Source organism: Rhodoferax sp. ZS1R25 (genome assembly GCF_056521335.1).
The window spans coordinates 907672-962990 of sequence record NZ_JBWMAZ010000002.1; the positions used below are offsets into that span (position 1 = coordinate 907672).

Here is a 55319-nt window from a genome sequence, read left to right on the forward strand (position 1 = left end):
GCACCTGGACATCATCGTGCTGGGGGGGCGGCTGTACCGCCATTCCATGGTGAACGTGGGGACCGCAGTGATCGAGGCCGCCGCGCGCTACCGCGCCGACCTGTTTTTCATGGGCGTAACGGGCGTGCACCCCCAGGCGGGGTTGAGCACGGGGGACAGCGAAGAAGCGGATGTAAAACGCGCTCTGAGCGCGCGTGCAGCCGAGACCGTGGTGCTGGCCTCCAGCGAAAAACTCCTGGCCGCATCGGCCTTTGTGATTGCACCCACCAGCGCCCTGACCACCTTGGTGGTGCCCGGTGACACGCCCACAGCCACGTTGCGCAGCTTTCGCAAGGCGGGTGTCACCGTGGTAATAGCACCCTGATGGGCGTAAAAAATTACGCGGTTTGCATGCCCGCCAGCCCCGCCACAGCCAGCGCATAGCCGTTGACGCCAAAGCCTGCCATCACGGCCTTGGCCGCAGGCGAGATGTAGGAATGGTGGCGAAACGCCTCGCGCGCATGCACATTGCTGATGTGCAGTTCGATCAGCGTGATGCCTGTGCCCTTGATCGCGTCGTGCAATGCCACGCTGGTGTGGGTGTAGGCCCCGGCGTTCAGGATCACACCAGCCAATTGGCCCTTGGCGTGCAGCTGGCCGGCCTCATGCAGCCAGTCCACCAGCGTGCCTTCGTGGTTGCTTTGGCGGAAGTCCAGCGCAAAACCATTGGCCAGGCAGGCGCGTTCGCATAGGGCCTCCACGTCGGCCAGTGTTTGGCTGCCATAGACCTGGGGTTCGCGCGTGCCCAGCAGGTTGAGGTTGGGGCCGTTGAGGATGAGTGCTGTTTTCATGAAAACGTCCTAGAAAAATACAAACCAATCAGGCCGCGGCAGCGGTCGCCGCACCGCCCGCCGGGTGGCGCATGCGCCAGACCTTGTAAGCGCAACCGCAGGCCACCATCGCCATGGCCGTGGTGCCCCAGAACACGCTGGCCAGGCCAAAGTGCTGGCTGAGCTGACCGCCCACCAAGCCGCCGATCACGCCAGGAATGCCGTAGCCAATCACAATGTACAAGGCTTGGCCGCGCCCGCGCAGTTTGCCCGGAAAGTGGTGCGACATCAGCGCAATGCAGGCGCTGTGGTGGGCTGCAAACGTCAGCGCGTGCAGCGCCTGGGCAATCACCAGTACCCACAACACCGAAGCCATGGACGCCGTTGCTGCCATACGAAACACCATGACCGCCGCACACAGCACCAACCAGCCGGTCAGGCTTACCTTGGGCATCCAGCGGCTTTGGGTGAAGAACCAGCCAATCTCTACAGTCACCGACACCGCCCACAGCAGGCCGATCATGGTCTTGCTGTAGCCCAGCGAATCGATGTAGAGCGAGAAGAAACTGTAAATGCCCATGTGCGACAGCACATGGAAAAACACCGAGGCAAACAGCCAGCGCACCGCGGGCTGGGCCAGTACCGGACCAATGGGCTGCGACACCGCGTCAGCACTGGCGTGGTGCTCTTCTTTCACATCGGGCATGCGGTAGGCAAACACCAGCAGTGCCACCAAGGTGGCACTCACGATGAAGGGAAAGCTGCGCATGCCCACGTGCTCAAACCAGGCGCCCGCACCGAGCACGGCCAGCATGAACCCAAGCGACCCCCACAGCCGCACACGGCCATAGAGCTTGGTGTCAAATGCGCCACCCTGGCTCACCACATGGGCCACGGCCGCCTCGGTCATCGGCATCATGCCGCTGGTCTGCGCAAACATGGCCAACAACACCAGCCCCAGCCACCACGCATTGGAGCCCGGAAACCACAGGCCTACCGACACCACCAAGGCAATCAGGGCGCCATAGCGCAGCAGCTTGGCGCGCTCGCCTGTGCGGTCACTCAGTGCACCCCAGGCATACGGCGCCACCATGCGCGTCGCCGCCTGGAGGGAAGTCAGCACGCTGATGACCACCAGACTCAGGCCCAGGCTTTTGAGCCACAGTGGCAAAAACGGGGTGAAGAAACCTGCGTGGGTGGAGTAGCTCGCGGTCAGGGCCGCAAACGGAAGAAGGTGCCGGCGCGTGGCCGACGCAGATGCCTCAGCCACGGCGCTCAAACGCTGGCCGCGATGGGCGTGAGCGCAGGCACCACGTCGCCACACTGCGCGCGGTGGCGCAGTACATGGTCGATCACCACCAGGGCCAACATGGCTTCGGCAATGGGTGTGGCGCGTATGCCCACACAGGGGTCGTGCCGGCCTTTGGTGATGACCTCGGTGGGGTTGCCCTGCACATCGATCGAATCACGCGGTGTGATGATGGAGCTGGTGGGCTTGATGGCAATGCTCACCTCCAGGTCTTGCCCGGTGGTGATGCCGCCCAGCACGCCGCCTGCGTTGTTGCTGGCAAAGCCATTGGGTGTCAGGCTGTCACCATGCGTGGTGCCGCGCTGGGTCACGCTGCCAAAGCCGGCACCAATCTCCACGCCCTTGACGGCGTTGATGCCCATCATGGCGTAGGCGATGTCGGAGTCCATCTTGTCAAACAGTGGCTCGCCCAGGCCGACCGGCACATTGGAGGCGCTGACGCGGATGCGCGCACCGCAGGAGTCCCCGGCCTTGCGCAGTGCGTCCATGTAGTCTTCCAGCGCCTGCACATCGGCCACGGGCGCAAAGAAGGGGTTGTGGGGCACATGCTCCCAGCTCTCGAAGGCAATCGGCAGCTCGCCAATCTGCGTCATGCAGCCGCGAAATTCGGTGCCAAACTTTTCCTTCAGCCACTTCTTGGCCACGGCACCGGCCGCCACCATAGGCGCCGTCAGGCGGGCGCTGGAGCGGCCACCGCCACGCGGGTCGCGGATGCCGTATTTCTGGAAGTAGGTGTAATCGGCGTGGCCGGGGCGGAAGGTTTCCAGGATGTTGCCGTAATCCTTGCTGCGCTGGTCGGTGTTCTGGATCAAGAGCGCAATCGGCGTGCCCGTGGTCTTGCCCTGGTACACGCCGCTGAGGATCTGCACCGCGTCGGGTTCGTTGCGCTGGGTGACGTGGCGGCTGGTACCGGGGCGGCGGCGGTCCAGGTCACCCTGGATGTCGGCCTCGCTGAGTTCCAGGCCGGGAGGGCAGCCGTCAATCACGCAGCCAATGGCTGGGCCGTGGGATTCACCAAAGTTGGTGACGGTGAAGAGATGTCCGAAGGTGTTTCCGCTCATGCTAGGGATTATCCCTGACCCAACGAACGAAGCTTGCATGGCACCGAAATTCCACTAGGATGGCTTGAGCAGCCTGCACACAAGGCCGCACTTACTTTGCCCCGAGGAGACGTTATGAAATTCGACAACATGCGCGTGGCGCACAAGCTGTGGCTGGTCGTGATGGGCCTGTTGCTGCTGATGGTAGTGGCCGCCACCTGGACGCAGCTGCGCTCGCGCACTGCGACGGACTCCACCATGCACATGGTCAGCAAGTACGAGGACGCGATCACCACCGCCGTGCGCTGGCGGGGACTCGCCGAGCTGGCAGTGACCATGTCCATGGGCAGCATCGTCACCACCGACGAGGCGCTAAAAAAAGACTACGACACCAAGGTAGCCGCACTGACCGCGCGCATCACGCCGGTGCAAGAGGCCGTCACCAAAGGCGCGACCTCGCAGCTGGACAAGGACGCCTTGGCCTATGTGGCCAAGACGCGTGCCGAGATCCGCGGCATGGGCGACAAGGCCAAGGAGGTGAAGTCCTCGGATGACGCGGCCGCCAAGCAGGCCTTTCTGGACAAGCAATACCGGCCACTGGCAGACGCCTACCTGGCGGCCATCGACAAATTTGTGACCACGCAGGAGCAACAACGGGATGCTGCCCAGGCCGCACTCGAAGAGGTGCGCCAGGGCCTGACCATGGTGGCGCTGGTAGCCGTCGTAGTGGTCTTTGCGCTGGGTATTTTCCTGTGCATGGTGCTGGTGCGTTCCATCACACAGCCGCTGGGACGGGCCGTCTCGGTGGCGCAGGCCATTGCCGATGGCGACCTGACCCAGGAAGCACGCGATGACCGCAAAGACGAATTTGGCATGCTGATGCGGGCACAGTCCGACATGGCGGTCAAGTTGCGTGACCTGGTGTCCCAGGTGCGCAGCGGCGTCGAGTCGGTCTCCAACGCCTCCAGCGAGATCGCCACGGGCAACAACGACCTGTCGGCCCGCACCGAGCAAACCGCCTCCAACCTGCAGCAAACCGCCGCCAGCATGGAGCAGCTCACCAGCACGGTCAACCAGTCTGCAGATACCGCCCGCCAAGCCAACGACCTCGCAGCCAAGGCCGCCACGGTGGCGTCGCGCGGTGGCGAGATGGTGGGCCAGGTGGTGCAAAGCATGCAGCACATCACCGCGTCTTCCCGCAAGATTGGCGACATCATCAGCGTGATTGACGGCATTGCCTTCCAGACCAACATCCTTGCGCTGAACGCTGCGGTGGAAGCCGCACGCGCCGGTGAGCAGGGCCGTGGCTTTGCCGTGGTGGCCAGTGAAGTGCGTTCGCTGGCCGGGCGCTCTGCCGAGGCGGCCAAGGAGATCAAGGCCCTGATCAACACCTCGGTCGAAACCGTGGAGACCGGCTCGCGCCAGGTGGAGCAGGCGGGCGAAACCATGGGCGAGATTGTCAGCAGCGTGCAGCAGGTCAGCCAGTTGATTGGCGAGATCACAGCAGCCTCTACCGAGCAGCGCGATGGCATTGCCCAGGTCAACCAGGCGGTGGGCAATCTGGACCAGATGACCCAGCAAAACGCCGCCCTGGTGGAGGAGTCTGCCGCGGCGGCTTCGGCCATGCGGGACCAGGCCCAGCACCTGGCACAGCTGGTGTCCGTCTTCAACGTGGGAGGTGGGGCGCCTCGGCGTTTGGCACTGTCTGCGTAGGTGACCTCTGGAACGGTTTATGCATGGTGCTGCACTGCACCAATCTAGTGTTTAAACCGCTTTCTGAAAGGAGCCTCCCATGCTGGACCGCACCGCCACGAAGTTTTCCCACGTCAAGCCCGAAGACACACAATTTGTATCGGGCGGCTTGCGCGATTTCTTTTTGTACAAGGACCTGGGCGTGGCCGAGGCCACCCATGGCAAGGTGATTGCGCACCTGGTGAAGGCCAATATGGCACCAGAAACAGGCACAGGATGGCACCGACATGAGGCGGATTTCCAGATCGTGATCATGACCAAGGGCTGGGCGAAGTTCATGTACGAGGACCAGGAAACCCTGGTGCAGGCCGGTGACGTGGTGCACCAGCGCCCCGGCATTCGCCACTTTCTGTTCGACTACTCGCCCGACATGGAGTACCTAGAGATCGTCTCGCCCGCAGACTTCAAGTCGATCGACGTAGACCCGGTGTGCGCTGTGCCGGCGCCCACGCCCTGGGTCTGAAAAGGCCTAGAACTCTGCGTCGAGCTCGTCAATCTCTTCGGGCTCGGCTTTGGCGGCCTCTACCCACTCCTGCATGGCAGGCAGCGCCATGATGCGTTTGCAATAGGCCGCCGCCTCTTTGCCGATGGCGACGTCGTAGGTCAGAAAACGGGTCACCACCGGCGCGTACATGGCATCGGCCAAGCAAGGCTTCTTGCCAAACAGGTAGGGGCCGCCGTAGTTTTGCAGGCAGTCCTTCCAGATAGCCAGCACACGGTCAATATCGGCCTGCGCACGCGACCACACCTTGAATTTGGGGAAATGGGCCTTGAGGTTCATGGGCAGCGAACCGCGCATGGAGGCAAAGCCCGAATGCATTTCTCCGCACACCGAGCGGCAGTGCGCACGGGCGCGCACGTCGTCGGGCAACAGATGGGCCTTGGGTTTGATTTCGTGCAGGTACTCGCCAATGGCCAGGGTGTCCCAGACGGTCACACCGTCGTGCTGCAGAAACGGCACCAGCATGCTGCTGGAGAGCAGCAGCATCTCGGCCTTCATGGCGGGGTCTTCCGGCGAAATGATCTTTTCGGTGAACTCCAGACCTGACAGCTTGGCCATGAGCCAGCCACGCAGGGCCCAGGCACCGTAGTTTTTGCTGCTGATCGTGAGAACCGCTTTGGCCATGGAGAATCTTTCAACGGAGATCGGTGGATGGGCACGTGCAAGGGTTGTGCCAATACAGGCCATCATGGCATGCCCAGCGCGGGTTGGCGCGCAAATTGCCTGCAATGGGTCCATATGGGCTATGCCCTTTACCGGACGGGACCACCATGCTCTACCAAGCCTACCAAAGTCAGTCTGATTTCACCTCGCCACTGCGCCTGCTGGCCCAGGGCTTGGGTGCTTCCCTCTGGATGAACCAGACCGAGGGCAGTGCGCTGCGCAAGATGGCGGCCGGCATGGAGGTACTTTCCCGCCTGCGACTGACCCACTCGCGCCCGGCCTACGGCATCGACAGCGTGAAAGTGGCAGAACGCGACATTCCTGTGGCCGAAGTGGCCGTGCTGACCATGCCCTTTGGCACCCTGCTGCACTTCCAAAAGCAGCAGGCCACGGCAGAACCTCAGCCCAAGGTGCTGCTGGTGGCGCCCTTGTCCGGCCACTTTGCCACGCTGCTCCGCGAGACCGCGCGCACCCTGCTGCAGGACCACGACGTTTACATCACAGACTGGCACAACGCCCGCGATGTCTCACTGCGCCACGGCGCCTTCGGCTTGGACGACTACATCGACCACATGATCCGCTTCACCCAAACGATTGGGCCGGGCACCCACGTAATTTCAGTGTGCCAACCCTGTGTGGCCGCGCTGGCGGCCACGGCCCTGATGGCGGAAGACGATGACCCGGCCCAGCCGCGCAGCCTGACGCTGATGGCCGGCCCCGTGGACTGCCGCGTGAACCCCACCGAAGTCAACAAGCTGGCCGTGAGCAAACCGATTGAGTGGTTCGAGAAAAACCTCATCAGCCATGTGCCGCTGCCGCACAAGGGCTATATGCGCCGCGTCTACCCGGGCTTTGTGCAGCTCAGCGCGTTCTTGAGCATGAACCTGGACCGCCACAAGCAGTCTTTCAAGGATCTGTACCAGCATCTGGTGAATGGCGACGTGGAGAAGGCCAACATCATCCGCGTGTTCTACGACGAGTACCTGGCCGTGAACGACCTGCCAGCCGAGTTCTACCTGGAGACGGTGGAAAAAGTCTTCCAGACCTACGACCTGCCACTGGGCAAGCTGACTTACAAGGACCGCATCGTCAACCCCGCGGCCATTCGCCGCACGGCGCTGATGACGGTGGAAGGGGAACGCGACGACATTTGTGCGGTGGGCCAGACGGTGGCCGCGCAAGACCTGTGCAGCAGCGTGCGCCCGTATATGAAAACACACCATGTGCAGACCGGTGTGGGGCACTATGGGGTGTTCAGTGGTCGCAGGTGGAACCAGCAGATTTACCCGCGCGTGCGGGACATGATCCATGCCAGCGAGGGCTAGGCCCCACGGCACGGTCTTCGGACCGGCTTAGTCGGCCTTGGAGGCTGCGTCTTCGCCTTCGGGCCAGTCGCGGATGTAGGCCTTGAGCATTTTGTTCTCGAAGTTCTGGCTGTCCACCACGGCTTTCGCTACGTCGTAGAAACTGACCACCCCCATGAGCATGCGGTTCTCAATCACCGGCATGTAGCGCGCATGGCGGTCCAGCATCATGCGGCGCACCTCGTCCATTTCGGTTTCCATGGTGCAGGTCAGCGGGCCGGGGTCCATGGCGCGGTAAACAGTGGTGGTGCCGAAGCTGCCGCCGTTTTTCACCACGGCCTGGATCACTTCACGGAAGGTCAGCATCCCCACCACCAGACCATGCGAAATCACCACCAGCGAGCCAATGTCTTTTTCGGCCATGAGCTGGGCAGCGTCTGCCAGGGTGTCTTCCGGTTTGGTGACAAAAAGCGTACCGCCTTTGACGCGCAGAATATCGCTGACTTTCATGGTGCTTCCTCGTGACACTTCGGTTGGGGCTATGTGCCCAAATATAGCCCACAATCCCAGCGATTCATCCCCTTCTTGTCACGGAGAAACCTATGGCTGGCTACGCCGACCCTGGCTTTGACACCCTGGCCCTGCACGCAGGTGCATCGCCCGACCCCACCACCGGCGCACGCGCCGTACCCATCCACCTGACCACCTCGTTTGTGTTCGAGTCCAGCGAGCACGCACAGTCGCTGTTCAACCTGGAGCGCGCGGGCCACGTCTACAGCCGCATCAGCAACCCCACCAACGCCGTGTTCGAGCAACGCATGGCCGCACTCGAAGGCGGCATTGGCGCCATTGCCACGTCCAGCGGCCAGGCCGCACTGCACTTGGCCGTGGCCACGCTCATGGGCGCGGGCGGCCACATCGTCGCCAGCACCGCGCTGTACGGCGGCTCGCAAAACCTGCTGCACTACACGCTGCGCCGCTTTGGCATTGACACCACCTTTGTGAAGCCCGGAGATGTAGATGGCTGGCGCGCGGCAGTGCGGCCCAACACGCGCCTGTTCTTTGGCGAGACCGTGGGCAACCCCGGGCTGGACGTGCTGGACACGCCCACCATTGCGCAGATCGCCCACGAGGCGGGTGTGCCGCTGCTGGTGGACTCCACCCTCACCTCGCCCTGGCTGGTGCAGCCCTTCGCGCAGGGGGCCGACCTGGTCTACCACTCGGCCACCAAGTTCCTCAGCGGACACGGCACGGTGATTGGTGGCGTGGTGGTGGACGGTGGCAGTTTTGACTGGGCGCGCGCCCATGCGGCCAGCGGCAAGTTCTCGGAGCTGGCCGCGCCCTACGAGGGCTTTCACAACATGAACTTCAGCGAGGAAAGCACCGTGGGCGCCTTCCTGCTGCGCGCGCGCCGCGAAGGCCTGCGCGACTTTGGCGCCTGCATGAGCCCGCATACCGCCTGGCTGATCTTGCAGGGTATAGAGACACTGAGCCTGCGCATGGCGCGCCACATCAGCAACACCGAGAAGGTGGTGGCATTTCTGGCCAGCCAGCCTTTTGTGGGCCGCGTGGGCCACCCGCTGCTGGAAAGCCACCCCAGCCACGCACTGGCGAAAAAGCTGCTGCCCAAAGGCGCGGGCTCGGTGTTCAGCTTTGACCTGAAGGGCAACCGCGAGCAGGGCAAGAAGTTCATCGAGGCCCTCAAGGTTTTCAGCCACCTGGCCAATGTGGGCGACTGCCGCAGCCTGGTGATCCACCCGGCCAGCACCACCCACTTCCGCATGAGCGACGAGGCGCTGGCGGCTGGCGGTATCACCCAGGGCACGATCCGCCTGTCTATCGGGCTGGAAGACCCGGACGATTTGATGGACGACCTGAAACGCGCCTTGAAAGCCGCAGAAAAGGCAGGTGCGTGATGGACATCCAGGTTAACGGCGCCAGCGCCTACTGCTACACCGGTGGCAAGCCATTCGACGCGGCCAAGCCCACCGTGGTATTCATCCACGGCGTGCTCAACGACCACAGCGTCTGGATTCTGCAGAGCCGCTACCTGGCCCACCACGGCTACAACGTGCTGGCCGTGGACCTGCCGGGCCATTGCCGCAGCGCTGGCGAGGCACCTGCAACCGTGGAACAGGCGGCCGACTTCATCGTGGCGTTGTTGGACGCGGCGGGCATCGATAAAGCCGCACTCGTGGGCCACAGCTGGGGCTCGCTGATTGCACTGGAAGCGGCATCACGTTTGGCTGCCCGAGCCACGCATCTGGTGCTGGTGGGCACTGCCTACCCCATGAAGGTGTCCCCTGCGCTGCTGGAGACCTCGCTCAATGAGCCCATGAAGGCGCTGACCATGGTGAATGTGTTCTCGCGCAGCACGCTGGCCGCGCCCCCCTCGGCGCTCGGGCCAGGCACCTGGGTCTACGGCAGCAGCATGGCGCTAGGCCGGCGCGTACTGGCCAGCAACACGGCGGTGAATGTGTTCCACCGCGGTTTTTCAGCCTGCAACGACTATGCCCATGGCGAAGAGGCCATGGACCAAGTGCAGTGCCCGGTGCTGTTTGTGCTGGGCGAGCAGGACCAGATGACCCTCCCGAAGGCGGCGCAGTTGCTGATCCAGCGGGCGGAGCACGGCGGCAAGCGGGTGCAGGTGCAGCGCATTGCCGTGGGCCACCACCAGATGACCGAGGCGCCGGAAGCCACGCTGTCCGCCATGCGACAGTTTTTGGCCCAGCCCTAGGGGAAGCGCGCTTGTCAGGGGGCGGGCTTCGCGGTCACCATGTCGGCACTGCAGACAACGCATAGGAAATCGACCATGGACACCACCAGCCCCGCCGCCATTGACCCGCGCAGCTTCCACAGCTTTGCCGAGTTTTATCCGTTCTATCTGGGTGAGCACAACAACCGCACCTGCCGGCGCCTGCACTTTGTGGGCTCTTCGCTGAGCCTGGCGTGCACCGGCATGTTCTTGGCCACCCTGCAGCCCCAGTACCTGCTGTACGGCTTGCTCTGTGGCTACGGTTTTGCCTGGGTCGGTCACTTCGGGTTTGAGAAGAACAAGCCCGCCAGTTTCAAGCGCCCGCTCTACAGTTTCATGGGCGACTGGCGCATGTACCTGGACATCTGGACGGGCAAGATCCCTCTTTGATTTGCTCTTATTTTTGTAGCGCCTCGCGCAGTGTTGTCGAGGGCCAGCGGCCGATTTTCCATAAATTCTCGGTCACGGCGTCGGGCGACAGCAGCAGTGCCCGCATCACCGGCTCCAGCACCGCGGTGTCTGGGTCGGCCAGCAGCACATAGCGCGACAGGGCATCCGGGCCTGCCGCTTCGTTGAGCTGCCCCACCCAGTCCAGCTCTACCAACTGGCGCAGCACGGGCTCCAGCCGCAGCGGGTCCACCTGCAAGGCCGTGCGCAACTGTGGCAGGGTCAGGCCCTTGTCACCCGCTTGGCGGGCCAGCTCCAGGTGCTGCAGCGCTTCCAGCGCCAGTTGAAACTGCCAGCCATGCGCCAGCTTGCGGCGCGGCACGCCGGCCAGCAGGCTGGGCACATAGGCGGTGAGCGCTGCGCCCAGCAGCACGATGACCCAGGCCACATAAATCCAGACCAGCAAAATCGGCACCGTGGCAAACGCGCCGTAGACCACCGAGTACGTCGGTACCTTGCTCAGGTACAGGGCCAGACCCTTGCGCGCCAGCTCAATGCCCGCCGCCACAAACAGCCCGCCCATCCAGGCATGGCCCCAGCGCACCTGGGTGTTGGGCACGTAATGGAACATGGCAGCCGTGCCCGCCGCCACCAGCACAAACTGCAGGCTGTCAAACAGCACAGTCACACCACCGGGCAACCCACCCACCACGCCCTTGGAGGCCGACACGGCATACGACGTCATGGTCAGGCTGGCGCCCAGCAACAGCGGCCCCAGTGTGATGGCGGCCCAGTAGATCAGCACACGCTGCGCAAACGGGCGCGGCTTGCGCACCCGCCAGATGCTGTTGAGCGTGCGGTCAATCGTGAAGATCAGTGCCAGCGCCGTTCCCAGCAGCACCGCTAGCCCCGCCACGCCCAGACGGCTGGCCTTGCCGGCAAACTGGTTCAGGTAGCCCAGCACCTGGCGGGCGATGCTGTCGGGCACCAGGCTTTCGATCAGCCACTTCTGCAGCACGTCCTGGAACTTGGCGAACATGGGAAACGCAGTGAACACCGCCAGCGCCACGGTGATGAAGGGCACCAGCGCGATGGTGGTGGTGAAGGTCAGGCTACTGGCCGTCAGGCCCAGGCGGTCCTCCCGAAAGCGCTCGCGCAGCGTGACGGCGGCGTCGCGCCAGGGGATGCTGGCCACGTCGTGCAGCCATGGTGTGAGGCGGTCTATCAGTTGCATCCCGCCATCATGCCAGCTACTTCTCCACCATCGTGGGCTGGGCTTTCCACTTCTGGAAACTCTTGCGGATCAGTTCGTCCAGCACGCCACTTTTCTTCAGCAGGGCCAGGCGCGCGTCGATCAACTCCAGCTTGTCTGCACATTTGCCGTAGCGGGTCAGCACCATGAAATTGGGGGTATCCACCAGAAACGGTTCTTTGACCACAAAGCGCTCTTCGTCACCACGCTTGAGCAGCAGCGCCATACCCGTGTAGTAACCGGTGATGAAATAGTCGATGCGGCCCAACGCCAGTTTTTCGAAATTGCTCTCGGGGCTGTTGGACTCCTGGACGTTGAGCTTGTCCTTGAGGTACTCGTCCACCCCGCCGCCAAACACATTGCCGCGGGTAATGCCGCCGCGCAGCCCCACCAGGTCGGCGCGGTCCCGGAATTCAAACGGGTGCTCACGGGCGCTAAACACGGCCACCGGGTTGGAGAGGGCTGGCGTCTTGGGGTAGAGCAAAAAGACTTCTCGCTCCGGCGTTTTCTTCAGCGTGGCAATCATGTCCACCTCGCCACGCTCGGCCAGCGACATGAGCCGTGGAAACGGCCCCAGGTAGCGCACCTCGAAAGGAATTTTCAGCTCGGTCAGCACGCGTTTGGCAATTTCGATGCTGGCGCCCTGCAGGGTTTCTCCGTCATACCAGTGCATGGGCGGGTACGCGGGGTCCGCGGTCAGAACCAGGCGCGTGCACTCGGCCTGCGCGCCCAGCGCCAGCCCCGCCAAAACACCACCCACCGCCCACCGTTGCCAGTACCGAGACCGTTGGAATGCCATGCCAGTGCTCCACGCCCAAGGGGACAGGGCCAGCCTAGCGCGATCGCCATGCCCCCGCAAGAGGGGAAAGCCGGGCCGCTCCGGCCATTTGTTTTAAGCTATGCGGTTCCCATGAGAGCAACACCTATTCCCCATTCCGCCCTCCCCGCGCGTTCCGTCCAACTGAGCCGCTGGCTCGCTGTGGCCACCACCCTGGGGCTCATCGCCCTGGGCCTGGCCTGGGAGCTGGCGCTGGCCCCCATTCGCCCCGGCGGCTCATGGCTGGCGCTCAAGGTGCTGCCCCTGTGCATCCCGCTGGCGGGCTTGTTGAAAAACCGCATGTACACCTACCGCTGGGTCAGCCTGGTGGTGTGGCTGTACTTCACCGAAGGCGTGGTCCGGGCCTGGGGCGACCGCGCGCCCGGCAACTGGCTGGCCGGACTGGAAGTGTTGCTGTGCCTGGTGCTGTTTGTAGCCTGCACCGTGTACATCCGCCTGCGCCTGAAAGCCGGCAAAGCGCTGGCAGCGGAGGCCACCCCATGAACACCCACACCACGCTTTTGGCCACCCTGCGCAGCATCGTGGGGGGCGCCCATGTGCTGACCGAGGGTGACCTCACCGCCTACGAGCAAGACTGGCGCAAACGCGAGCGCGGCAAGGCGCTGGCCGTGGTGCGGCCCGGTGCCACCGCCGAAGTGGCTGCCGTGGTCAAGGCCTGCGCTGCGGCCGGCGTGAGCATCGTGCCCCAGGGCGGCAACACCGGCATGGTGGTGGGCTCCATCCCCGATGCATCGGGCCAGCAAGTCGTCTTGAGTCTGCAACGCATGGCGCAGATCCGCGTGCTGGACGCGGCCAACCTGACCGTCACCGTGGAGTCCGGCTGCATCTTGCAAACTCTGCAGGAGGCGTGTGAGAAGGAAGGCTTTCTGTTCCCGCTGAGCCTGGCTGCCGAAGGCAGCTGCACCATAGGCGGCAACCTGTCCACCAACGCGGGCGGCACCCAGGTGGTGCGCTACGGCAATACGCGTGAACTCTGCCTGGGCCTGGAGGTGGTCACGGCTCAGGGCGAGGTGTGGAACGGCCTGACCGGCCTGCGCAAAGACAACACCGGCTATGACCTGCGCCACCTGTTCATCGGCGCCGAAGGCACGCTGGGCATCATCACCGCGGCCACGCTGCGCATCTATCCCCTGCCCGCGGCGCAGCTCACCGCGTTTGCCGCCGTGCCGTCGCTGGCAGCGGCGGTGGAGTTACTGGGCTTGGCCCACAAACACCTGAGTGCGGGGCTGACGGGCTTTGAGGTCATGGGCGCCTTTGCATTGGGCCTGGTGCGCAAGCATTTCCCGCAGCAAAACGTGCCGTTCCAGACAGGGCCTGACGTACCACCCTACTGCGTGGTGCTGGAAAACTCCGACCATGAATCCGAAGGCCATGCGCGTGCGCAGTTTGAGCGCCTGCTGGAAGCCGCCCTGGAACAAGGCTGTGTGCTGGATGCCGTGGTGGCCGAGAACCTGGCCCAGGCCCGCGCCCTGTGGCACATCCGCGAGAGCATCCCGCTGGCGCAGGCGCAAGAGGGACTGAACATCAAGCACGACATCTCGATTGCGGTGTCGCGCATCCCCGCCTTTGTGCGCGAGACCGATGCGCTGCTGGAACAGCACTTCCCCGGCGCGCGCCTGGTCAACTACGGCCACCTGGGCGACGGCAACCTCCACTACAACGTGCAAGCGCCCGCAGGTAGCGATGCCGAGGCCTTTTTGCGCGACCAGGAAGGCCCCATCAACACCCTGGTGTACGCGGTGGTGGACCGCTACAACGGCTCCATCTCGGCCGAACACGGCATTGGTAGCCTCAAGCGCGACAAGCTGGAGCACCACAAATCTCCCGTGGCGCTGAACGCCATGCGTGCCATCAAACTGGCGCTGGACCCCCACAACCTGCTCAACCCCGGCCGGGTATTGAAGCTCTGATATTTCGAGGACCCCGTCTTGGCCCACTTACTGCTGCTCGGCATCGTCTACGTCTCGTTCATCAGCCTGGGCCTGCCCGACGGCATTCTGGGCGTGGCCTGGCCCGCCATTCGCGCCGACATGGGCCAGCCGTTGGCAGCGGTAGGTTTCATCACCATCGCCATGACGGCGTGCTCGGCCACCTCCAGCTTCTTCGCGGGGGCCATCGTCAAGCGCATCGGTACCGGCGCCGTGGTGGCTACCAGCTGCCTGATGACGGCGCTGGCACTGCTGGGCTTTTCCATTGCGCCGTCGTTCATCTGGCTCGTGCTGCTAGCCATTCCCCTGGGCCTGGGTGCCGGCGCAGTGGACGCCAGCCTGAACCACTTTGTGGCAGCCCACTACTCCTCGCGCCACATGAACTGGCTGCACGGCTTTTGGGGCGTAGGCGCTACCACCGGCCCCTACATCATGAGCCTGGCGCTGGCCAGCACCGCGGGCTGGGTGATAGGCACGCGCGCCATTGGCTTTATCCAGCTGGCGCTGGCCGTGGTGCTGTGGCTCACGCTGTCGCTGTGGTCCAAGGAACACTCCAAGCCACCCGCCGAAGACGGTGAACACGGCAAGCCCAGCAGCTTCAAGCCGCTGCGCACCGGCGCACTGTGGCTGGCACCACTGTGCTTTCTGTTCTACGTGGCGGCCGAGATGGGCACCGGCCTGTGGGCCGCCAGTATTCTGGTGGGCAGCCGCGGCGTGTCGCCGGTGACGGCGGGCGTGTGGGTATCGGTGTACTTTGGCTCCATCACCGCGGGCCGCTTTGGCGTGGGCCTGGTGGCCAACCGCCTGGGCAACCGCAAGCTGATCCGCCTGGGCATTGCCGTGGCCACCGTGGGTGCACTGATTTTCGCGTCCTACGACCTGCTAGGCGCCGCATCGCTGGGCGGGCTGGTACTCATGGGTCTGGGCTGTGCGCCGGTGTTCCCGTCCATGATGCACGAGACTGCACGCCGCTTTCCCGACGAGGTGGCCCGCACCGTGATTGGCCGCCAGATGACGTTTTCCTACATCGGCGGCTCGGTGGTCCCCGCCGCTTTTGGCCTGCTGGCCACCTGGGCCGGCCTGGGCGCCGTGATGCCCGTGGTCGTGGTACTGCTGATCGCCATGCTGGCCCTGACCGCCACCCTGGATCGTTTGACCTGAGCCTCACTAAAATCCTGCCATGACCAGCACCACGCCCCAGCGCCCTGTGCGCAGCCAGTACGAAGATTTCATGCGCCACGTGTACACCACGGGCGTGCACAAGGCCGACCGCACCGGCACCGGCACCAAAAGCGTGTTCGGCTACCAGATGCGCTTTGACCTGAACGAAGGTTTCCCGCTGGTCACCACCAAGAAGGTGCACCTGCGCTCCATCATTCAGGAGCTGCTGTGGTTCCTGACTGGGTCCAGCGACAACAATTGGCTCAAAGAACGCGGCGTCAGCATCTGGGACGAATGGGCCAACCCCGAGACGGGCGACCTGGGCCCGGTGTATGGCGTGCAATGGCGCAGCTGGCCCACGCCGGATGGTGGCCATATCGACCAGATTGCCGATGTCATCAAAACACTCAAGACCAACCCCGACAGCCGCCGCATCATCGTGAGCGCCTGGAACGTGGCCGAACTCAACAAGATGGCGCTGATGCCCTGCCATGCATTTTTCCAGTTCTATGTGGCACCTGCCGAGACCGAGGGTGGCAAGTGCCGCCTGAGCTGCCAGCTGTACCAGCGCAGCGCCGACATTTTCCTGGGTGTTCCCTTCAACATCGCCAGCTATGCGCTGCTGACCCATATGGTGGCGCAGCAATGCGATCTGGACGTGGGCGACTTCATCTGGACCGGTGGCGACTGCCATATCTACAGCAACCACCACGAACAGGTGGAGCTGCAACTGAGCCGCGCACCGATGGCCTATCCCACGCTGCACATCAAGCGTCGGCCCGACTCCATCCTGGACTACCAGTTTGAGGACTTTGAGGTGCTGGGCTACGAAAGCCACGCTGCCATCAAAGCACCGGTGGCGGTTTGAATATGGCGAACACCAGCGCAGCAGGCCCGCGCCTGCACCTCATCTATGCGCGTGCGGCCAATGGCGTCATTGGCGTGAACGGCACCCTGCCCTGGCATTTGCCCGAAGACCTGGCGCATTTCAAGCGCACCACGCTGGGCTGCCCCGTCATCATGGGACGCAAGACTTGGGATTCGTTGCCACCCAAGTTTCGTCCACTGCCGGGTCGCACCAACATTGTGGTCACGCGGCAAGCAGATTGGCATGAAAACGGCGCCCAGCCCGCGCGAGACCTGCGCGAGGCGCTACAACTTTGTGAGCAATCGCCTGATGTCTGGGTGATAGGCGGCGCGCAGCTGTATGCGCTGACGGAGCCGCTGGCCACCACCGCGGTGGTGACCGAGATTGAAAAAGACTTTGAAGGCGATGCCTTCGCCCCCACCCTGGGACCTGCGTGGCGGGAAACCACGCGCGAACACCATGTGGCGGCCAGCGGCCTGCCGTTCAGCTTTGTAACTTACACACGTATTTAGGAGATTGACCGATGTCAGGTGATGGTTTTCACGTCCACGGCCCCCACGACCACGAGCTGGAGCACGCCACCCAGGGCGGCCACGGCGCCCATGGTGAGGGGGGCCATGGCAAGGCGGGCGGCATGATCAACCAGATCGCCATGTTCACGGCCATCATCGCCACCGTGGGCGCCATCTTTTCCTACATGGGAGGGGCAACCCAGGCCAATGCGGGGCTGTACAAAAACAACGCCGCGCTGAAGAAGACCGAGGCCTCCAACCAGTGGAATTTCTTCCAGGCCAAGAGCACCAAGCAGTCGCTGGCCGAACTGGCGATGAACCTGTCGCCCGAAGCCGGCAAAGCCGCCTACCAAGGCAAGGTGGAGCGCTACGAGAAAGAAAAAGGGGAGATCAAGTTGGTCGCCGAAAAGCTCGAAGCCGAAGCTACCGAGTGGGACCACCAAAGCGATGAGCAGATGCATTTGCACCACCGCTGGGCCCAGGCTACCACGGTGCTGCAAGTGGCCATTGCACTCGCAGCGATTGCACTGTTGACCAAGAAGAAATGGCTGGAGTACGCCATGTTCGGCGTAGGCTCCCTAGGCGTGTTGGTGGGCGCGCTGGCGGCACTGCACATCTGAGTGCAGCGGCGCCTTGCGCGCGCCGTGCAAATTTACTTCTTGCCCATTTCGTGGCCGATAACGCCACCAGCCGCAGCACCGGCCGCGGTGCCCAAAGCACCACCGCCCACAACAGCACCGGCCACGCCACCAATCACCGCGCCGGTGGCGGTGCTCTTCTCACGGTTGGTCATGCCCGCGCAGCCAGTGAGGCTCAGCAGGGCGACAGCAAGGATGGTGCTCGACAAGGTTGCAGATAGATGTTTCATGGTGTGATCCTCTTTGAATCGACATCGGCGATGTCTGATGCCTGCAGTATCGAAAATGCCGACCCATCTCGCTAGCGGACGACGCCGCTACTATTTGTAGGACTGGTCTGACACCAAATAGAGCCTCCCGCCCATGGAAAACGCGGACGGATACGTGCACACTAGCTACTAACCGCTGAGAACCTTCGCCTCCTTCCATGCCCGTACTCAAGACATTTCTTGTCGAAGACAGTCCCGTGATCCAGCAAAGCTTGGTCGCCACGCTGGAAGAGCTGACACCCGTCAAGGTCATCGGCATGGCAGAAGACGAGTGGCATGCCACGCAATGGCTCACCGAACCGGCGAACGCAGTGCAATTGGTGATCGTGGATATTTTCCTCAAGCGCGGGTCGGGGCTTGGGGTTCTGAAAGTGGCGCCGCAACTGGGCCCGGGGTGCGCGATGGTGGTTTTGAGCAACTACGCCACCAAGGACATTCGCTCCAAATGTCTGGCCATGGGGGCCCGGCGGGTGTTTGACAAATCGACCGAAATCGATGCATTGATCCAGTACTGCAGCGAGCTCGCCGAGGGGACAAACCCCAGCGGCTACGCTGCCCTGGGTGTATGACCCCGCTACTGGATAAGCCCGTTCTTCAAACCATAGTAGGTCAGGTCGCTGTTGGACTCCAGTCCCATTTTCTCCATCACGCGGGTGCGGTAGGTGCTCACCGTTTTCATGCTCAGCGACATGCTGGTGGCAATGTGGCTCACCGTCTCACCACGGGCCAGACGCAGAAAGACCTGCATCTCGCGCTCGGACAATTGTTCGTGCGCTGGCTTATCACCGCCCTCGCCCAGCCCTTCGGCCAGCAACTCGGCCACACCGGGGGTAATGTACTTGCGCCCACGGTGCACGGTGCGGATGGCCTTGATGATGTCGGCGGGGTCGCAGTCCTTGTTCAGGTAGCCACTGGCACCATGGCGCAGCATGGTGGTGGCGTAATGGATCTCTGCAAAACCGCTCAGAATCAGCACGGGCAGGTCCGGTGCGCGCGCCTTGATCGCCGCCAGCGCATCAATGCCGCTGTGGTCGGGCATGGAAATGTCCATCACCATCACGTCCACCTCACCCTGGCGCACCACGTCCAGCGCCTCGCGCCCATTGGTCGCCTCGGCAATCACGCAAAAATCTTCCTGTTCAGCAAAGAACTGTCGAAGTCCGGCACGGACCATGGCATGGTCATCCACAATGGCAATTCGGATCATAGGATGGAACGGAATTTCATGCTGCATGATCCCATACTTTACAGAATATCCTCCACATGAAGGCCCTCGCCATCATCCAACGCCACCCCGTGGTACTCGCCATGGCCTGCGCCGCCGCAGCCGCGATGGTCTTTGTCAGCGAGGGCTCGTACTCGCAGTCCACCGCCACGCTGGAGAGCCTGACCGCCATGGGCGCGGCGCGCACCCAGATCCAGATGCTGGAACGCAGCATGCTGGACGCCGAGACCGGCCAGCGCGGCTACCTCCTGACGCACCGCAAGGAATACCTGCAGCCCTACGAGAAGGCCTTGGTGCGCATCGACGAGGCCTACCGCCAGCTGGACGCCTACTACGGCGCAGACACCGAGTCCCGCGATTTGCTCAAACGCCTGCGCGAGCTGATCGATACCAAACTATCGGAACTGGCGCTGACGCTGGAGCTGGATGAGAAAGGCAATGGCAAGGCGGGCACGGAAATCCTGCTGACCGACATTGGCCGGGAAAAAATGGACGCGATACGCACCGTCAGCGCAGAGCTGCTGGCCTACCAGACGCAGACGGTGACCGCGCGCAGGGCCGAGCTGTTCCGCACCCTGATGCTGGGCCGCATTGGCGTCGCCTTGCTGAGTGCGCTGAGCTTCATGGGGCTGATTTTTTACTTGCGCCAATCGCTGGCGCTGAAACTGCAGCAGATGGAACTGCAGCGCGTGGTACAGCTGGAACGTGACCGCCTGGAAGTGGAGGTGATGCAGCGCACCACCGAGCTGACGAGGTTGGCGCAGCACCTGCAGACCGCGCGCGAAGACGAACGCCAACGCCTGGCACGTGACCTGCACGACGACCTGGGCTCCCTGCTGACCTCGGCCAAACTGGATGCGGCACGCATTCGCTCCCGCCTGTCGCAGGCTCCCCCCGAAACCCTGGAGTTGCTGGCCCATCTGGTGGGCACGCTGAACAGTGGCATTGCACTGGGGCGGCGCATCATTGAAGACCTGCGCCCTTCTTCGTTGAGCAACCTGGGCCTGGTGGCTGCGCTGGACATTCTGGTGCGTGAGTACGCCGACCATTCAGGGGTGCAGGTGCATTGCGACCTGGAGCCCGTGAACCTGCGCATCTCGGCCGAACTCATGGTTTACCGACTGGTGCAAGAGGCCATCACCAACATCACCAAGTACGCCCACGCCAGCCATGTGTGGGTGAGCTTGGTGACCAAAGATGGCATGGTGGAAATCACCGTGCGCGATGACGGCGTTGGCTTCGACACCAGCAACAAGCCGACCTCGGCCCACGGGCTGGTCGGCATGCATTTTCGGGTAGAGGCCGAAGGCGGCACCTTGCGACTGGTCTCTGCGCCAGGCCAGGGCACGCGCATCCAGGCACGCATCCCCGAGGCGGGCCCCACGTCCGCTTAGCGCGTCTCCAGGGGCTGTAAGCGCAGTCCTACACATTGTCACGACTTTTCCCGACACGCAGACGGCAAGCTGCCCTATCGCCTTTGCGCTCCTGGCGAGCCACACTGGACCCATCGCATTCACACCCGTTTGCGCCAATGTGTAACCGGCCGAGAACCCTGTTCTTGTCCCTCTCTAGGAGCTCAACATGCTGCACTACGCCGTCGTCTTCTTTGTCATTGCCCTGATTGCCGCCGTGTTCGGTTTTGGTGGTATCGCCGCCAGTGCGGTTGGCATCGCCAAGATCCTTTTCATAGTCTTCCTGATCCTGGCGGTGGCCAGTTTTCTGTTCGGCCTGATCAAGGGGATTTGAGTGTTGCATCCCCTGCTTCTGTTGCTGTCCAGCCGGACCCAGTTGCTGGTGGAGCACGCGGAAGGCTATGCCGCCTTGGTCGCTGCCGAAGCCGCTGCAGCCTCCACCATCTGGAAGCGCAACGCCCTGCTGAACGCAGTGGCCTTGTGCACCTTCGGAACAGCAGCAGTGCTGGCAGGGGTAGCCCTGATGCTCTGGGCCACGGTGCCGCCCGAAAATATCCAGGCGCCTTGGGCGCTTTGGGTGGCCCCCTTGCTGCCGGCCATCGTGGCATTGGGTTGCACTCTGCTCGCACGGGTATCGTCCGCCCCGGCGGCCTTTAGCCAGCTGCGCCAGCAACTGAAGGCCGACATCGCCCTGCTGGCCGAGGTGAGCCAATCATGAGCACCAACGCCATCACGGCAGCCGCTGTCCGGTTGACCCTGTCACGCACACATTTGCGCCAGGCACTGCATACGCACACCGATACCGCACCGGCCGCTTGGCTATGGGGCCAGCACGCAGCACCCGAATGGATGGCGCGGCTGAAGGAATCGCCCGAGGTACAAGCCCTATGGGAAAAGGCCAAAACGCAGTTTCAAATCCACCCGCTGGGTTGGACCGTGGGCGTCGTGCTCGCCGCGGGTCTGTTGGCCTGGAGTCGCCCATGGCGCTGGATATTTCAACCCGCTGTGGTGGCCAGTCTGCTGCCCTTCTTGGTTAGAAACCTGAGCGCCCAGGCACCCTCGCCGCCGCCCTAGCACCGTTTCCGCCCACTGGCAGTGGGGCCCGTCACTGCCCTCGTTTTACACCCACCCTTTTTTTAACTGGAGATTCACCATGAACTTACGTACCACCCTCGCGATTGTCTTTACCTCTTTGGCGCTGCTGTTCACCGCAGGTTGCGCCGTCACCCGCGGTCAGGAAACGGTTGGCGCCTATGTGGATGACACCGCGATCACCACCTCCGTCAAGAGCCGCTTCGTCGAAAACAAGACCGTGGACGCCGCTGCCATCAGCGTAGAGACGCTGAACGGCACCGTGATGCTGTCGGGCTTTGCCAAGAACACCAGCGAGAAGCTGACCGCTGAAACCATTGCCCGCGGCGTCAAAGGCGTCAAGGCCGTGAAGAACGAAATCGCCATTCGCCCCTGAGCGTTGGCCCCACCATCTTCTGCAACCAACCTCCAAGGAGTCACTTATGAACTGGGATCGCATTCAAGGTAACTGGAAACAAGCCACTGGCAAAGCCAAGGAACAGTGGGGCAAATTGACCGACGATGACCTCGATGTCATCGCTGGCCGACGCGACCAACTGGCTGGAAAAATCCAGGAACGCTATGGCGTCGCCAAGGATGAGGCCGAGAAGCAATTGGCCGCCTGGGAACGCACGGCTACCGACGCTTGGTTTACCGATAAATCCTAAGCCGGGACAGCTCTGCCCAGAGCCCCGCACTCTGCCCGGAGTGCGGGGCTTTTTAGCCTTATGTCAACGACAGGCAACTGCGTATGGATCATTCAGATCAAGTGGTGCAGAATGATCCGGTCACATGTCAGGAACGGTGGGACTCTTTGCATACACGCTCCAGCTTCGAAGCCAAAGTGCTTGCGGCCTTCACGTCCGCCGTGGTGGTGGTTTGCGTGCTGTGGGTCGCCACCTGGAAGCTGTCGGGCGACACGACCGAAGCGCTGCGCTTGGTGGGACATACCCACGAGGTCATCAGCACCCTGGCCCATATCCGCGGCGACACGCTGCAGGTCGAGGTCAGCACCCAGAACTTTCGCGTAACCGGCGACCCGGCCTTCCTGACCGAGCGCGACGCCACGATGGCCCTGCGCGAAGCCAGCCTGGTAAGGTTGCAGCGGCTCACTGCCGACAACTCCAGCCAGCAAGAGCGCTGGGGCCAGCTGCGCGAAGTGCTGGACCAGCGCATGGCAATTTCCAAACGTGTGGAATGGCTGCGCAAGACCCAGGGCCAGGAAGCCGCCAACGCCTTCATCGCCATCTCTCCACTAAAAGAAACCCGCGAACGCACCTACCGGTTGATCAGCGGCATGGAGGAGGCAGAGAATCTGCTGCTGCAAGACCGTAGCGTGGCGCAGCAGCGTACGCAGCGGTTCATGCTGGCCGCGGGCATCACAGTGTCTTTGCTGCTGTTGGGCCTGTTGGCGGGCAGCTATGTCTTGATCAAGCGCCAGCTGCGCGACACCGAGGCCAGCCACCGTGCATTGGCCGCGAGTGAGGAAAGCCTGGCCATCACGCTGCACTCCATTGGCGATGCGGTGCTGGCCACCGACACGCGCGGGAACATCACGCGCATGAACCCTGTGGCCGAACGCCTGACGGGTTGGACGCAGGCCGAAGCGCTGGGCCACCCGGTGGACGAGGTGTTCCAGATCGTCAACGAACTCACACGCCTGCCTGCACAAATTCCCGTGACCCAGGTGATTGCAAGCGGTGAAGTGCAGGTGCTGGCCAACCACACGGCACTGATTTCCCGCGATGGCCGGGAGTGCCCGATTGCGGATAGCGCAGCCCCCATCCGCGACAGTGAGGGCCAGTTGGTCGGGGTGGTACTGGTGTTCCGCGACGAGACTGTGGCCCGGCTGGCCCAGCACGCGGTGCGTGAACACAGCGCGCTGCTGGAGCAGCGGGTACAGGAACGCACCGCCCAACTGCGCGAGAGCGAAGACCATCTGCGCAGCGTGATCAACAACGTCCCCGCCCTGATCGCGTTTGTGGACGCTCAGCAGCGCTACGTCTATGTCAACCAGCAGTACCACCAGCGCTTCGCCCCCGAGCGTGCCGATCTCAGTGGCTGCACGGTGCGCGAGATTTTGGGTGAAACGCGCTATGCCATTACGGCGCCGCTGATCACCAAAGTGCTGCAAGGCGAACCACAGAACTACGACTGGCAACCTTTTCCCGGTGTGTGGCAACTCATCAACTACATGCCCAAACGGGATGCGCAAAACCGGGTGGCGGGCTACTACGTGATGGGCTCCGACATCACGGAGCGCAAGCAGGCGGAAGAAAAAATCCAAGGTCTGAACGCCGAATTGGAACAACGCGTGCATGAACTGGAAAGCGCCAGCCGCGCCCTGCGGACCCTGAGCGCGGGCAACCGCACCATGTTGCGTGCCACAGAAGAACAGGGCTTGCTGGACGGCATGTGCAGTGCCATTGTCGAAACCGGCGGCTACCCCATGGCGGTGGTCTGGTACGCGCAACCGCAGGATCCAGGGGCGCCGCTGCAAGCCATGGCCCAGAGTGGCTACCCCGCTGGCCTGGAAGGGCTGCGCCTGCACAAGGGTGCCCGGATCGACCATGGCCAGGACCGTGGCGTGGTGGTCACAGCCCTGCGCACCGGCCAAACGCATGTAGAGCAGGATCTGCGCAGCGAAGCAGGCGCCGTGCCCTGGCAGGCTGGCCTACACGGCCATGCACATGCGGTGGCTTGTCCGCTGCGGGTGGCCGATGTGGTGGTGGGGGTTCTGGTGATCTACGGATCTGAACTGCCGCCGTTTGGTCAGGACGAAATCACCCTGCTCACCGAATCGGCCGATGACCTGGCCTTCGGCATTGCCAACCTGCGCGCGCACGTGGAACAACAGAAGGTACAGGCCTCCATGCAGCGCCTGACGCGCTATGACGCGCTCACGGGGCTGCCCAACGAGACCCACTTCACCGAACTGCTGGTGGCAGCGATCGAGACCGCGACCCGGCGGCGCGAACCGTTTGCCATGTTCCAGGCCAACATCGAGCGACTCAGCGAGATCAACGATGCGCTGGGCTTCAGCCGGGGCGATCAGATGCTGCAGGAGTTTGGTGCGCGCATTAGCTCTGTTGCATCCCCGTCCGCCAAGGTGGCCCGTCTGCGGGGTGACGAATTTGCCATCCTCCTGCCAGGGTGCGACGTCAGCGCCGCGCTGGCCATGGTGCGGCGCCTGGAAGATGCGCTCGCGCGACCTTTTGCGATCGCCGACATTGCGCTGCATGTATCCGCACGCATTGGTGTCAGCCTGTTCCCCGCGCACGGCACCACGCCCCACGACCTGTACCGGCACATGGACATTGCGGTCCACCAAGCCAAGAAAAAGGGCGTGCGCCATGTTGTGTACGACCCCAGCCTGAACCACAACCAGTCGCACCACCTGAACATGGCCGGCGAGCTGCAGCGGGCCATTGAAGCAGGCGACCTGATGCTCTACGTGCAACCCAAAGTAGAGATCAATACCCGCCGGGTGTGTGGTGTCGAAGGACTGGTGCGCTGGCGCCATGCCGAGCGCGGGATCATTCCCCCCGGCGAATTCATTGGCCTGGCCGAGCATACGGGACTGATCAAACCATTGACCGAATGGGTGATCGAAACCGGCGTACGCCTGATCCAGGCCTGGCAACAACAAGGCAACGCCCTGCCCTTCGCAATCAACCTATCCGCCCGCAACCTGCGCGACGAGAGCCTGCTGGACAAGATTCGCCAGTGGCAAACCCAATGGGGCACGGCGGCCGGGTTGTTGGAAATGGAGATCACCGAGAGCGCGGTGATGGAAGACGCCGAGCTGGCGCTGCGCGTGCTGCACGGGCTGCGCCTGGAGAGCATCACGCTGTATCTGGATGACTTTGGCACCGGCTATTCGTCATTGAGCTACCTGCAAAAGTTGCCGGTGTCCTACATCAAGATTGACCAGTCGTTTGTGGGCGACATGTCGCTGAACAACGACTCGGCCGTGATCGTGCGCTCCACCATCGACCTGGCCCACGACCTGGGCCACAAGACCGTGGCTGAAGGCGTGGAAACCCAAGCGCAATGGGACCAGCTGGCAGCGTTTGGCTGTGACATCGCCCAGGGCTATTTCATCGCCCGCCCCATGCCGGCCGAAGATTTTCCGGCCTGGCTGGCGAACTATCGGGCGCAGGGCTGACCCAAAGCGGGGGAGCCCCGGAATTGGGGTGCCAGTTGCCGTAGACTTGCCGCTTTCGGCCGTATGGCCTCCTCCATGCAGATCGCCTTAGGCGGCCCCACCACCATGAAACTTGCCACCTGGAATGTGAACTCTTTGGGCGTGCGCCTGCCTCAGGTGCTGGACTGGCTGGCTGCCAACCCGGTGGACGTGTTAGCCCTGCAAGAGCTCAAACTGACGGATGACAAATTCCCCGCAGACGCCTTCACGGCAGCGGGCTACAGCGCGCAGTGGTTTGGCCAGAAGACTTACAACGGCGTGGCCCTGCTCACGCGCAGCCCGGTCACCGATGTGGTCAAGAACATCCCGGGGTTTGAGGACGACATGGCGCGTGTCATCACCGGCACGGTCAACGGCGTGCGCGTGATCGGTGCGTACTTCCCCAATGGCCAGGAGCCCGGCAGCGACAAGTTTGAGTACAAAATGGAATGGCTGACGGCGCTGCGCCGCTGGGTCAAGGAGGAGCTGACCCAGCACCCGCAGTTGGTGATCATGGGGGACTACAACATCACCTTTGACGACGACGATGTGTGGGACCCCGTGGCCCTGTATGAAACCATCCATTGCACCGAGGAGGAACGCTACCACCTGCGCGCACTGGTCGCACTGGGTCTCACCGACAGCCACCGTCTGTTCGCGCAACCGCCCAAAAGCTTTAGCTGGTGGGACTACCGCGACGCCGGCTTTCGCCGCAACCGCGGGCTGCGCATCGACCACATCCTGGTCAGCAGCGCGCTCAAACCGCTGGTGAAAGCTTGCGCCATCGACAAGGTGCCACGCAAGAATGAGCGCCCCAGCGACCACGCCCCGGTGGTGGTGGATATCGCGCTGGACTGAGATGCCGGATTGACATGCAAAAGGCCCGCACGCAGCGGGCCTTTTGCTATCATTTAAGGAGCTACCAGCACATATTCCACGCGGGCTAGCGGCCTGAAACGCACTCAAACTACTCGAGACCCAACTCCTGGATCTTGCGCGTGATCGTGTTGCGGCCAATACCCAGCTTCTGGGCGGCTTCAATCCGGCGGCCTTTGGTATTGGCCAGAGCCGCAAGAATCAGGCGCGACTCAAAGCGGCGCGTCAGCGTGTCCCACACATCGGCCTGGCCGGACCCGAGCAGGGCCACCGCCTCGGTCTCCAGCTCGGCTTCCCAGCCTTGCAGCGGGCCATGGACGGCCGCCGCACGGGCCAGCACGTGGGACAGGTCTTGTTCAGGCTCTGCGGCCAAGGCTGCGCCCGCAGACGCATGCAGCACCTGCGGTTCTTTGCCGGGCAACTCGGACAACGACGTCAGCACGGGCGCCGCAGCCACAGCAGGCACGCCCGAACCCTCACGGCCCATGCTCACCTCGGGCGGCAGGTCCTTGCGTTCGATCACCTGGGCCGGTGCCATCACCGTCAGCCAATGGCAGATGTTCTCCAGCTGGCGCACGTTACCAGGGAAGCCAAAGCCCTCCAGCCACGCCAGTGCGGGGTCGGAAATGCGCTTGGGCTCCACACCCAGCTGTTTGGCGCTTTGCTGCAGAAAGTGGCGCGTCAGCATGGACACGTCTTCCTTGCGCTCACGCAGGGCCGGCAGGCGCAGGCGAATCACGTTGAGGCGGTGGAACAAGTCCTCGCGGAACACGCCGTCCTTGACGCGCTGCTCCAGGTCCTGGTGGGTGGCGGCAATCACGCGCACATTCGATTTGACGGCACTGTGTCCACCCACGCGGTAGAAGTGCCCGTCGCTCAAGACGCGGAGCAAGCGCGTTTGCAGCTCGAATGGCATGTCGCCAATTTCATCGAGGAACAGCGTGCCGCCGTCGGCCTGCTCAAAGCGGCCGCGGCGCATGGTTTGCGCGCCGGTAAAGGCGCCACGCTCATGGCCGAAGAGTTCGCTCTCCAGCAGGTCTTTGGGAATGGCTGCAGTGTTGATGGCCACAAAGGGGCCATCGGCGCGCGGCGAATGTTTGTGCAGCGCACGCGCCACCAGCTCTTTTCCCGAACCCGATTCGCCGGTGATCATCACCGTCACATTGCTCTGGCTCAGGCGGCCAATGGCGCGGAATACGTCCTGCATGGCGGGCGCCTGGCCCAGCATTTCAGGCGACTCAGCCATGCGCTCTTCGGCCACTTCTTCGCGCTGGCTTTCTTCCACTGCACGGCGGATCAGCTCCACCGCCTTGGGGAGGTCAAAGGGCTTGGGCAGGTATTCAAACGCGCCGCCCTGGAAGGCGCTCACCGCGCTGTCCAAATCCGAGAACGCCGTCATGATGATGACGGGCAGCCCGGGGTGTTTGGCCTTGACCTTGTCCAGCAGATCCAGCCCGGAACCGCCTGGCATGCGGATGTCGCTCACCAGAATTTGCGGGCCTTCATCGTCCGCGGCTGTGGCCAGGGCACTCAGTACATCGCGTGGATTGGAAAAGCTGCGTGTGGGCAAATGCTCACGCAGCAGCGCCTTCTCCAGCACGAAGCGGATGGACTGGTCATCATCTACGATCCAAATCGGCTTCATGTTGTGGCGCACCCTTGTGTTTTTGTGTTTACGGTAACGGAATCAGGATTCTGAAATCCGTTCGGCCTGGCACGCTATCGACTTCAATCAGACCGTGGTGTTGTTGAACAAAGGTTTGCGCCAATGTCAGCCCCAGCCCCGAACCGCCCTCTCTGCCCGACACCAGCGGGTAAAAAATGCGGTCTCTGATCGAATCTGGCACGCCAGGTCCGTTGTCGATGACATGCAATTCCAATGCCAACCGATACCGCTGCTTACCGAACGTTACTTGGCGGGTCACACGGGTGCGAAATGTGAGGTTGGCATCACCCGCAGCAATGCGCTCTGCGAGCGCCTGGCAAGCGTTGTGGGCAATGTTCAGCACGGTCTGAATCAGTTGCTCCCGGTCGCCACGAAACTCGGGAATGGAGGTGTCGTAATCACGGACCACGCGCAGCCCCTTGGGGAACTCGGCCATGATGAGTGAGCGCACGCGCTCGCACACTTCGTGGATGTTCACGTCGCCCACCAGGTGCGGCCTGCGGTGCGGAGCCAGCAGCCGATCCACCAGGCTTTGCAGGCGGTCGGCCTCGTGGATGATGACCTGGGTGTACTCGGTCAGCTCGGGCGACTCCATTTCCATTTCCAGCAACTGCGCCGCGCCACGAATGCCACCCAGCGGGTTCTTGATCTCATGCGCCAGGTTACGGATCAGTTCTTTGTTGGTCTGGGCCTGCTCGGCCAAGCGCTCTTCGCGGTCCTGGCGGGTTTGCTGTTCCAGCGGCACCATCTCGATGATGATTTCGTCGGAAAACTCCGTGCGCGTGACGATCACGTGGACCGGCATGGGGTCTAGTGCCGCGCGCTTGAGCCACGCGTCGTAACGAAGTGCCGCAAAAGCGTTTTCGGCAGCGCCTTCCAGCGCACTTTGCAAGGCGGCAGGCTCGGTGAAGATGTCGGCGAAGCTGGAGCCCACAATGGTTCTGCGTGAAGTTCCCAAGGCATCCTCCAGCGCCGCATTGGAGAACTGCACGGAGGCATCGGCATAGACCACGGCCACCAAAGTAGCCAGCAGGTCAAACGACTGAAAACGCTCGGGGATGGGGTCGGTGCGGGTCACAGGCATTGGGGGTAGTCAAATACGGCGCAGCCCGCAGGGCCACACAACAGCGCGCCGCTACTTGGCGGACGACACCGACGGAGATGCTGCGGCAGGCACGCGTCCCAACTCCCGGCGGATACCGGCAATGTCACTCTCATTGCGGGCGATGGCGGCCTTGAGTTCGGCCACGCGGTCCAGGTACTTCTGGTGGTTGCGGGTCTCGGGGCCCAACTTTTCGGGCTCACCGTTGTTGTACTCCTTGACCAGTTCGATCTGACGCGCCTCGGCCTTCTTGAGTTCGGCCTCCAGAATCAGGCGCGCATCCGAATCCTTGGCGCGCTGGTCGGGTGAGTCCACGCGTGATCCACTCTGGCTGGCGGACGCGACTTTGGTCCCCGGCTTTTGCGCTTGCACCACCGTGACATTGCCACCGGAAATCAGCTTGCAGTTTTTCGCCTGGGCCTCGGACACGGTGTTGGTGTACTCGTTGCCACAACGGTAGATGCGCTCCTGTGCGAATGCGCCGGAGAGCGAGCCAAGAGCTATCAAAGAAATCAAAAAATGGGTGTTCATGCTGTGTCCGCGCTAACAGGGTGCCTGGCGGTGGATTCAGTATGCGCCAAAAAGTGCCTAAAAACAAAAACCGCCACAGTATCCCTGCCAATTGGACATGAATCTGTAGTGGGTTGTTTGCAAAAAAAAGGACGGCTTACGCCGTCCTTTTTCAGGAAACCACTGCCACAGGGGCAGCGGAAATCACAGGGAATAGTACATGTCGTATTCGACAGGGTGTACCGACATGCGGAAGCGGTTGACTTCCTGCATCTTCAACTCGATGTAAGCATCGAGCATGGAGTCGGTAAACACGCCACCCTTGGTCAGGAAGCCGCGGTCCTTATCCAGGTGCTCCAACGCTTGGTCCAGGCTGTGGCACACGGTTGGTACCTTCGCATCTTCCTCGGGAGGCAGATGGTACAGATCCTTCGTTGCAGCTTCGCCGGGGTGGATCTTGTTTTCCACGCCGTCCAGACCTGCCATCAACAGGGCAGAGAAGCCCAGGTAAGGGTTCATCAATGGATCTGGGAAGCGGGCTTCCACGCGACGGCCCTTGGGGTTCGCCACAAACGGAATGCGGATCGATGCGGAACGGTTCTTGGCGGAGTACGCCAGCTTGACCGGAGCTTCGAAGTGAGGAACCAGGCGCTTGTAGCTGTTGGTGCCAGGGTTGGTGATGGCGTTCAGGGCACGTGCGTGCTTGATGATGCCGCCGATGTAGTACAGCGCGAAGTCAGACAGACCTGCATAGCCGTCGCCGGCGAACAGGTTCTTGCCGTCTTTCCACACGGACTGGTGCACGTGCATGCCGGAACCGTTGTCACCGTGGTAAGGCTTGGGCATGAAGGTGGCGGTCTTGCCGTAGGCGTTGGCCACGTTGTGCACCACATACTTTTGCAGCATGGTCCAGTCAGCGCGTTCCACCAGGGTGGAGAAGCGGGTACCGATTTCGTTCTGGCCAGCGCCCGCCACTTCGTGGTGGAACACTTCGACGGGAATGCCCAGAGATTCGAGGATCAGGGACATCTCGGCGCGCATGTCTTGTGTGCTGTCGACAGGAGGCACAGGGAAGTAGCCGCCCTTGACGGTGGGACGGTGGCCGCGGTTGCCGCCTTCGAGCTTGGAACCGGTGTTCCAGGGAGCTTCGTACTCGTCGATTTCGTAGAACGTGTTGTTGGGGTCAGTGCTCCAGCGAACGCCATCAAAGATGAAAAATTCTGGCTCGGGACCGAAGTAAGCCGTGTCGCCGATGCCGGAAGCCTTCAGGTAGGCTTCAGCGCGCTTGGCGATGGAACGGGGATCGCGATCGTAGGACTTGCCGTCAGCAGGCTCCACCACATCACAGTTCATGATGATGGTGGTTTCTTCAAAGAAGGGGTCGATGTTGGCCGTATTGGGATCGGGCATCAACAACATGTCGGAAGCTTCGATGCCCTTCCAGCCGGCGATGGAAGAACCGTCGAATGCGTGGCCGGAGGTGAACTTGTCTTCGTCGAAATGCGAGACAGGCACCGTGGTGTGCTGCTGCTTACCGCGGGTATCGGTGAAACGGAAGTCAACAAATTTGACTTCGTTCTCTTTCACCATCTTCATCACGTCTGCGACGGTCTTGGCCATCAAATACTCCTGTTGCACGGTTGTAAAAAAGAATTGCCCCGTCTTCAATGCAGCTTTTGTGCCAAAAACCGCTGGCCGGGCAATTTAGAGAAACCGCCGTATTCTGCCTTGAGAAACCGGCGTTTTAGGGGGGCGCACCGCAAAGATGCGTCCATGTAACTGCCACCGACACCGTCATTGCACCAATATGGTGCAATTCATTTATGCACCGGTGTTGTGCAAATTCAGCTTCGCACCAATTCCGGGCCTAACGCCATATGCAGGGCTTTCAGACCTTCCAGCAGGCCCGCATACGCCAGCTCTACCGCAGCTGGTTCGCCCTTGACGCCCAGCTCGATGTGGCGCCCCCACTCCGGGTGGTCTACGCTGGGCAAGCTGAACACCTTGACCGCATGGCGCCGTTCCAGTGCCTCCATCAGCGGGGTCAGGGCCGACTCCATGGCACCAAAAACGACCACAGAACGTTCCAGCCAACCATGCCGGCGGTGCAAATGGGCGTACTGCTGGTCCAGCACCCAGGCGAGCATGGGCCAAGCCATCACCGGAAACCCGGGCACGAAGTGCACGCTCCCGGACTGGGTGCCCACGCAGCTAAAACCGGGAATCTTGTTGTACGGGTTGGGAATGATGGCCGCGCCCCGGGGGAACATGCCCATGTTCAGGCGGTGCACGTTATCAGCCCGGTCAGGCTCGTAGGGCAGGCCCTGCTCCATGGCCACGTCCTGCATGCGCTCGCGGATCAGTTGCTCGGCTTCCGGGTGCAACTCCAGCGGCACGCCCAAGGCCCGCGCCGCGCACTGGCGCGTGTGGTCGTCCGGCGTGGCACCGATGCCGCCAAACGAAAACACCACATCGCCCGAGGCAAACGCGCGCTGCAGCGTCTGGGTGATGCGTTCGGGGTCATCACCCACATAGTCGGCATAGGCCAACTGCAGGCCCCGTTCGCCCAACAGCTCAATGGCTTTGGACAGGTGCTTGTCGGTGCGCTTGCCCGACAAGATCTCGTCTCCGATGATGACTAGGCCAACGTTCATGCAAGCTCCAGAGGATTCACGGGCAATTCAGGTGCCGGGGGTGTGGGTGGCGCAGGCGGCACGGGCGGCAACTGGGCGCGCTCCCAGCGCAGCTGCTGTAGCGCCGCCAGGCAGTAGTGGGCGAACCACAGCGAGGCAAACGCGAACACCAGCGTGTACAGCCAGATAGAAATGGGGATCAGGAACGGCGCCATCGCCACAGCCACAAAGCCCACCGACCAGATCAGGCTGGGGGCGGCGCCCAGGTAACCGGCAAACACCCCCATGCCCAGCAGCCACCAGCGGTGGCGCTGGAACAGGGTGTGGCGCTCTTCTGCCGTGGCGTGGTCAGCCAGCGCATCAAACGCCATCACACGGTAGGTCAGCCAGCCCCAGATCAGCGGCGGGAGGATCAGCACCAGCGGCGGCACAAACCACAGCGGCGCAGACAGCACCATGGCCGACAAGGCCAGCACCGTGGAGCCCAGTGCCCAGACAATGCTGAAAGCGTACGAAGCGCCGCCCGTGCGCTCCAGCTGCGCAAAGCGGCGCCGGGTCACCAGGCGCACCATCAGCGGCGTCATCAGCATCGCGACCAACAACAGGCAAGCCATCACGATCAAGGGCGTGGCCACTGCAATCACGATGAGCGGCACCAGCACGGTCTTGAGCTTGCCCGCGCCCGCTGATTCCAGCCACGCCCACAGGCTGTTGAGCAAGTCTGATGACTCCAGCAGGTTCTGCACGGCGGCCAACGCTGCGTCCATGAAAAAGTAGCCCAGCCCCGCAATCAGCCCGACCATCAGCACCAGCGGCAGCAGCGATAGGCCAATCACCCGCGGGTGCAGGCAGTACGCTACCGACCGCCAAAACGCATCGAGCATCGCGTTCATGGCCCTAGCCCGCCGCCTGCACGGCCATGAGTTCTTCGGCACTCAGCCAGCGCCACTGGCCGGGCGCCAGGTCGGCCGGCAAGGCCATGCCACCGATCTTGGAGCGGTGCAGCCCCTCCACCCGGTTGCTGACCGCGGCGACCATGCGCTTGACCTGGTGGTACTTGCCTTCGGTCAGCGTCAGTCGCAGGTGGAACTCACCCACCGCCTCGCAGGCCGCGGCGCGTACCGGCGCCGGGTCATCGTCCAGCACCACACCGGCCAGCAGCTTGCTGACTTGCTTGTCGTCCAGCGGGTGCTTCACCGTTACGTCATACACCTTGGGCACGTGGTGGCGCGGCGAGCTCATCTTGTGGATGAACTTGCCGTCATCGGTGAGCAGCAGCATGCCCGTGGTGTCCTGGTCCAACCGGCCCACCGCCTGCACGCCCTGCACGGCTGCTTTTTGTGGGCGCGTGCGCAATGGGGACGGCAGCAGCGTGTAGATGCTTGGGTAGGTCGATGGCTTTTGCGAGCACTCGGTCCCGGCGGGCTTGTGGAGCACGATGTAGGCCTTCTCGAAGTACTGCCACTCCACGCCCTGCACCTTGAAGCGCAGCCCTTCTGCTACGAATTCAGTAGCTGCTTGCGCAATGACCACGGGGGCTAGCGGCTCATTGGGCATATAAACCTGCACCAGACCTTGCTGGATCAAACCGGCGCACACGCGGCGCGTGCCAAAGCCCTGCGAATAGAGTATTTCCTGAAGCTGCATGGACCGTAGTATCGCAGCCACAATCCGATTTAAACTTTGCCCACCCACCTCTTAGCGAGCAACCGACACATGTCTGATGATCTGGTGTTTAGTGACGAGCAAGCAGAACCCATCGCCCGCAAGGGATTGCCGGCATGGCAGGTTCTGGTGGTGGACGACGAACCCGCGGTGCACGAAGTCACCAAGCTGGTGATGTCAGACTTTGAGATGGACGGCCGCCGGCTGGAGTTCACCCACTGCTACAGCGCCGCCGAAGCCCGCGCCGTGCTGGCTACGCGCAGCGACATCGCGCTGATCCTGCTGGATGTGGTGATGGAATCCGAGCACGCCGGGCTGGAGCTGGCCCGCCACATCCGCGAGGAGCTGGGCAACCTGAATGTGCGCATCATCCTGCGCACCGGCCAACCTGGGCAGGCGCCCGAAGAACAGGTGATCCGCGACTACGACATCAACGACTACAAGGAAAAAACCGACCTTACGCGGCGCAAACTGATAACCGTCTTTTACGCTGGCCTGCGCGCCTACCGCGACCTGATGCGCATCGAGCACGCCCGCCTGGGCCTGCGCCGTTCCATCGAGGCCATTACCCAGGTCTGTGATTCACGCAACCTGCGTGGCTTTGCCTCGGCCGTGCTGGAGCAGGTGAATTTTCTGCTGGACCTCAACGGCGAAGGCCTGTGCGCCAGCCGCGTATCGGCCTACACTGCCAACTCCACCGAAGGGCAGCTCAAGGTGCTGGCGGCCACCGAGGCCTATTCGCGGCTGATGGTGGATGAAGAGGTGAGTAACCTGCCGCGCGGCGTTCAGGACGCCATCACCCGCGCACTGCGCGAAAAAACCAGTCACCATGGCGAGCGGCACTACGCGGGCTACTTCAAGACCAAGGCCGGCAGCGAGAGCCTGATCTACATGGAGTTCGAGGAGCCCATCAACGACCAGGCACGCGAGCTGCTGGAGCTTTTCTCGCGCAATGTGGCCATCACCTACGACGGGCTGCTGCTGCGCGAGGACAACCAGGCCGTGCAGCGCTCCACCATCACCTTGCTCAGCGGGGCCATCGAGCGGCGCTGCAATGAATCGTCGCTACACCCCCAACGCGTGGGCGATTTGGCGGCCCTGCTGGCCGGCAAGCTGGGCGCCAGCGACCACGAAGTGGAGCTGATGCGGGTGGCCGCCACCCTGCATGACGTGGGCAAGGTCTGCATTCCCGACCACATCCTCACCAAACCTGGCCCGCTGGATGCGCAGGAATGGGAAACCATGAAAACCCATGCCAGCGAGGGCCATGCCCTGCTGTCGCGTTCACGCTCCCGCGTGCATGTGCTGGCGGCGCAAATCGCCCACGAGCACCATGAACATTGGGACGGCACGGGTTACCCGCAGGGCCTCAGGGCCGATGCCATCAGCCTGCCCGGCCGCATCGCCGCGGTGGCCGATGTGCTGGATTCGCTGGCCAGCGCCAGTTGCTACAAGAAGGCTTGGCCCCTGGCCGAGGCGCTGGCCTACCTGAATACCGAGTCCGGCCGGCACTTTGACCCCAATCTGGTGGTACTGGTAAACGCGCACCGCGCCGATGTCGAGAATATTTACAAAAACTGACCAAATCGCAAAAGCACTGTAAACTTTTACCCAAACACAGAGCCACAAAGAGGGCTTAACTTTCAGGGTGGAACGTGATGCTGCTTTCTCTTGTGGTGGGTATAGGACTCGGGGCCGCCCTGTATTGGGGGTGGGACCGCTACCAGCAGCGCCAGCGCAGGCGGATTCCGTCCGTCTGGCCTCTCAAAACACGGCCTCTGGTCAATTCCCAAGAACGTCGCGTCTGGATCTGGCTCACCAAGGTCATGTTTGACCAGCACATCCTGATCAAGCTGCCCGTCACCCGCTTCACCGCCCCCGCCAAGCAGACCGAAGCCACCCATTGGTACAAGATCCTCAATGGCGTCTACTGCACCTTCACCATTTGCGGCTTGGACGGTAAGGTCGTGGGTTGCATTGATGTGATTGGCCCCCACGGCCTTTCGATGGGCAACCAAACCCTGAAACACAGTCTGCTCGAACAATGCAATATCCGCTATTGGGTGGTGGACCCGGCCAACCTGCCGCACCTGAGCCAGATTCGGGCAGCCTTTTTGGGTGAACAGGCGGCGCATGTCACGGGCAGCCAGCCGCTGGAATCTCGCTTTCAGGATGTACGCGACCACTTGCACGCGGTGGTCACGCGGCGCAGGCAGAGCAAGGATGCCGAAGGCACACCCTCTGGGCTCACCCCCCTGCTGTCAGAGTCGGGCCCCGAATTCCCAGAGAGCCGCCTGGCCTCGGGCTGGGAAATCAATTCCTTTGTCAGCCCGCTGGACAGCCGGGTAGACGACCACGCGCCGTAAGCTTTCCGCCCTAACGAGCAGCCACCAAGCTCGCTTCGATATCCTGCTCGAACTGCGCCATCGCCGCCTGGGTGAGCGCATCGGTAGACCAAGCCACCAAACTGGCGGGTGGCAATGTCACTGCTGCAGCGCCGATGCCAATCAGCTGGGCCAACACTTCGGGGGACTTGATGCTGGCAGCCAGCAGCTGCGGCCCGTGCGACTGCAACGCCACGCAGGCTTGCATCAGCGCCCAGACATTGCGCCCGTCATTCGCCAAACGCCCCACATACGGCGCCACATACTGGGCCTGCATGTCGCGTGCCCACAGCAGTTGCACGGGGTTGGACAGCCCGGTCAGCAAAATCGCCTGGCCGGCCTGCCGAACCTGGCGGATGCAGGGCTCCCATTCGGCAGCACATGGCAGCTTGATCGTGAGCTGCACGCGTGCAGCGTCGGCTGCCGTACGCAAGGCATCCAGCCACCGTGCGGCCTCACCAAGGTCCGCGCTGGGCAGCTGCAGCATCAGTTCGGCAAACCCATGGTCCGCGGCGGCCTGCACCAGCCCCAAGTACGACGTCAGGGTGACCGGCAGCCCTGCCTGAAACACCAGGCTGGGATTGGTCGTCACGCCCTGCACCGCAGGACAACCGGCGGGCAATGTCCACGTCGGCACTTGGGCCGAATCAAGGTAAATTTTCACACCCACATTCCTTTGTTCAATCCTGCCAAGCAAGGGCTCAAAGAATCACGCCCTTGCAGTACATGGCATTGCCATAGGCCGTGGCTTCGCCACTCTGCACAATCAGGCTGGCGCCCTTGATCTTGTCATAGAAGGCAAAACGCTCTACGGGCTCCACCCGGTTTTCGGGCAAGCCTTCCTGCTGTAACAAGGCCACCACGGCCTGCTGCGCGGCCGTGCGATGCTCCAGCGGCTGGTGGCTGACACGCATGTAGGCGGCTGGGCAAGCCACATCTTCGGCCAGCGGAATCACCGACAGCACCGCCCTGCTCACCCGCTCCAGCGTGTGGCCGGGCAGGCGCACCAAGGGCTTGCCCGCGCTCAAAAAATCTGCCGTGAAATTGGCATCCACCACCGCCACCCATTCGCCATGGCCCATCGCCGAGAGGTGCATCAGCAACTCCGGAGTGAGCAAAGGATCAATCCCTTTCAACATATTGCAATATTCCTTAAATTAAAGGCCAACCCATGCACGGTGTGGACCGCCGAGACGCCCTGCCCTCACCCACACTGATAGCCTGTTTACACATTGGACTGGAGCATGCCAGAGCCTGATACGAAATCATATTAGTAAAACTACTTGATTTAATTAAATGAAACTGCGTTATTCTCCGTGCCACTGCAAAATCGGTATCAGTTTTTGCCCAATCCGGCGTGGCTGCGGGCATGGCGCCGGTTTAAGCTGCACAGCGCGCTCGCATGGACAGCACGGAGCGCATCAACCAATCTGAGAGAACAATGACTGCATCGATATGGGTATTGGGCGAAGCCTTGATGGATTGTGTGGCCCAAGCCGACGGTACTCTACGCCCCTTCATGGGCGGCAGCCCTTTTAATATGGCGCGGGCCGCTGCACTGCGCGGCGCCACGGTTGGCTATGTGAACCCTTTGTCGGCCGACCAGTTTGGCGGGCAAATGCGCGCGCAATTGCAACGCGATAGTGTGCAGGTGCTGTCGGCTCCCAGCGCCCTGCCCACCTCCCTGGCCGTGGTGCAGATCAACAATGGGCAGCCCAGCTATGGTTTTTACCGCGAAGGGATTGCCGACCGTGACTACACCGTGGAATCGGTGCTGCAGCGCCTGCAAGGCGAGCCCCCTGGCATCCTGCACACTGGCTCATTGCTGCTGGTACCCCCAGAACACCACAAGGTGCTGGCCGTTCTGCAGGGCGCCAAAGCGCTGGGCTGGACCATCAGCGTGGACGTGAACCTGCGCCCCAAGCTGGCGACGAATCTGGCGGACTACGTCCAAGCCGTGCAGGCCATTGCTGCGCTGGCCGACTGGCTCAAGGCCAGCGACGAGGACCTGGAATTGCTCGGCTTTCACGCACCCACGCGGGCGGACGGTGCGCGCATTGCCAAGCACTTCACCGCACAGGGCACGAGCCGCATTGCCCTCACGTTTGGTGGTGACGGCGCCTGGCTGGGCGTAGACGGCGCCTGGACTGAAGCCGACGTGCCTGCCACCCAGGTGGTGGACACCGTGGGCGCTGGCGACACCTTCTGGGGCAACTGTCTGGGAGATTGGGCCCTGAACCAGAACGATGCTGCACAGCGCGTGGCAAGTACTCTGAAAGAGGCTATGCAGGCCGCGGCCATCAACTGCAGCCGCGCTGGTTGCCAGCCTCCACGTTACAGCGAAGTATTGGCTGCGGTGTAGGCAACAGGCGGTGGTAAGGTTGGTTCCACAGAACTTTCCGAACACCCCATGGCGCAGCGCATCACCATCCAGGAAACCGAGGTAGAAACCTCGGCAATCCGCGCACAAGGCGCGGGCGGACAAAACGTCAATAAGGTCAGCAGCGCAATCCACCTGCGCTTTGACATTCCCGCCTCATCCCTTCCCGATGATGTCAAGGAACGGCTGCTGCAATTGCCAGACAGTCGCATCACGCGCGACGGAGTTCTGGTGATCAAGGCGCAACAGTTTCGCACCCAGGAGATGAACCGGTTTGATGCTTTTGAACGCCTGCACGTGCTGGTCAACAGCGTGGCCATACCGCCCAAGGCCCGTAAAGTCACCAAACCCACCTACGCCGCGAAACAACGCCGGCTGCAGTCCAAGGCACAGCGCTCCGCCATCAAGGCCCAGCGTGGCCGGGGCGAGGACTAAAGCAGGTCCAGCAGCGCCTCTGGGCTAGCGATCGAGGCGTCCGCGCCCCAAGCCAGGGTGTCACTCTGCGTACCCAGATAACCATAAGTGGCCGCCACGGTGTACATGCCGGCCGCGCGCCCCGCCACGATGTCGCGCTCATCATCACCCACATACACACAGTGGGTGGGATCGACGCCCAGGCGCCGCGCCGCTTCCAGCAGCGGTTCTGGATGGGGCTTGGCATGCGGCGTGGTGTCGCCACTCACAATCGCTTTGGCCGATGCGAACAAAGGCATGGCTGCCGTCAGGGGCTCTGTAAAGCGCGCGGACTTGTTGGTCACGACGCCCCACAGCAACTGCCGCTCCACGATGGCCTGCAGTAAAGGCGATACCCCGTCAAACGAAAACGTCCGCTCAGTCATGCAGCGCGCGTAGTTGCCGAAAAACTCATCGCGTAGCACTTCATAGCCCGGATCCTGAGGAGTGATGCCAAATGCCACGCCCAGCATGCCGCGCGCACCCGCCCCTGCCATGGGGCGGTATTGCCCCAGTGGCAAAGAGGGCAAACCGCGGCTCACACGCATTTGATCGGCAGCAGCCCCCAAATCAGGCGCACTGTCGATCAACGTGCCATCCAGATCAAACAATACGGCCGCAATCGGCCCGGCAAAACGTGTCATTGGAAATCCAGCGGCTTTCGGGTGGCAAACAGGTAGTTGACCTGGGTGTTGGTGCTCAACGCATACCGCCGTGTCAAGGGGTTATAGCCCAGGCCTTGGGTGGCTTGCAACTCCAGCCCGGCATGTCGGCAGTAAGAGGCCAGCTCGCTGGGTCGAATCATCTTGGCGTATTCGTGGGTGCCGCGTGGTAGCAGGTCGAGCAGGTACTCGGCACCCAGTATGGCTTGCAAAAATGCGCTGCCGTTGCGGTTCAGGGTTGAGAAAAACACCCAACCACCAGGTTTCACCAGCGTGGCGCAGGCCTGCACCACTGACGCCGGGTCAGGCACGTGCTCCAACATTTCCATGCAGGTCACCACATCAAAGCTGGCTGGCTTCTCCTGGGCCAGGGCTTCGGCACTCACCTCGCGATACGTCACACGGGGTGTTTGCGCTTCCAGGGCGTGCAGCTGCGCCACCTTGAGTGCCTTGGACGACAAATCGACCCCCAACACCTCGGCCCCCTGGCGAGCCATGGAATCCGCCAGAATGCCACCGCCGCAGCCTATGTCCAGGGCCTGCAGGCCCTGCAGCGTGCACATGGACTGGATCCACCCCAAACGCAGGGGGTTGATCTGGTGCAGCGGCCGGAACTCGCTGTCCATGTCCCACCAGCGATGGGCTAACTCGGAAAACTTGGCCAACTCGGCCGGATCGGCATTCAGTGTGGGGTTCATAAGGCAATGGTGGCACAGACAAGAAAAAACCCGCCGAAGCGGGTTTTTTCAGAAACCATGGGGATGGTCGAATTACTTGGCGCGAGTGCCAACCACTTCGATTTCCACGCGGCGGTTCTTGGCGCGACCTTCTTTGGTCTTGTTGTCAGCAACGGGTTGCTTTTCGCCCTTGCCTTCGGTGTACACGCGGTTCTTTTCGATGCCCTTGGACACCAAGTAAGCCTTCACAGCTTCAGAACGTGCAACCGACAACTTTTGGTTGTAAGCGTCAGCGCCAGTCGCGTCGGTGTGACCCACAGCGATGATCACTTCGAGGTTGATACCTTTGACCTTGCTCACCAGATCGTCCAGCTTGGCTTTGCCTTCAGGCTTCAGAACAGCCTTGTCAAAGTCAAAGAACGCATCAGCTGCGTAGGTCACTTTGCTGGCAGCGGCTGCGGCAGGAGCTGCGGCAGCGGGAGCAGCGGCGGCTGGTGCAGGAGCGGCAGCAGCTGGGGCAGCAGGTGCAGGAGCGGCAGGTGCGGGAGCGACGATCGCGCCATCGCAGCCAGGAGCGGCTGTAGCGGGTGTCCAGCTGGCATCACGCCAGCATTCGCCGGAAGCATTCTTCCAAACGTCGCCACCAGCATTGCGCCAGTTGTGGATTTCTTGCGCGCCCGCAGCAGTAGCCAAAACGGCTGTTGCAATAAGGATTGCTACTTTGTTCAATTGTTTCATGAGACCTTCCTTTGTCGAGACAAACTGCAGCGATGCTGCGACTAACTAAATAGGTGACGCCTAGAGTTTTGTGCACCAAAGACGTTCGTGCCATTGTGCCATAGCAAGAGTCGCTTTTAAAACAACCGCATCCCCAGGGTAACTGCCCGGCGAGCAAGCCTGCGCTTTGTTGCTCTCAAGCCACAGCGCGGCGGCCGTAGAATCAAAGGTTGTCCCCGACATAGCCTGCAACCACCCATGACCCAGTTCGCCAAAGAAACCCTGCCCATCAGCCTGGAAGAGGAAATGCGCCGGAGCTACCTCGACTACGCCATGAGCGTGATCGTAGGCCGCGCCCTGCCCGATGCGCGGGACGGCTTGAAGCCGGTCCACCGCCGCGTGCTGTTTGCGATGCACGAGCTCAACAACGACTGGAACCGCGCCTACAAAAAATCGGCGCGTATCGTCGGTGACGTCATTGGTAAGTACCACCCCCACGGTGACCAGTCGGTCTACGACACCATCGTTCGCATGGCGCAGGATTTCTCCATGCGCCATATGCTGGTGGACGGCCAGGGCAACTTCGGCTCGGTGGACGGCGACAACGCAGCCGCCATGCGGTACACCGAAATCCGCCTCTCCAAAATGGCCCACGAATTGTTGGCCGATCTGGACAAGGAAACGGTCGATTTCGGCCCCAACTATGACGGTTCCGAAAAAGAACCGCTGGTATTGCCCACCCGCATTCCCAACCTGTTGGTGAACGGCTCCGGCGGTATTGCCGTGGGTATGGCAACCAACATCCCCCCACACAACCTGAACGAAGTGGTGGATGCCTGCTTGCACCTGCTGCGCAATCCGCAAGCCAGCATCGATGAGTTGATGGAAATCATCCCGGCACCCGACTTCCCAACGGCCGGCATCATCTACGGCATCAATGGTGTGAAGGATGGCTACCGCACTGGCCGTGGCCGCGTGGTGATGCGCGCCAAGTGCCACTTTGAAGACATTGACAAGGGCCAGCGCCAGGCCATCATCGTCGACGAGCTGCCCTACCAGGTCAACAAGAAGACGCTGCAGGAGCGCATGGCCGAACTGGTGCACGAGAAGAAGATCGAAGGCATCAGCCACATCCAGGACGAGTCCGACAAGTCCGGCATGCGCCTGGTGATTGAATTGAAGCGCGGCGAAGTGCCCGAGGTGGTGCTGAACAACCTCTACAAGCAGACGCAACTGCAGGACACCTTCGGCATCAACATGGTGGCGCTGGTCAACGGCCAACCCAAGCTGTGCAACCTGAAGGACCTGATCGAGGTCTTCCTGAACCACCGCCGCGAAGTGGTCACACGCCGCACGGTGTTCAACCTGCGCAAGGCGCGCGAGCGTGGCCACGTGCTGGAAGGCCTGGCCGTAGCCATGGCCAACATCGACGAGTTCATCCGCATCATTCGCGAATCACCCACGCCACCCGTGGCCAAGGTCGAGCTGATGAACCGCCCCTGGGACAGCAAGCTGGTGCGCGAGATGCTAACTCGCACGCGTGCCGACGGCGGCGTGGTGAATGCTGACGACTACCGGCCCGACGGCCTGGAAAAAGAATTTGGCATGGGCAAGGACGGCCTGTACCGCCTGAGCGACACGCAAGCGCAAGAAATTCTGCAAATGCGCCTGCAGCGCCTGACCGGGTTGGAGCAGGACAAGGTTGTCGCCGAATACAAGGAAGTCATGGCCGAGATCGAGGACTTGCTGGACATCCTGGCCAAGCCCGAGCGCGTCTCCACCATCATTGGCGAAGAGCTGGGCCATGTGAAACAGGAATTCGGCCAAACCAAGCTGGGCGCTCGCCGCTCGCTGGTCGAGCATTCCTCGTTTGACCTGTCCACCGAAGACCTGATCACGCCCACCGACATGGTCGTCACGATGAGCCACAGCGGCTACATCAAGAGCCAACCGCTCAACGAATACCGCGCCCAGAAACGCGGTGGGCGCGGCAAACAGGCCACCGCCACCAAGGAAGACGACTGGGTCGACCAGCTGTTTGTGGCCAACACCCACGACTACATCCTGTGCTTCTCCAACCGCGGCCGCTTGTACTGGCTGAAGGTCTGGGAAGTGCCGCAGGGTTCGCGTGGTTCGCGTGGCCGCCCCATCGTCAACATGTTCCCGCTGCAAGAAGGCGAGAAGATCACCGTGGTGCTGGCGCTGACTGGCGAGAAGCGCACCTTCCCCGCCGACCAGTATGTGTTTATGGCGACCAGCATGGGCACGGTCAAGAAGACCGCGCTGGACGAATTCAGCAACCCACGCAAGGGCGGCATCATTGCCGTGAACCTGGACGAGGGCGACTACCTGATTGGCGCCGCACTGACCGACGGCAAGCACGACGTGATGTTGTTCAGCGACGGCGGCAAGGCTGTGCGCTTTGACGAAGACGATGTGCGTCCGCTGGGCCGCAATGCCCGTGGCGTGCGCGGCATGTCGCTGGACGTGGGCCAAAGCGTGATTGCCATGCTGGTGGCCGAAGACGAACAGCAAAGCGTGCTGACCGCCACCGAAAACGGTTACGGCAAGCGCACCAGCATCACGGAATACACCCGCCACGGCCGTGGCACCAAGGGCATGATTGCGATCCAGCAGTCCGAGCGCAACGGCAAGGTGGTTGCCGCCACGCTGGTGCATGTGGACGACGAGATCATGCTGATCACCGACAAGGGCGTGCTGGTGCGCACACGCGTCAGCGAGATCCGTGAGCTGGGCCGCGCGACACAAGGTGTGACGCTGATCGGTCTGGACGAAGGCTCCAAGCTCAGTGGCCTGCAACGGATTGTGGAAAACGACGCCAACCCCACGGACGCCGAATCGGGCGAGGATGCAGGCGAAGAGGCTGAAGGCGCGTAAGCCCTTTGCAAACGCTCCTGAATTGATAGCTGCTGGCGCATATTTAACGGGGGCTAGCGCCCTATTTAACCCATAAACCTGCGAATGCAACGTCCCTACAATTTCGCCCCCGGTCCGGCCACCATGCCGGATGAAGTGCTGGCCCAGGCCGCCGACGAGATGCTGAACTGGCCCGATGCCAGCGGCCAGCGCTGCGGCATCGGCGTGATGGAGATGAGCCACCGTGGCAAGGAATTTCAGAGCATTTATGAGGCCGCCGAAGCCGACCTGCGCGAACTGCTGGCGGTACCCGCCAACTTCAAGATCCTGTTCATGCAGGGTGGCGGGCTGGCCGAAAACGCCATCGTGCCCCTGAACCTCAGCGCCTTGCGCGCGCCCGCTGGCGAGCAAGGCGTGGCCGACTTTGTAGTGACCGGCAGCTGGAGCGACAAGTCGCTCAAGGAAGCTGCCAAGTACTGCCACACCAAGGCCGTGGCCACGGGCAAGCCCGAGGGTTTCACCCACATCCCCGACGCCGCCACCTGGCAGCTCAGCCCCAACGCCAGCTATGTGCATCTGTGCACCAACGAGACCATCAATGGCGTCGAATTCCACGCCCTGCCGGACCTGAAAGCGCTGGGTTCGAATGCGGAACTGGTGATTGACTTCTCGTCCCACGTGGCCTCACGCCCGGTGGACTGGAACAAGGTGGGTCTGGCCTTTGGCGGTGCACAGAAAAACCTGGGCCCTGCGGGCGTCACCGTGGTGGTGGTGCGTGAAGACCTGCTGGGCCATGCCCTGTCGGTCTGCCCCAGCGCGTTTGACTACAAAACCGTGGCCGACAACGGTTCCATGTTCAACACCCCCCCCACCTTCGCGATCTATATGGCGGGCCTGGTATTCAAATGGCTCAAGCGCCAGGGCGGTGTGGCGGCCATGGAAGCGCGCAACATCGCCAAAGCCGAACTACTCTACAAGGCCATCGACGGCAGCAGCCTGTATTTCAACAAAGTCAGCCCGGCCTGCCGCTCACGCATGAACGTGCCCTTCTTCCTGCGCAACGAGGCGCTGAACGACGACTTCCTGGCCGGTGCCAAGGCCGCAGGACTGCTGCAGCTCAAGGGCCACAAGTCGGTCGGCGGCATGCGTGCCAGCATCTACAACGCCATGCCGCTGGAAGGCGTACAGGCACTGGTGCAGTACCTGCAAGCGTTCGAACGCACCCACGGCTAAAACACCCACCATGGCACGCACCCTCCCCGAACTCCGAGTCCTGATCGACGCCGTCGACCAGGAGCTGCTGACCCTGCTCTCCCGCCGCGCGGCCTTGGCCAACGAGGTCGGCGAAGTCAAAAAGCTCGATGGCTCTGCCGTCTTCCGCCCCGACCGCGAAGCCCAGGTCATCGCCAACTTGCAGCAGGCCAACCAGGGCGCGCTGAAAAGCGAAAGCGTGGCTGTCATCTGGCGCGAAATCATGTCCGCCTGCCGCGCCCTGGAGGCGCCGCAGCGCGTGGCCTACCTGGGCCCCAAAGGCACCTTCAGCGAGGAAGCCTCGGTACGTTTCTTTGGCTCCAGCATCACCCATGTGCCCTGCGCCAACTTTGACGAGGTGTTCCACGCGGCCACCGCAGGTTCGGCCGAGTTTGGCGTCATCCCCGTGGAGAACAGCACCGAAGGCGTGGTAACCCGCTCGCTGGACCTGCTGCTCAACTCGCCGCTGCACATCGTGGGCGAAATCAGCCTGCTGGTGCGCCACCATTTGCTGCGCAGCACCGCGTCGCTGGACGACATTGAGGTCGTATTGGCCCACCCCCAAGCGCTGGCCCAGTGCCAGCAATGGCTGACCACCCACCTCCCCAAGGCCGAACGCCGCGCAGTGTCCAGCAATGCCGAAGGCGCGCGCCTGGCCGCCAGCAATCCGGCGTGGGCCGGCATTGCCAGCGAGCGCGCAGGTTCCGAGTTCGGCCTGCACATTGCGTCGCACGCCATCCAGGATGAGGCCTTCAACCGCACCCGCTTTGTCGTGGTCTGCCTGCCCAGCGTGCTGCCCGCGCCTGAGGCCTCGGGCAAGGACTGCACCAGCCTGGTGGTATCCGTGCCCAACAAACCCGGCGCGGTGCACGACATGCTGGTGCCGCTCAAACTCCACGGCGTGTCCATGACACGTTTTGAATCCCGGCCGGCACGCTCCGGCCAATGGGAATACTATTTCTACATCGACTTGCAAGGCCACCCGTCCCAGCCCCATGTGGCGGCGGCCCTGAAAGACTTGTCCAGCCTGTGCGCCTTTTACAAGGTGCTGGGAACCTACCCGCTGGCCGACTGATGCACACCAGGACACCTTATGTTTGAACAGCTTGGCTTGATTGGATGCGGCTTGATGGGCGGCTCGTTTGCCCTGGCCCTCAAACGGGCAGGCCTGGTCAAGCGCGTGGTCGGCTACAGCAAATCCCCGTCCACCACCGAGCGTGCGCGCCAAATGGGCGTGATCGACATCGAAGCACCGTCGGCCCTGCTGGCAGTCTCTGGCGCAGACATCGTGCTGGTGGCCGTTCCCGTGTCGGCCACCGAAGCCACGTTCAAAGCCATCAAGCACCTGGTCACGCCCAATATGCTGATCATGGATGTAGGCTCCACCAAGCGCGAGGTGATCGACGCAGGCCGGCGCGGCCTGCGCGAGCACATTGGCTCGTTTGTGCCCGCCCACCCCATTGCGGGCAAAGAGCTGTCGGGCGTGGAGCATGCGGATGCTGACCTGTACGCGGGCAAGCAAATCATCCTCACCCCCATCGAACGCACCCTGACCAACCAGCTGCAAAAAGCGGTGGACGTGTGGACTGCGCTGGGCTGCCGGGTGCTCAAGATGTCGCCCGAGCAGCACGACGCGGCGTTTGCCGCCGTGAGCCACCTGCCGCACCTGATTGCGTTTGCGCTGATGAATGCCATCTCGGGCCAACCCCAGGGCAAGGACTACCTCTCGCTGGCCGGCCCTGGCTTTCGGGATTTCACGCGCATTGCGGCGGGCGACCCCAAGATCTGGCGCGACATCATGGTCTCCAACCGCGAAGAGCTGTTGGAGCAAAGCAAGATTTTTCAGCGCACCCTGCAGGCGATGGAGCTCATGATTTCCAGCGGCAATGGCGATGCGCTCGAAGGCCTGATCGAACAGGCCAGCAACACCCGCGCCCACTGGACCATGGCGTCCAAATACAATAAATAATGTTCTCCACTGCCTTTCTGGACCTCCCCCCCCTCGCCCACGCGGCGGGCACCGTCACCCTCCCCGGCTCCAAAAGTATTTCCAACCGCGTGCTGCTGCTCGCCGCCATGAGCGCGGGCACCACCACCATCCACGACCTGCTGGATTCAGACGACACCCGCGTCATGCTGGTCGCCCTGCGCACGCTCGGCTGCGGGGTGGAAGAAGCCGGCGCCATCGTGCGCATCACCGGTCTGGGCGGCCAGCTGCCCAATCCATCGGCCAAGCTGTTCTTGGGCAACGCCGGCACCGCCATGCGCCCGCTGACCGCCGCACTGGCCGTGCTGGGGGGTGACTTCGAACTCAGCGGCGTGCCGCGCATGCACGAGCGCCCCATCGGCGACCTGGTGGACGCGTTGCGCCAGCTGGGCTGCCAGATTGACTACCTGGGGAACGACGGCTACCCGCCGCTGCGCCTGGGCCAGCCGGCCCTGAAGCTGGACGCGCCCATCCAGGTGCGTGGCGATGTGTCCAGCCAGTTCCTCACCGCCCTGCTGATGGCGCTGCCCCTGGTGGCCGCGAAGGACATCGTGATCGAGGTGGTCGGTGAGCTGATTTCCCGCCCCTATATTGAGATCACGCTGAACCTGCTGGCCCGCTTTGGCGTGCAGGTGCGGCGCGACGGTTGGCAGCGCTTCACCATCCCCGCGGGCTGCCAGCTGCAGTCACCGGGCGACATCCATGTCGAAGCCGACGCCTCCAGCGCTAGCTATTTCATAGCGCTTGGCGCAATAACGACGGGGGCTAGCGGCCAGAATGGCATCAGAATCCAGGGCGTGGGCGCAGATTCCATCCAGGGCGACATCCGCTTCATGGACGCGGCCCAGGCCATGGGCGCCCAGATCGAGAGCGGCCCCAACTGGCTGCAAATCCAGCGCGGCGCCTGGCCCCTGAAGGCCATCGACCTGGACTGCAACCACATCCCCGACGCCGCGATGACACTGGCCGTGATGGCGCTCTACGCCGACGGCACCACCACGCTGCGCAACATCGCCAGCTGGCGCGTCAAGGAAACCGACCGCATCGCCGCCATGGCCAACGAGCTGCGCAAGCTGGGCGCTACCGTGGTCGAGGGCGCAGATTTCATCAGCGTGACGCCGCCGGCATCCACTGGCCAATGGACCACTGGCAGCATCCACACCTACGATGACCACCGCGTCGCCATGTGCTTCTCGCTGGCCGCCTTCAACCCGGCTGGCTTGCCCGTGCGCATTGAAGACCCCAAATGCGTGGCAAAAACCTTCCCCGACTACTTTGAAGCGCTGTTTTCAGTCGCTACGGCCGACAACGCCGCCATTCCCGTGGTCTGCGTGGACGGGCCCACGGCCTCGGGCAAAGGCACGCTGGCAGCCGTACTGGCCGAAAAGCTGGGTTACCACTTTTTGGATTCCGGCTCCCTCTACCGCATCACCGGGCTGGCCGCCACGCGGGCCGGCATTGCGCTGGACGTCGCCAACGAACAAGCCATCGTCAGCCTGCTGCGCAGCCTGCCCATCCATTTCGAGGGCAGCCACATCTGGCTGGCCAACGAAGACGTGAGCGAGGCGATCCGCACCGAAGACGCTGGCATGAATGCCTCCAAAGTGTCCGCTTTCCCTGCCGTACGGGCAGCATTGATCGACTTGCAGCGCGGTTTTCGCAAGCTGCCGGGCCTGGTGGCCGACGGGCGCGACATGGGCACGGTGATCTTCCCGGACGCCCCGCTGAAGGTCTACCTGACCGCCAGCGCCGCCTGCCGCGCCGAGCGGCGCTATAAGCAGTTGATTTCAAAGGGAATTCCTACTACAATCGACAGTCTTCGTGCCGACCTGGAGGCGCGCGACGCCCGGGACTCCTCTCGAACCGTCGCCCCCTTGAAGCCTGCAGAAGATGCCCAGTTGCTGGATAACTCGAATTTGACAGTCGATTCGTCTGTTGAAACGGTGTTGGCCTGGTGGCAAAGCAAACAGCCTTTTTAGCTTCGGCTAGCTAGGCAGTTGGTAGAAAACAAAGGCTTGCGCCTTTGTGTGGTCCCCATAGCTCCTCTCGCGCGTCTGCGCACCGGCTCTGGGGTTCAATAACTTAACCCCGCGGTGCAAACCGCACACCTCATGTCTGAATCTTTCGCAGCCCTATTTGAAGAGTCTCTACAACGCTCGGAAATGCGCACCGGTGAAGTTATCACCGCTGAAGTCGTCCGTATCGAACACAGCTTCGTCGTGGTCAACGCTGGCCTCAAGTCCGAAGCCTATGTGCCAATCGAAGAGTTCAAGAGTGACAAGGGCGAACTCGAAGTCCAAGTGGGCGACTTCGTGTCTGTGGCCATCGACTCCGTGGAAAACGGCTATGGCGACACCATCCTGTCCCGCGACAAGGCCAAGCGTCTGGCATCGTGGATGAGCCTGGAAAAGGCCCTGGAATCCGGCGAATTCGTCACCGGTACCACTTCCGGCAAGGTCAAGGGCGGCCTGACCGTTCTGGTCAATGGCATCCGCGCCTTCCTGCCCGGTTCGCTGGTCGACACACGTCCTACCAAGGATCTGTCTCCGTACGAAAACAAGACCCTGGAATTCAAGGTTATCAAGCTGGACCGCAAGCGCAACAACGTCGTGTTGTCTCGCCGTGCCGTGGTCGAAGCGTCCATGGGCGAAGAGCGCGCCAAGCTGATGCACACCCTCAAAGAAGGTTCTGTGGTGCAAGGCGTGGTCAAGAACATCACCGAATACGGTGCATTCGTGGACCTGGGCGGTATCGACGGCCTGCTGCACATCACCGACATGGCATGGCGCCGTGTCCGTCACCCTTCCGAGGTCGTGACTGCTGGTCAAGAGATCACCGCCAAGATCCTGAAGTTCGACACCGAAAAGAACCGCGTGTCTCTGGGTCTGAAGCAAATGGGCGACGACCCATGGATGGGCGTGAACCGCCGTTACCCCCAAGGTACCCGCATGTTCGGCAAGATCACCAACATCGCCGACTACGGCGCGTTTGTGGAACTGGAACCCGGAATCGAAGGTCTGGTGCACGTGTCCGAAATGGACTGGACCAACAAGAACGTTGCGCCTTCGAAGATCGTTGCCCTGGGTGACGAAGTCGAAGTCATGGTTCTGGAAATCGACGAAGACAAGCGTCGCATCTCCCTGGGCATGAAGCAGTGCAAGGCCAACCCATGGCAAGAGTTCGCACAGAACACCAAGCGCGGCGACCGCGTGAAGGGCCCGATCAAGTCCATCACCGACTTCGGCGTGTTCGTCGGTCTGGCTGCTGGCATTGACGGTCTGGTGCACCTGTCCGACCTGTCTTGGAACGAGTCCGGCGAAACCGCCGTGCGCGAATTCAAGAAGGGTCAAGAAGTCGAGGCTTTGGTCTTAGCTGTGGACGTGGACCGCGAACGCATCTCCCTGGGTATCAAGCAGTTGGATTCCGATCCTTTCACCACCTTCGTGTCGGTGAACGACAAGGGCCAGATCGTGACCGGCAAGGTCAAGACCGTGGACGCCAAGGGCGCTGAAATCGACCTGGGCGAAGACATTCTGGGTTACCTGCGCGCTTCCGAAATCAGCCGCGACCGCGTTGAAGACGCTCGCAACGTGCTGAAAGAAGGCGACGAAGTGACGGCTGTGGTGGTGAACGTGGATCGCAAGACCCGCAACATCCAGTTGTCCATCAAGGCGAAAGACATGGCTGACCAAAACGAAGCCATGCAATCCCTGAGCCAGCAGTCTGCCCGCGAAAACGCCGGCACGACCAGCCTGGGCGCTTTGTTGCGTGCCAAACTGGACAACAACTCTTAATCAGTTGGGGACAGGCTCAAGGTCTGTCCCACCAAACATCTGATATGTTGTTGACCTGAACGAACGACCGGCTTCCCTTGGGGTGCCGGTCGTTTTTTCTTAGCCCTACCTGGATTGTCATGACCCGCTCCGACCTCGTTGAAGAACTGGCCAACCGTTTCAGCCAGCTGACCCACCGCGACGCCGAATTCGCCGTGAAGGCCATTCTGGACGCCATGAACGACGCTCTGGTCCGGGGTCACCGCATTGAAATTCGTGGTTTTGGCAGCTTCTCGATCAACCGCCGCCCGCCCCGCATGGGCCGCAATCCGCGCAGCGGCGAGAGTGTGGCCATTCCCGAAAAACGCGTACCCCACTTCAAGCCAGGCAAGGCCCTGCGCGAAGCCGTGGACCAACGCACTGCCGAGCTGGAATCGACCCCCAAGGGCTGAGTAGAATTCCTCGCTACTGAGGAGATCAATGAAACAGCTCGTATGGCTCTTTAAGTGGCTACTTAAAGCAGCCATTTTTTTTACCCTGTTCGCCTTTGCCCTGAACAATCAGGGCGATGTGACCGTGCACTTTTTCTTTGGCACGCACTGGACCGCACCCCTGGTGCTGGTGGTGCTGGTGGCCTTTGCTGCCGGTTTGCTGATTGGTGTGCTGGGCATGGTGCCGCGCTGGTGGCGCCACCGCCGGGCCGCCAGCCGGGCACGCCACGCCGCAGCCACCGCGATTGCCAACGCCAACGCAGAATCGAACAAGCCAATGAATCCCCCGCATGGACTTTGACATCACCTTGATCCTCATGGGCCTGCCCGTGGCCTTTGTGCTCGGGTGGCTGGCCTCGCGCATGGACATGCGCCAGCTGCGCATGGAAAACCGCCAGGCCCCCAAGGCCTATTTCAAGGGCCTGAACTTCCTGCTCAACGAGCAGCAGGACCAGGCGATTGACGCCTTCATCGAGGCCGTGCAAAACGACCCCGATACCTCGGAGTTGCACTTTGCGTTGGGCAACCTGTTTCGCCGCCGCGGCGAATACGAGCGTGCCGTGCGCGTGCACGAGCACCTGCTCTCGCGCGGCGACCTGAGCCTGGACGACCGACACCGTGCGCAGCATGCGCTGGCGCTGGACTACCTCAAGGCCGGCCTGTTGGACCGTGCTGAAGACGCGCTACTCAAACTGGAAGGCACACGCTTTGAAGCCCAGGCCCGCCTGGCCCTGCTGGCCAACTACGAGCGCTCGCGCGACTGGGAGCAGGCCGCGCTAGTGGCGCAAAAACTGGAGTCCAGCGACCAGGGCAGCTTCAAGGGCCGCCTTGCACACTATCTGTGCGAACAGGCCGCCACGCTGCGGACTGCAGGCGACACGGCCCAGGCGCAGTTCCTGTTGCACCAGGCCATTGCCACCGCACCCGATGTGCCCCGCCCCCGTATCGACCTGGCCGATCTGCAGGCCCACAACGGGCACGCCGCGCAGGCCTACGCCACGCTAACCGAGGCCATGCAAGCCGCCCCCGGCGCCGTGGCCCTGATCGCCCCGCTGCTGGCCCAGCAGGCCTTGGCTGCGGGCCAAGGTGTGGCCGCGCTGACCCTGCTCAAGGAGAGCTATGCCCAAGTGGCCTCGCTGGACGTGCTGGACGCCATCGTGGCGCTGGAAGCCGCCAGCAGCGAGACCACGCCCACCGCCCGCGACTGGTACGCGCGCCACCTGGAAAAAGAGCCATCGTTGGTGGCTGCTGCCAAATGGATTGCCGGCGAAAAGCTGGAACGCGAGGCCTTCCACCCCCAGGTGCAACGCGCTCTGGACCATGCGGTCAAACCCCTCACCCGCTACCGCTGCGCCGCCTGCGGCTTTGAGGCCAAGGTGCATTTCTGGCAATGCCCGGGCTGCCAGGCCTGGGACAGCTACCCGGCCCGCCGCGTCGAAGAACTCTGAATCGCGATAACAAGACCATGACGATTTCCAAACTGACTCTCTCAAAAGCCCGCGTGTTGGTCGTGGGCGATGTGATGCTGGACCGCTACTGGTACGGTGCGGTGGACCGCATCAGCCCCGAAGCGCCGGTGCCTGTGGTGCGCGTCACGCGCGAAGAAGAGCGTTGCGGCGGCGCGGCCAACGTGGCCTTCAATGCGGCCACGCTGGGTGCCCAGGCATCGTTGCTCACCGTGGTGGGCGATGACGAAGCCAGCCACAAACTGGAAGCGCTGGTGGCGACCACCGGCATCCGCACCCACTTTGGCCGCGACAGTGACCTCAAGACCACAGTCAAGCTGCGCGTCATTGGCCGCCAACAGCAGCTGATTCGCCTGGACTTTGAGAACACCCCGAACCACGAGATCCTGGCCGGCCAGACCGCCATCTTTGCCAACCTGCTGCCCGAGCACGACGCGATTTTGTTTTCCGACTACGGCAAAGGCGGCCTGGCCCACGTGAGCGACATGATTGCGCGCGCCCGCGCTGCTGGCAAACCCATCCTGATCGACCCCAAGGGCAGCGATTACTCGCGCTACCAGCAGGCCACCGTGATCACGCCCAACCGGGCCGAGCTGCAACAGGTGATCGGTGCCTGGCACAGCGAAGACGAGCTGCGCAGCAAAGTCAGCGCCCTGCGCGAACAACTCCAGCTCGACGCCGTGCTGCTCACCCGCAGCGAAGAGGGCATGACCCTGTTCGATGCCGCTGGACAGCTGCATGTGAGCGCCCAGGCGCGCGAGGTGTTTGACGTCACCGGCGCAGGCGACACCGTCATTGCCACCATGGCAACCATGGTGGGAGCCGGATTGAGTTTGCGCGAGGCAGTGCCTCTGGCCAACCGCGCCGGTGGTCTGGTGGTGGGTAAATTCGGCACCGCCACGGTGTCTTACGAGGAGCTATTTGCATGACACGTATCGTGGTTACCGGCGCGGCCGGTTTCATTGGCAGCAACATCATTGCCGGGCTCAACGCCCGCGGCCTCACCGACATCATTGCGGTGGACGACCTCACACACGGTGACAAATTCCGCAATCTGGCGGACCTGCAGATTGCCGACTACGTGGACGCCGCCACCTTTTACGACGCGTTTGCCGACGGCCACTACGGCCAGGTGGAAGCCGTGTTCCATGAGGGCGCCTGCAGCGACACCATGGAGCAGGACGGCAAGTACATGATGGAGAACAACTACACGCTGTCGTGGCATTTGTTCCAGACCTGCCAGAAGCGCGGTGCGCGCCTGCTGTACGCCTCCAGCGCAGCCACCTATGGCGGCTCCGACACCTTCCGCGAAGAACCCGCGTTCGAGGCTCCGCTCAACGTGTACGGTTACTCCAAGCTGTTGTTTGACCAACGCATGCGCCGCGAGTGCGGCAACGACTTCCAGCGCACCAAGGCCGGCAAGACGCACCAGGTGGTGGGCTTTCGCTACTTCAACGTCTACGGCCCGCGCGAGCAGCACAAGGGCCGCATGGCCAGTGTGGCCTTCCACCAGTTCAACCAGTTCAATGCCGAGGGCAAGGTCAAACTGTTTGGTGAGTACGGCGGCTACCCGCAGGGCGGCCAGATGCGCGACTTTGTCTTTATCGACGATGTGGTGGCCGTGAACCTCTGGTTCTTTGACCACCCCACACAAAGCGGCATCTTCAACCTCGGCTCCGGCCGCGCCCAGCCTTTCAACGACGTGGCCAGCTCTGTGGTCAACGCCATGCGCAGTCTGCGCAATGAAGGCAGCCTGCCGTTGGCCGATATCGCCGCCCAGGGTCTGGTGGAGTACATCCCCTTCCCCGATGCGCTGCGCGGCAAGTACCAGTGCTACACCCAGGCCGACCTGACGGCGCTGCGCGCCA

General features: G+C 62.5%; 58 protein-coding genes (2 of these 58 only partly in view). 37 read left to right on the forward strand and 21 right to left on the reverse strand.

Annotated features, from left to right (window positions below; genetic code table 11):
* Window positions 1-364: the end of a DeoR/GlpR family DNA-binding transcription regulator gene (locus AC097R_RS15030; RefSeq protein WP_479598935.1), read on the forward strand. 395 nt of this gene lie to the left of the window's left edge; the window shows 364 of its 759 coding nt (coding positions 396-759); its start codon lies off the left edge, out of view; the stop codon is at window positions 362-364.
* A gap of 13 nt (window positions 365-377) precedes the next feature.
* Here the strand turns inward: AC097R_RS15030 and aroQ are convergent, their stop codons facing one another.
* The 3 genes from aroQ to aroC are packed head-to-tail and all read right to left on the reverse strand — an operon-like array spanning window position 378 to window position 3179.
* The gene (gene aroQ, locus AC097R_RS15035; protein WP_479598936.1) at window positions 378-830 is read right to left on the reverse strand and encodes a type II 3-dehydroquinate dehydratase; all 453 of its coding nucleotides are present in this window, start codon (window positions 828-830) and stop codon (window positions 378-380) included.
* Between the two features lie 28 nt (window positions 831-858).
* Window positions 859-2079, reverse strand: a complete 1221-nt coding sequence (locus AC097R_RS15040; RefSeq protein WP_479598937.1) for an MFS transporter — start codon at window positions 2077-2079, stop codon at window positions 859-861.
* Window positions 2080-2084: 5 nt separating this feature from the next.
* On the reverse strand, window positions 2085-3179 hold the full coding sequence (aroC, locus tag AC097R_RS15045; protein ID WP_479598938.1) for a chorismate synthase: 1095 nt from the start codon (window positions 3177-3179) through the stop codon (window positions 2085-2087).
* A gap of 114 nt (window positions 3180-3293) precedes the next feature.
* On the opposite strand from aroC, the gene AC097R_RS15050 reads away from it, so the two are divergent.
* A complete protein-coding gene (locus AC097R_RS15050) occupies window positions 3294-4871 on the forward strand; it encodes a methyl-accepting chemotaxis protein (protein ID WP_479598939.1) in 1578 nt (525 codons plus the stop codon).
* A 79-nt stretch (window positions 4872-4950) separates the two neighbouring features.
* Window positions 4951-5373 (forward strand): cupin domain-containing protein, encoded by a 423-nt coding sequence (locus AC097R_RS15055; RefSeq protein ID WP_479598940.1) that lies wholly within the window; start codon window positions 4951-4953, stop codon window positions 5371-5373.
* A 6-nt stretch (window positions 5374-5379) separates the two neighbouring features.
* Here the strand turns inward: AC097R_RS15055 and AC097R_RS15060 are convergent, their stop codons facing one another.
* Complete coding sequence (locus AC097R_RS15060) at window positions 5380-6036, reverse strand: glutathione S-transferase (RefSeq protein WP_479598941.1); 657 nt, start codon at window positions 6034-6036, stop codon at window positions 5380-5382.
* 146 nt (window positions 6037-6182) lie between these two features.
* Between AC097R_RS15060 and AC097R_RS15065 the strand changes: the two genes are divergently transcribed.
* Window positions 6183-7400, forward strand: a complete 1218-nt coding sequence (locus tag AC097R_RS15065; RefSeq protein ID WP_479598942.1) for a polyhydroxyalkanoate depolymerase — start codon at window positions 6183-6185, stop codon at window positions 7398-7400.
* Between the two features lie 27 nt (window positions 7401-7427).
* On the opposite strand, the gene AC097R_RS15070 is transcribed toward AC097R_RS15065, so the two are convergent.
* Complete coding sequence (locus tag AC097R_RS15070) at window positions 7428-7889, reverse strand: CBS domain-containing protein (RefSeq protein WP_479598943.1); 462 nt, start codon at window positions 7887-7889, stop codon at window positions 7428-7430.
* Window positions 7890-7981: 92 nt separating this feature from the next.
* Between AC097R_RS15070 and AC097R_RS15075 the strand changes: the two genes are divergently transcribed.
* From AC097R_RS15075 to AC097R_RS15085, 3 genes are all read left to right on the forward strand, one after another.
* Complete coding sequence (locus tag AC097R_RS15075; protein WP_479598944.1) at window positions 7982-9295, forward strand: O-acetylhomoserine aminocarboxypropyltransferase; 1314 nt, start codon at window positions 7982-7984, stop codon at window positions 9293-9295.
* Window positions 9295-10116, forward strand: a complete 822-nt coding sequence (locus AC097R_RS15080; protein WP_479598945.1) for an alpha/beta fold hydrolase — start codon at window positions 9295-9297, stop codon at window positions 10114-10116. Before AC097R_RS15075 ends, AC097R_RS15080 begins: the two co-directional genes overlap by 1 nt.
* Window positions 10117-10191: 75 nt before the next feature.
* Window positions 10192-10524, forward strand: a complete 333-nt coding sequence (locus AC097R_RS15085) for an Mpo1-like protein (RefSeq protein ID WP_479598946.1) — start codon at window positions 10192-10194, stop codon at window positions 10522-10524.
* 7 nt (window positions 10525-10531) lie between these two features.
* On the opposite strand, the gene AC097R_RS15090 is transcribed toward AC097R_RS15085, so the two are convergent.
* Window positions 10532-11755 carry a YhjD/YihY/BrkB family envelope integrity protein gene (locus AC097R_RS15090; RefSeq protein WP_479598947.1) on the reverse strand — a complete coding sequence of 408 codons (1224 nt, stop codon included), beginning with the start codon at window positions 11753-11755 and terminating at the stop codon, window positions 10532-10534.
* A 16-nt stretch (window positions 11756-11771) separates the two neighbouring features.
* On the reverse strand, window positions 11772-12572 hold the full coding sequence (locus AC097R_RS15095) for a substrate-binding periplasmic protein (RefSeq protein ID WP_479598948.1): 801 nt from the start codon (window positions 12570-12572) through the stop codon (window positions 11772-11774).
* Between the two features lie 111 nt (window positions 12573-12683).
* On the opposite strand from AC097R_RS15095, the gene AC097R_RS15100 reads away from it, so the two are divergent.
* From AC097R_RS15100 to AC097R_RS15125, 6 genes are all read left to right on the forward strand, one after another.
* Window positions 12684-13094: a DUF2069 domain-containing protein gene (locus tag AC097R_RS15100; protein WP_479598949.1), complete on the forward strand. Its 411-nt coding sequence runs from the start codon at window positions 12684-12686 to the stop codon at window positions 13092-13094.
* The gene (locus AC097R_RS15105; protein ID WP_479598950.1) at window positions 13091-14521 is read left to right on the forward strand and encodes an FAD-binding oxidoreductase; all 1431 of its coding nucleotides are present in this window, start codon (window positions 13091-13093) and stop codon (window positions 14519-14521) included. The genes AC097R_RS15100 and AC097R_RS15105 overlap by 4 nt, the downstream gene beginning before the upstream one ends.
* Before the next feature lie 18 nt (window positions 14522-14539).
* Window positions 14540-15700, forward strand: a complete 1161-nt coding sequence (locus tag AC097R_RS15110; protein ID WP_479598951.1) for an MFS transporter — start codon at window positions 14540-14542, stop codon at window positions 15698-15700.
* Window positions 15701-15719: 19 nt separating this feature from the next.
* Window positions 15720-16568 carry a thymidylate synthase gene (locus AC097R_RS15115; RefSeq protein ID WP_479598952.1) on the forward strand — a complete coding sequence of 283 codons (849 nt, stop codon included), beginning with the start codon at window positions 15720-15722 and terminating at the stop codon, window positions 16566-16568.
* 2 nt (window positions 16569-16570) lie between these two features.
* The gene (locus AC097R_RS15120; protein ID WP_479598953.1) at window positions 16571-17080 is read left to right on the forward strand and encodes a dihydrofolate reductase; all 510 of its coding nucleotides are present in this window, start codon (window positions 16571-16573) and stop codon (window positions 17078-17080) included.
* A 122-nt stretch (window positions 17081-17202) separates the two neighbouring features.
* A complete protein-coding gene (locus tag AC097R_RS15125) occupies window positions 17203-17700 on the forward strand; it encodes a DUF4337 domain-containing protein (protein WP_479598954.1) in 498 nt (165 codons plus the stop codon).
* A gap of 32 nt (window positions 17701-17732) precedes the next feature.
* On the opposite strand, the gene AC097R_RS15130 is transcribed toward AC097R_RS15125, so the two are convergent.
* Window positions 17733-17948: a glycine zipper 2TM domain-containing protein gene (locus AC097R_RS15130; protein ID WP_479598955.1), complete on the reverse strand. Its 216-nt coding sequence runs from the start codon at window positions 17946-17948 to the stop codon at window positions 17733-17735.
* A 197-nt stretch (window positions 17949-18145) separates the two neighbouring features.
* Here AC097R_RS15130 and AC097R_RS15135 point away from each other — a divergent pair, with 197 nt between their 5' ends.
* Window positions 18146-18556, forward strand: coding sequence for a response regulator (locus tag AC097R_RS15135; RefSeq protein WP_479598956.1), 411 nt, complete (start codon window positions 18146-18148; stop codon window positions 18554-18556).
* A 5-nt stretch (window positions 18557-18561) separates the two neighbouring features.
* Here the strand turns inward: AC097R_RS15135 and AC097R_RS15140 are convergent, their stop codons facing one another.
* On the reverse strand, window positions 18562-19194 hold the full coding sequence (locus tag AC097R_RS15140; RefSeq protein ID WP_479598957.1) for a response regulator: 633 nt from the start codon (window positions 19192-19194) through the stop codon (window positions 18562-18564).
* A 56-nt stretch (window positions 19195-19250) separates the two neighbouring features.
* Between AC097R_RS15140 and AC097R_RS15145 the strand changes: the two genes are divergently transcribed.
* From AC097R_RS15145 to AC097R_RS15180, 8 genes are all read left to right on the forward strand, one after another.
* Window positions 19251-20606: a CHASE3 domain-containing protein gene (locus AC097R_RS15145; RefSeq protein ID WP_479598958.1), complete on the forward strand. Its 1356-nt coding sequence runs from the start codon at window positions 19251-19253 to the stop codon at window positions 20604-20606.
* A 187-nt stretch (window positions 20607-20793) separates the two neighbouring features.
* Window positions 20794-20958 (forward strand): DUF1328 domain-containing protein, encoded by a 165-nt coding sequence (locus AC097R_RS15150; protein WP_310342125.1) that lies wholly within the window; start codon window positions 20794-20796, stop codon window positions 20956-20958.
* Between the two features lie 3 nt (window positions 20959-20961).
* On the forward strand, window positions 20962-21342 hold the full coding sequence (locus tag AC097R_RS15155; RefSeq protein WP_479598959.1) for a hypothetical protein: 381 nt from the start codon (window positions 20962-20964) through the stop codon (window positions 21340-21342).
* Window positions 21339-21698, forward strand: coding sequence for a hypothetical protein (locus tag AC097R_RS15160; RefSeq protein ID WP_479598960.1), 360 nt, complete (start codon window positions 21339-21341; stop codon window positions 21696-21698). Before AC097R_RS15155 ends, AC097R_RS15160 begins: the two co-directional genes overlap by 4 nt.
* Window positions 21699-21777: 79 nt before the next feature.
* Window positions 21778-22092: a BON domain-containing protein gene (locus AC097R_RS15165; RefSeq protein ID WP_479598961.1), complete on the forward strand. Its 315-nt coding sequence runs from the start codon at window positions 21778-21780 to the stop codon at window positions 22090-22092.
* A gap of 46 nt (window positions 22093-22138) precedes the next feature.
* Complete coding sequence (locus AC097R_RS15170; protein WP_479598962.1) at window positions 22139-22363, forward strand: CsbD family protein; 225 nt, start codon at window positions 22139-22141, stop codon at window positions 22361-22363.
* Window positions 22364-22509: 146 nt separating this feature from the next.
* Window positions 22510-25863, forward strand: a complete 3354-nt coding sequence (locus AC097R_RS15175; RefSeq protein WP_479598963.1) for an EAL domain-containing protein — start codon at window positions 22510-22512, stop codon at window positions 25861-25863.
* 105 nt (window positions 25864-25968) lie between these two features.
* The gene (locus AC097R_RS15180; protein WP_479598964.1) at window positions 25969-26739 is read left to right on the forward strand and encodes an exodeoxyribonuclease III; all 771 of its coding nucleotides are present in this window, start codon (window positions 25969-25971) and stop codon (window positions 26737-26739) included.
* A gap of 109 nt (window positions 26740-26848) precedes the next feature.
* Here AC097R_RS15180 and ntrC read toward each other — a convergent pair whose 3' ends face one another.
* From ntrC to AC097R_RS15215, 7 genes are all read right to left on the reverse strand, one after another.
* Window positions 26849-28402, reverse strand: coding sequence for a nitrogen regulation protein NR(I) (gene ntrC, locus AC097R_RS15185; RefSeq protein ID WP_479598965.1), 1554 nt, complete (start codon window positions 28400-28402; stop codon window positions 26849-26851).
* Between the two features lie 28 nt (window positions 28403-28430).
* A complete protein-coding gene (gene glnL / locus AC097R_RS15190) occupies window positions 28431-29507 on the reverse strand; it encodes a nitrogen regulation protein NR(II) (protein ID WP_479598966.1) in 1077 nt (358 codons plus the stop codon).
* 51 nt (window positions 29508-29558) lie between these two features.
* The gene (locus tag AC097R_RS15195) at window positions 29559-30056 is read right to left on the reverse strand and encodes a hypothetical protein (protein ID WP_479598967.1); all 498 of its coding nucleotides are present in this window, start codon (window positions 30054-30056) and stop codon (window positions 29559-29561) included.
* A gap of 183 nt (window positions 30057-30239) precedes the next feature.
* A complete protein-coding gene (gene glnA / locus AC097R_RS15200) occupies window positions 30240-31655 on the reverse strand; it encodes a type I glutamate--ammonia ligase (protein ID WP_479598968.1) in 1416 nt (471 codons plus the stop codon).
* A gap of 224 nt (window positions 31656-31879) precedes the next feature.
* Window positions 31880-32689 (reverse strand): competence/damage-inducible protein A, encoded by an 810-nt coding sequence (locus AC097R_RS15205; RefSeq protein WP_479598969.1) that lies wholly within the window; start codon window positions 32687-32689, stop codon window positions 31880-31882.
* On the reverse strand, window positions 32686-33561 hold the full coding sequence (locus tag AC097R_RS15210; protein ID WP_479598970.1) for an EI24 domain-containing protein: 876 nt from the start codon (window positions 33559-33561) through the stop codon (window positions 32686-32688). Before AC097R_RS15210 ends, AC097R_RS15205 begins: the two co-directional genes overlap by 4 nt.
* Window positions 33562-33565: 4 nt before the next feature.
* On the reverse strand, window positions 33566-34315 hold the full coding sequence (locus AC097R_RS15215; RefSeq protein WP_479598971.1) for a 16S rRNA pseudouridine(516) synthase: 750 nt from the start codon (window positions 34313-34315) through the stop codon (window positions 33566-33568).
* 69 nt (window positions 34316-34384) lie between these two features.
* Here AC097R_RS15215 and AC097R_RS15220 point away from each other — a divergent pair, with 69 nt between their 5' ends.
* The gene (locus tag AC097R_RS15220) at window positions 34385-35914 is read left to right on the forward strand and encodes a DUF3369 domain-containing protein (RefSeq protein WP_479598972.1); all 1530 of its coding nucleotides are present in this window, start codon (window positions 34385-34387) and stop codon (window positions 35912-35914) included.
* Between the two features lie 77 nt (window positions 35915-35991).
* A complete protein-coding gene (locus AC097R_RS15225; RefSeq protein WP_479598973.1) occupies window positions 35992-36699 on the forward strand; it encodes a DUF2726 domain-containing protein in 708 nt (235 codons plus the stop codon).
* A gap of 10 nt (window positions 36700-36709) precedes the next feature.
* On the opposite strand, the gene AC097R_RS15230 is transcribed toward AC097R_RS15225, so the two are convergent.
* Together AC097R_RS15230 and AC097R_RS15235 are read right to left on the reverse strand one after the other, a co-directional pair.
* Window positions 36710-37381, reverse strand: coding sequence for a transaldolase family protein (locus tag AC097R_RS15230; protein WP_479598974.1), 672 nt, complete (start codon window positions 37379-37381; stop codon window positions 36710-36712).
* Window positions 37382-37418: 37 nt separating this feature from the next.
* Window positions 37419-37856 (reverse strand): RbsD/FucU family protein, encoded by a 438-nt coding sequence (locus AC097R_RS15235; RefSeq protein ID WP_479598975.1) that lies wholly within the window; start codon window positions 37854-37856, stop codon window positions 37419-37421.
* Window positions 37857-38158: 302 nt separating this feature from the next.
* On the opposite strand from AC097R_RS15235, the gene AC097R_RS15240 reads away from it, so the two are divergent.
* Window positions 38159-39079 (forward strand): PfkB family carbohydrate kinase, encoded by a 921-nt coding sequence (locus tag AC097R_RS15240; protein WP_479598976.1) that lies wholly within the window; start codon window positions 38159-38161, stop codon window positions 39077-39079.
* Window positions 39080-39127: 48 nt separating this feature from the next.
* Window positions 39128-39532, forward strand: coding sequence for an alternative ribosome rescue aminoacyl-tRNA hydrolase ArfB (gene arfB / locus AC097R_RS15245; RefSeq protein WP_479598977.1), 405 nt, complete (start codon window positions 39128-39130; stop codon window positions 39530-39532).
* Here the strand turns inward: arfB and AC097R_RS15250 are convergent.
* From AC097R_RS15250 to ompA, 3 genes are all read right to left on the reverse strand, one after another.
* Window positions 39529-40194 (reverse strand): HAD family hydrolase, encoded by a 666-nt coding sequence (locus AC097R_RS15250; protein WP_479598978.1) that lies wholly within the window; start codon window positions 40192-40194, stop codon window positions 39529-39531. The two genes, arfB and AC097R_RS15250, sit on opposite strands and share 4 nt — an antisense overlap.
* On the reverse strand, window positions 40191-40910 hold the full coding sequence (ubiG, locus tag AC097R_RS15255) for a bifunctional 2-polyprenyl-6-hydroxyphenol methylase/3-demethylubiquinol 3-O-methyltransferase UbiG (RefSeq protein WP_479598979.1): 720 nt from the start codon (window positions 40908-40910) through the stop codon (window positions 40191-40193). The genes AC097R_RS15250 and ubiG overlap by 4 nt, the downstream gene beginning before the upstream one ends.
* 72 nt (window positions 40911-40982) lie before the next feature.
* On the reverse strand, window positions 40983-41627 hold the full coding sequence (ompA, locus tag AC097R_RS15260) for an outer membrane protein OmpA (RefSeq protein WP_479598980.1): 645 nt from the start codon (window positions 41625-41627) through the stop codon (window positions 40983-40985).
* Between the two features lie 237 nt (window positions 41628-41864).
* Between ompA and gyrA the strand changes: the two genes are divergently transcribed.
* From gyrA to rfaD, 11 genes are all read left to right on the forward strand, one after another.
* Window positions 41865-44504 (forward strand): DNA gyrase subunit A, encoded by a 2640-nt coding sequence (gyrA, locus tag AC097R_RS15265; protein ID WP_479598981.1) that lies wholly within the window; start codon window positions 41865-41867, stop codon window positions 44502-44504.
* An 84-nt stretch (window positions 44505-44588) separates the two neighbouring features.
* Window positions 44589-45716 (forward strand): 3-phosphoserine/phosphohydroxythreonine transaminase, encoded by a 1128-nt coding sequence (gene serC, locus AC097R_RS15270; RefSeq protein WP_479598982.1) that lies wholly within the window; start codon window positions 44589-44591, stop codon window positions 45714-45716.
* Between the two features lie 10 nt (window positions 45717-45726).
* Window positions 45727-46809 (forward strand): prephenate dehydratase, encoded by a 1083-nt coding sequence (gene pheA / locus AC097R_RS15275; protein ID WP_479598983.1) that lies wholly within the window; start codon window positions 45727-45729, stop codon window positions 46807-46809.
* A gap of 18 nt (window positions 46810-46827) precedes the next feature.
* A complete protein-coding gene (locus AC097R_RS15280; RefSeq protein ID WP_479598984.1) occupies window positions 46828-47703 on the forward strand; it encodes a prephenate dehydrogenase in 876 nt (291 codons plus the stop codon).
* Window positions 47703-49700 (forward strand): bifunctional 3-phosphoshikimate 1-carboxyvinyltransferase/cytidylate kinase, encoded by a 1998-nt coding sequence (locus tag AC097R_RS15285; RefSeq protein WP_479598985.1) that lies wholly within the window; start codon window positions 47703-47705, stop codon window positions 49698-49700. The genes AC097R_RS15280 and AC097R_RS15285 overlap by 1 nt, the downstream gene beginning before the upstream one ends.
* 132 nt (window positions 49701-49832) lie before the next feature.
* Window positions 49833-51515 carry a 30S ribosomal protein S1 gene (gene rpsA, locus AC097R_RS15290; protein WP_310341726.1) on the forward strand — a complete coding sequence of 561 codons (1683 nt, stop codon included), beginning with the start codon at window positions 49833-49835 and terminating at the stop codon, window positions 51513-51515.
* 119 nt (window positions 51516-51634) lie between these two features.
* Entirely contained in the window at window positions 51635-51946 is a 312-nt protein-coding gene (locus tag AC097R_RS15295; RefSeq protein ID WP_479598986.1) for an integration host factor subunit beta, read from the forward strand.
* Between the two features lie 28 nt (window positions 51947-51974).
* Window positions 51975-52286: a LapA family protein gene (locus AC097R_RS15300; RefSeq protein WP_479598987.1), complete on the forward strand. Its 312-nt coding sequence runs from the start codon at window positions 51975-51977 to the stop codon at window positions 52284-52286.
* Window positions 52276-53433 carry a lipopolysaccharide assembly protein LapB gene (gene lapB, locus AC097R_RS15305; RefSeq protein WP_479598988.1) on the forward strand — a complete coding sequence of 386 codons (1158 nt, stop codon included), beginning with the start codon at window positions 52276-52278 and terminating at the stop codon, window positions 53431-53433. Before AC097R_RS15300 ends, lapB begins: the two co-directional genes overlap by 11 nt.
* Before the next feature lie 17 nt (window positions 53434-53450).
* Entirely contained in the window at window positions 53451-54380 is a 930-nt protein-coding gene (rfaE1, locus tag AC097R_RS15310) for a D-glycero-beta-D-manno-heptose-7-phosphate kinase (protein ID WP_479598989.1), read from the forward strand.
* On the forward strand, window positions 54377-55319 hold the 5' portion of the coding sequence (gene rfaD, locus AC097R_RS15315; protein WP_479598990.1) for an ADP-glyceromanno-heptose 6-epimerase. The gene runs 80 nt beyond the window's last position; only the first 943 of its 1023 coding nucleotides appear in the window; its start codon is at window positions 54377-54379; the stop codon falls past the right edge of the window. Before rfaE1 ends, rfaD begins: the two co-directional genes overlap by 4 nt.

Bases quoted from the DNA above. Each gene is read 5' to 3' on its own strand.
- AC097R_RS15205 (WP_479598969.1), bottom strand. From the start codon at position 32,689: ATGAACGTTGGCCTAGTCATCATCGGAGACGAGATCTTGTCGGGCAAG.
- AC097R_RS15220 (WP_479598972.1), top strand. From the start codon at position 34,385: ATGTCTGATGATCTGGTGTTTAGTGACGAGCAAGCAGAACCCATCGCC.
- AC097R_RS15150 (WP_310342125.1), top strand. From the start codon at position 20,794: ATGCTGCACTACGCCGTCGTCTTCTTTGTCATTGCCCTGATTGCCGCC.
- rpsA (WP_310341726.1), top strand. From the start codon at position 49,833: ATGTCTGAATCTTTCGCAGCCCTATTTGAAGAGTCTCTACAACGCTCG.
- AC097R_RS15080 (WP_479598945.1), top strand. From the start codon at position 9,295: ATGGACATCCAGGTTAACGGCGCCAGCGCCTACTGCTACACCGGTGGC.
- ompA (WP_479598980.1), bottom strand. From the start codon at position 41,627: ATGAAACAATTGAACAAAGTAGCAATCCTTATTGCAACAGCCGTTTTG.
- AC097R_RS15135 (WP_479598956.1), top strand. From the start codon at position 18,146: ATGCCCGTACTCAAGACATTTCTTGTCGAAGACAGTCCCGTGATCCAG.
- AC097R_RS15240 (WP_479598976.1), top strand. From the start codon at position 38,159: ATGACTGCATCGATATGGGTATTGGGCGAAGCCTTGATGGATTGTGTG.
- pheA (WP_479598983.1), top strand. From the start codon at position 45,727: ATGGCACGCACCCTCCCCGAACTCCGAGTCCTGATCGACGCCGTCGAC.
- aroC (WP_479598938.1), bottom strand. From the start codon at position 3,179: ATGAGCGGAAACACCTTCGGACATCTCTTCACCGTCACCAACTTTGGT.
- rfaE1 (WP_479598989.1), top strand. From the start codon at position 53,451: ATGACGATTTCCAAACTGACTCTCTCAAAAGCCCGCGTGTTGGTCGTG.
- AC097R_RS15280 (WP_479598984.1), top strand. From the start codon at position 46,828: ATGTTTGAACAGCTTGGCTTGATTGGATGCGGCTTGATGGGCGGCTCG.
- AC097R_RS15215 (WP_479598971.1), bottom strand. From the start codon at position 34,315: ATGCAGCTTCAGGAAATACTCTATTCGCAGGGCTTTGGCACGCGCCGC.
- AC097R_RS15060 (WP_479598941.1), bottom strand. From the start codon at position 6,036: ATGGCCAAAGCGGTTCTCACGATCAGCAGCAAAAACTACGGTGCCTGG.
- glnA (WP_479598968.1), bottom strand. From the start codon at position 31,655: ATGGCCAAGACCGTCGCAGACGTGATGAAGATGGTGAAAGAGAACGAA.
- AC097R_RS15170 (WP_479598962.1), top strand. From the start codon at position 22,139: ATGAACTGGGATCGCATTCAAGGTAACTGGAAACAAGCCACTGGCAAA.
- AC097R_RS15095 (WP_479598948.1), bottom strand. From the start codon at position 12,572: ATGGCATTCCAACGGTCTCGGTACTGGCAACGGTGGGCGGTGGGTGGT.
- AC097R_RS15130 (WP_479598955.1), bottom strand. From the start codon at position 17,948: ATGAAACATCTATCTGCAACCTTGTCGAGCACCATCCTTGCTGTCGCC.
- AC097R_RS15285 (WP_479598985.1), top strand. From the start codon at position 47,703: ATGTTCTCCACTGCCTTTCTGGACCTCCCCCCCCTCGCCCACGCGGCG.
- AC097R_RS15210 (WP_479598970.1), bottom strand. From the start codon at position 33,561: ATGAACGCGATGCTCGATGCGTTTTGGCGGTCGGTAGCGTACTGCCTG.
- gyrA (WP_479598981.1), top strand. From the start codon at position 41,865: ATGACCCAGTTCGCCAAAGAAACCCTGCCCATCAGCCTGGAAGAGGAA.
- glnL (WP_479598966.1), bottom strand. From the start codon at position 29,507: ATGCCTGTGACCCGCACCGACCCCATCCCCGAGCGTTTTCAGTCGTTT.
- AC097R_RS15125 (WP_479598954.1), top strand. From the start codon at position 17,203: ATGATCAACCAGATCGCCATGTTCACGGCCATCATCGCCACCGTGGGC.
- arfB (WP_479598977.1), top strand. From the start codon at position 39,128: ATGGCGCAGCGCATCACCATCCAGGAAACCGAGGTAGAAACCTCGGCA.
- AC097R_RS15065 (WP_479598942.1), top strand. From the start codon at position 6,183: ATGCTCTACCAAGCCTACCAAAGTCAGTCTGATTTCACCTCGCCACTG.
- AC097R_RS15160 (WP_479598960.1), top strand. From the start codon at position 21,339: ATGAGCACCAACGCCATCACGGCAGCCGCTGTCCGGTTGACCCTGTCA.
- AC097R_RS15300 (WP_479598987.1), top strand. From the start codon at position 51,975: ATGAAACAGCTCGTATGGCTCTTTAAGTGGCTACTTAAAGCAGCCATT.
- ntrC (WP_479598965.1), bottom strand. From the start codon at position 28,402: ATGAAGCCGATTTGGATCGTAGATGATGACCAGTCCATCCGCTTCGTG.
- AC097R_RS15165 (WP_479598961.1), top strand. From the start codon at position 21,778: ATGAACTTACGTACCACCCTCGCGATTGTCTTTACCTCTTTGGCGCTG.
- AC097R_RS15090 (WP_479598947.1), bottom strand. From the start codon at position 11,755: ATGCAACTGATAGACCGCCTCACACCATGGCTGCACGACGTGGCCAGC.
- serC (WP_479598982.1), top strand. From the start codon at position 44,589: ATGCAACGTCCCTACAATTTCGCCCCCGGTCCGGCCACCATGCCGGAT.
- AC097R_RS15085 (WP_479598946.1), top strand. From the start codon at position 10,192: ATGGACACCACCAGCCCCGCCGCCATTGACCCGCGCAGCTTCCACAGC.
- AC097R_RS15050 (WP_479598939.1), top strand. From the start codon at position 3,294: ATGAAATTCGACAACATGCGCGTGGCGCACAAGCTGTGGCTGGTCGTG.
- ubiG (WP_479598979.1), bottom strand. From the start codon at position 40,910: ATGAACCCCACACTGAATGCCGATCCGGCCGAGTTGGCCAAGTTTTCC.
- AC097R_RS15070 (WP_479598943.1), bottom strand. From the start codon at position 7,889: ATGAAAGTCAGCGATATTCTGCGCGTCAAAGGCGGTACGCTTTTTGTC.
- AC097R_RS15225 (WP_479598973.1), top strand. From the start codon at position 35,992: ATGCTGCTTTCTCTTGTGGTGGGTATAGGACTCGGGGCCGCCCTGTAT.
- AC097R_RS15250 (WP_479598978.1), bottom strand. From the start codon at position 40,194: ATGACACGTTTTGCCGGGCCGATTGCGGCCGTATTGTTTGATCTGGAT.
- AC097R_RS15295 (WP_479598986.1), top strand. From the start codon at position 51,635: ATGACCCGCTCCGACCTCGTTGAAGAACTGGCCAACCGTTTCAGCCAG.
- AC097R_RS15120 (WP_479598953.1), top strand. From the start codon at position 16,571: ATGGCGAACACCAGCGCAGCAGGCCCGCGCCTGCACCTCATCTATGCG.
- AC097R_RS15115 (WP_479598952.1), top strand. From the start codon at position 15,720: ATGACCAGCACCACGCCCCAGCGCCCTGTGCGCAGCCAGTACGAAGAT.
- AC097R_RS15195 (WP_479598967.1), bottom strand. From the start codon at position 30,056: ATGAACACCCATTTTTTGATTTCTTTGATAGCTCTTGGCTCGCTCTCC.
- AC097R_RS15075 (WP_479598944.1), top strand. From the start codon at position 7,982: ATGGCTGGCTACGCCGACCCTGGCTTTGACACCCTGGCCCTGCACGCA.
- AC097R_RS15055 (WP_479598940.1), top strand. From the start codon at position 4,951: ATGCTGGACCGCACCGCCACGAAGTTTTCCCACGTCAAGCCCGAAGAC.
- AC097R_RS15105 (WP_479598950.1), top strand. From the start codon at position 13,091: ATGAACACCCACACCACGCTTTTGGCCACCCTGCGCAGCATCGTGGGG.
- AC097R_RS15100 (WP_479598949.1), top strand. From the start codon at position 12,684: ATGAGAGCAACACCTATTCCCCATTCCGCCCTCCCCGCGCGTTCCGTC.
- AC097R_RS15180 (WP_479598964.1), top strand. From the start codon at position 25,969: ATGAAACTTGCCACCTGGAATGTGAACTCTTTGGGCGTGCGCCTGCCT.
- AC097R_RS15145 (WP_479598958.1), top strand. From the start codon at position 19,251: ATGAAGGCCCTCGCCATCATCCAACGCCACCCCGTGGTACTCGCCATG.
- aroQ (WP_479598936.1), bottom strand. From the start codon at position 830: ATGAAAACAGCACTCATCCTCAACGGCCCCAACCTCAACCTGCTGGGC.
- AC097R_RS15235 (WP_479598975.1), bottom strand. From the start codon at position 37,856: ATGTTGAAAGGGATTGATCCTTTGCTCACTCCGGAGTTGCTGATGCAC.
- lapB (WP_479598988.1), top strand. From the start codon at position 52,276: ATGGACTTTGACATCACCTTGATCCTCATGGGCCTGCCCGTGGCCTTT.
- AC097R_RS15140 (WP_479598957.1), bottom strand. From the start codon at position 19,194: ATGATCCGAATTGCCATTGTGGATGACCATGCCATGGTCCGTGCCGGA.